The following is a 57671-nucleotide window of genomic DNA, read 5'->3' as shown; positions in this document are numbered from 1 at the left end:
GCTGAATATCTTTCGTTTCATAGATCATTTTCCAGCTTTTATCTGTTCCGTCTTTATCCTGACGGTACAATTGGTGCAATGCAACATCCTCACTATAACTTCTTAGCCAATGCAGGGTTATTCTTCCGTCTTCTTCCAGCTTGTATTCTGTAAAAACAGGAGTTTGTGGTTTTACTTTGTCGGGTTTTTCCAATTCCAAAATGATAGATGGCTTAGACTGATTTTTTCTAATATCTGTCGCTGTTACATAGTAATAGACTTTTGAGTTCAGGTTTTCTAAAACTATATTGTCCTTATAGGCATTTTTCGTAATGGCTTGTGGAGTAATTCGTACCATCTCATCTCCTTTTTGGATACCCCTGAAAATATGATAGCCTTCCAAATCCTTTTCTTTATTGGCTTTCCATTCCAGATGTACAACTCCTAAAGAATCTATTTTTCCTTTAAATTCTAACGGTGTTTCGGGAGGTGTCATATCATTTGGTTGGGCGAGAACCGAAAAAGATTCTCTTTTGTCTTTATTCTTTCCTATTGCCTGAATTTTATAATAATTAGAAGGAGCCAAACTTTTAGTCACCAATCCCCTACTGTTCACCGGAATTTTATTTTTAACAACTTTATAAGTATTTTCCAAATCTGTCTCTGAATGAAGCAACTCAAAAGAGGCAATATCTTTTTCAGCTTCCTGTGGAAATTCCCAATTGATGGTAATATTTTCATCTTCGGCAATCTTAAAATTTGAAATTCTCGGGGTTGTCTCAAGACTCTTCTTTCCTTCACCGGATACATTATCGGAGTAAGGTCCGTAATCTCCAAAAATGGTTTTTCCCCTAATTCTATAACTGAATTTTGAATTATTTTGAGCCAACGAGTCTACAAATGTCATTCCTTGTGCCTGTCTTCCATCGGCATCATTCATATTCATCACCGGAAGGTCGCCCAAAGATTTAAAAGGACTTCCATTCTCAGATTTTTCCACATAATACGAAGTATAGGTATCTCTTAATTGTAAATATTCCCAGGAAAGCGTGACGGTTTTATCTTTAAAAATTCCGATAAAATCAATCGGTTTTGGCAAATCAGTGTTGTTGGAAACCTCAGCGACAGCATCCCCCTTCATTACCAAAGCCGAAACTCCGGAATTATTGTTTTGATTGATGCTTACTGAATAAAGATATCGTTCATTAGATTTTACATTGACGTCGGTATAAGCCCATCCTGCCAACTTTGCCACTTCAAAATCTAAATCGGCAGCCATCAATGCATAGGCAAAACGCTGCTCCACTTCCTGAGATTTGTTGACTACTCCTTCGAGTTTTCCCTGCTTTTCTCCTATTTCTACTTCAAAAGTGTCTCCGAAAAGAGATTGTGCCACAATGGCGGCATTGTTGTTCTTCTCGACAACTTTTTTCCATTCTGCTTCTGAAGCGGGCTTGAAAATTCCCAGATCCTTTTCTTCGGGCTTCTGAAGGAGTTTTCCATTCCTTGAAAGGGTATATCTTTTTAGTAAAAAACCTGTTTTGTTGGCTTTCTGCCACGCCAATGGTTCATCTACCGCCCATCGCAGTGAGATATGGTCTTTCTTACTGTCCACTTTCATACGGATATGCGGAACAATAGTTTTTTCTTGCTTTTCCTGTGAAAAAGCAAAAACTGAAATCATCAGAAAGCAAAAACTCAGTAGGTATTGTTTATTCATAAGACTTAAGGATATAATCTTCCTGTAAGAAAATTTAACTTCTGCACAGGAAGATGAATAATTAATAGGATTTATTTTTTACAACTTGAAGTATAGTCTGCAAGCACTTGGATTAATCCTTCTTTGGTTTTGGTATCGTATTTAGAAAAATCCAAAGACGGACAACTTAAATATTCATCAAAAGCTTTTTTGATTTTCTCGGGCTTTCTTTTTCCGAAACCACCTTTTTCACCCAAATAAACCGCTTTAGGCTGATTGGCTAATTTTATAAAGTAATCTTCCGGAGTATTTATATCTCTAAGAACATAGTTTCCTTCTTTTTCTGTCATAATTTCAGTAAAAGCCCTTCCACCAAGCATATTGGTGCCCAATACACTAATAAAACATCTGTCTCCTGCGCAAAACTGCACTTGGTCTTTTGCTTTGTAAGTTTCTTTTTTACCATCAACTATTATTGATACCGAAGGTGTAAAACCACTAATGCTCGAAACATTTTTTTCTCTTCCTAATTTTGCGTCTATGGACTCAAATTCGGCTGTGATGCTTCCTTCTTTTTTGTTTCCGTCTTTGTCGATTACGTATCCCTGTACATCATAAATATTTTTGGAATCCGTTTTAGCTCGGCTTTCAGCATCATTATTCTGCTGGTTTACGGCATCTGCATTTTCCTGATGGGCAATCTCGGTCATCGCTTTCATATCTCCCAAAGTATAGCCATTTGCATATAGCTTTTTGACCACCCTTGGAGCAAGCTCGTCATATTCTAGTCTTTCGGAAGTGTAATTTGCTAATTTAATCTGGAAAGATTTTCCATCAAAGGTTTTCAGAACAAGACCACTTTTCACATTTGCCTGATCCCAGCTAGAGAAATTGATTTGTGCAATGGGAATTTTGTTGATATCTAATACAGTATAGGTAAGAAATTGCTGTACCATATCTTTTCCTGTTACTTTGCGAACAATGTAGCCTATCTTCTCGTTGTTGGCACTAATGATTTCTACATTACTAATCAAGATGTTGTTCTCGGCTGCCAAAGCATCTTCTGAACGGTTGATCTCTTTGTATTCTTCTATCCTGTCATCTTCGGCTTTGGAAATACTTCTGTCTTCGGACTGGAAAAAGCTGTTGATTTTGTTTTCATCAATTCCGGAAGCAGGTAATAGAGGATTCTCGCTTTTGGTCAAATTTTGTGTAATGGGTTTTTCAAATCCAAATGAAAAGCTCGTTTTGTCAATTAATTCCACTTCTTTTACAACGCCATTGCTGCCGGTAAGCTGCATCCAATATTTGGAAACTGTATTTTTTAATGGGGTTTCATTGGTAATGGTTGCTGTAAATAATGCTTTGCCCGACAGATCGCTGATCGTGTAATTGTTTTTCTCTTTGTCGATTTTAGCGACTACTTTTCCGTCAATCTGGATTTCGCCTTTCTTGACTTTTACTTCCTGTGCATAAACAAATGTGCTTACAACTACCAATGCTACTGGTAAAAATTTTAATTTCATCTTTTTGTATTTTAATATCTTTTAAGTGATGCAATCTCATCACGTTTTTCTTTAATGTTTAAATCCTTAGACTTTGTGCTTACTAAACTATATAATTAACCCAATGAATCTAAGATATCCCCTAATCAATTATAAAATCATAAGAATATTCTTCACACATAATATCTAATTCATAACTATCTGTAGCGATTTTATAATATTTAGAATTTTCATTTGTTTCAACGCTATAAAAACGAGGATCTGGACATATCTGATTTTTTTTCCAAATTATGCCTTTCTCTAAATTTGACATTTCTAAAATTAAGTCCCAATCTGAAGTATCATACTTCTTATAATCAAAAAAAGGGGTCATCATAACCAGCATATAAAATATTTTTTGTCAAAATCATATTATGAATTTTTTTAAACTTTATTTGAATATTTTTAAAATCAATCTCCAAATAATCAGTTACATTAACCAAAACATTTACATTTGCATTAACATATAAATCTAATACGCCTTCATCATTTTCAAGGGTATGAAAATTAAATTCATTTCCATTGATTTGCCACGAAACTTTTTCCGGTTTTAAAAGCAATTTTTTCATACTTTAAATTGATATATTTATCATTTATCAAAAAATTGTTATCTTTTCTTTAAATAAAAAATTGGTTCTACATCAAATTTAAATCCTTCTATTGGAGTTCTTTCTTCCCATATTATTGGAATTTCATCAATATCAACCTCAATTCTAGGGTCTGAATAAGGATGATAACCAAGTGCTATTTTAGTTTCATCAAATGAAGAATAAAGTAAAATTTTTTCTCCATTCCAATTTTCAATTGCAAATTTTAAATCCTTATAAAAACAATAGATAGACATGCGATATGCATTAATATTTTTATCATCATTAATTTGTAATTTATGAGACAAACCATCATTTTTGAAGTTATAATTATTTATTAATACTTTATCTTTTGTTGTAAAATACCAATTGTTATCTTTTCTAATGATTTTTAAAAGAAAGCCATCTAAAAAGCCATAATATCCTGATTTGTTTTTTAAGTTCATAATTATTATTTGATTTTATAAAAACGTTCGACACCATTTTCATCCTTAAAAATTGCGACAAGTTTTTCTACACCGTTATTATCTATTTGCCAGATTTCAGCACCCTCCTGTGGTTTGACAAAATTACCTTGACCAAAATGCCATTCGGGAACACCTAATCTCCCATTTTTCCCAGATGTAAATCCTGTAGCTGTAAATGGATAATCCCAAGAATCATAAGTTCCTCCACTAGGAATTATAGCACTTTCAGAACCTTAATTTCCCAAATGCCCTCTAATACTATTATCCATCTTGACGGCTGTTTTTCACCATAAGTAAATAATAATAAATAATTATCTTTAATTAAATAATTTAAGCTCAAATGATTTTCAGCCCTGTAATAATCTGAAGTATTTTTTACTTTTTCATAGTCGTCTTTAGATAGATAATTCTTAATATAATCGGGGATATTATTCTTAAATTCACCAAATTCCACAATTGTATTAAAATCTTCGTCACTCAACATTGTTTTAATGTTTTTGAATTTATTGCGTTCTAATTCGGAAACATTAAAAATAATTTCATCTTTTCCTATAGTTACTTTATAGTTTTCTGCAATGTTCTCTGCAATACCATCATAAAGAACATTAGATTTATTACTAATCAATTTATAAACTTTCATTATTATTTAATATTAATCCATTTTCCATTTTCAAACTTCAATTTTTCTATTACCTCGATATGATCTAAAATATCATTAAATTTCATACTAGATTTAATTTGGTCTGCATTTCCCATTAGTTTAAACCAAGGTATTGCTTCCCCATATTCAAAAATTAAATCATCAGTGTTTTTTATCTTAAATTTTATATAACTATAATCTCCATATTTCAGACTTTCAGCTAATGGGTCAAAATAATTTTCCATTAATGCTATTGAGGAAATTGTATAATTTTATTTATCAAAAATTATCTCAATACTATTTAATTTTTTTTCAAATTCATTTCTATAATTATTTAATGCGCTTCCATTTACCTGACTAAATCTATTTACTTCGGTTGCTTTAGTACCATCATCTTCCCAGCCACACAGTCTACAAATATCATATTCGCCAGTACTATCTAGTGTAAGGTATCCACAACAACTACATCTATAGAGCTTTTCATTTTTACCAACTATTTCTATATCATAATTGGCGAAAAACGCTTCCATATCTTTTTTTAGATAAGAATTAGAAACACCTTTTAAAACTATTTCCTTAAAATATTTAATAAGAAATTTTGAAACTGCTTTATCATAAATTGTATTATACTTTATATTTTCTCCTTCATTTTCACCGCTTCTGAAAATATAATCAGCATTCAATATCAGTTTTAAATCCTCTTCATTAGAATTTATAATTTTATAAATTGCTAACTGAGTTTTTGCGTATTCTCTGCTTATTTTTTTCATTATATATGAATAATAACTCTTCTGAATTTCCAAACAATATTATTTTTCATGTTACTCCCGCCCTATTTTTAGTTTAATCAAATATGAAATTACTTTCGACAAAAACATCTGGAGAGTATATTAAACCTTTAGTATTACAATCAATAATTCTACAATTTTTTAAAATATTACTTGAAATATCAAAATAAATAAAACTACATTTTATAAAATTTGTACTTATAAATGAGCTTGATAACACATCTGTTTTATAATAATTCGTTTCATAAAAGATTGTATTTTCAAAGCTAACTTCGTGCAATCCAAAATCTATAGATTCAAATTCACAATTATTAAATATGCATTGTTTGAAAACAGATTTTTTAAAATATACTGTTTCAAATTTTATATTTTTAAAAACACAATTTTCGAAAATATTATTTCTCAATCCTGTATATTCAAATTTTATGTTCTCAAATATATAATCTGATATATGTAAATTATCAATATCTGATTTTACCTCATTTTGATAAGATTTAATCTTAGCATTCAAACTATCAATACTTATTTTTTCCATATAATAAAAATTTATTATTTTTTTCTACGGTATTTCAGTACAGACTAAATAGCAGTCATTGGTGATTACGTTATCTAATGCTTCTATATAAAATGAGAAATCTGTATTCTCTCCATTATTTAAAGTTCTACGATTAATATTCAAATTAAAAGCAATTTTTGTTTTGTTTATAAAAATGAAATTTCCTCCATATATACCCTTATATAAAAAATTAATCGCTATTATTTCATCTTTAGAGTACTCACTTTTTATTTTATTAATGACGTTTTGGAAATTTTTTAATAAATCAGTTTTCCATTCAAATTCTTCTCCAATCGTATATCTAATTTTTCCATAATCGTTATAATCCCATTCAGAAGAAATTAACTTATCTACAAAATCAACAAAATCAATATTGCTATTGTAAGATATTTCAATTGATGCTGTTCTACTCATAATTATTATTCTAATGTCTCATAATATTTTATTCCTTTTTTCAAAAGCCAAGCTTTTACATTTTCCGGAATTACCGTATTGGAAAATAATTCATACTTCGCTCCACTATCAGTTGCTATCTGTAAACGATGCCCCATATCAGATTTAAACTTCGCAAAACCAGCTTCAGTGGAAACTATATTTTCCCAATATCTACCAGATTTAGCTTCAACCCAAATTTTGTTATTATCATAAAAAGCATCAAAATCTCTACCCATTTTAGAAAACCCAGGACCACCATTTGGTAAATGAGTAGCTAAGAAATCTTCATAATCTTTGCCGACTAGCCCTTTTGCCCCTTTTAATTTTTTTATTATTTCTTCTAATGAATCATTAATCTCTTTTTTTATAAACTTCTCACCCGTATCCTCAACTCCATCTTTCAGTCCGTCTGCTCCTTTTTTGAAGAATCCTGCTCCCATTGCCATCGATACGATAGTAACACCATCTTTACCCATTTCATGGTAAGTAATGTGTCCAGGGCTATTGGCATAAGCGTCCCATTTGGTTTTAATAGCTCCTGTAGCGGCAGTTTTAATACTTTCTAAATTAATATTTTTTACTGCTTTCCAAAGCCCATCTCTTACTTCCTGCTTTGTAGAAACATCATATCCCAATTTTATCAACTGTGGATAATCACTTATTTCTCCTATTACACCATCTCCAACACCTGCAAAAGTAGGCGGTATGTGAATGTTTGTATTAGCATCATTATATCCTTCATCTTTGTTCCAATAATTCTTTGGCAATGCCGCGTTTTCCCAAACGTTTTCTCCAAGCTCTCCAATGGTTTTTAGCCAGCCTCGTCCGTTCATTTTTCTTACCCAAAACTCACCACCATCTTCTGTTTGTTGTTTTTCTTCGGCAGATTCATTTCCATCCAAACCACCAAGCTCATTAAGTTTTTCTTCAGCAAGTTGCTTCATCTGCTGTTCGATAGCTGTTTTCTGTTCAGCAACTTTACTATTTTTTGGAGTACTGGTTAACTCTACCTCTACTTCATACTTTCCTGTTTTTTCATTTTTGTAGACACTTATCTTGTAGTCTTTTCCATCTTTTGTACCGCCAATAGTATCAATCAGTGATTTTTCATTTCCTTTTATCTTACTTTTCCCTTTTGTTTTTGCAGGCACACCAGAGTCTACACATGTACTTGCAGAAAAGTCAATAGATTCAACAATATCTGTTGTATTGAAAGAACTAAAATAATTAGTATATACAAATTTATTTTCTGTAGTAGCTATGAAATCAAAACTTTTTACCTTGATAAAGTTTACAAAATGTGGTTCAGAAACTTTAGCCGTATAGTTTAAGAATACAACATCTTTTTTTCCATTAGACTGATTTCCTATTGCATATTTCTGACTTTGATATTGATTATTTAGAACCAGATAATATCCTTCAAAAATATGACCTCCACTACTAAAAGAATACTTTGGTGCATAATATTTTCCATTTTCTGTAAACCCATATAATGCCCCATTTGGAAAATCTCCTTGTCCATTATTTTTTACATCTATATTGATACAATATTGATGAATTTTTGCGCCTTTTGAAAGTTGTAATATTTTCCCATCAGGATTCATAAAATTAGATAATTCATCTAATATAAATGTTGCTCCTTCAACACTTTCCCCACTACTTTGCCCTTGGAATGCATACAATTTAAATGCAGGATCATTTATCTGTTTCCAATCCAGATGAGAAAGTTCTTCTCCAGTGCTGTAATCCATCAATAGAGGAGTTGCACTTTGGGTAGTTCCGTAGGCTTTCCACGGGTGTTCCAGTTTAAACACACCGTGACCAAGTTCGTGAGCTCCTGTTTTGTCCTGTGCGTTGTTGTACAAATATCCAAACTGTCCGTTCAGACGCATATATCCTTTTTGTCCGGTAGAAGATTTCTTATCTGTTACAAATAATACATACCTTGCATCTGTACCTTTGTAGAGTGCATTGATCTGCTGCTGTTGCGGACTGTAGGTACTCATCAATTCTGCATCCTCGCTATTGATGGTGTCTCCGTTCACAACACCGCTGATGTCTAAAACAGGATCTTTGGTTACATTGAAAGTAACCCCTATTTTTTTGTAAATCTGGTTCAGCTTATCACCTTGCGATTGTAATTTAGATTGCGAACCCGCATCCAATGGTACTAAACTTACATCTACCGTTTTTGGGCTTAAGTGTACCAATCTGAAACTGCTGATTACCTTCTGTTTTGAAGTGCTGTCTTTCGGCATCAGTACCGCAATTACTTCTTCTTCAGCATAATCAAATGAACCAATCAATTTCAGTTGATAGTTTCTTTCTGTATCGGTTTTATTAATTTCTGTAGCTTCAATTGCTTTACCGATGCTTAATGTTTTGAAGATGATGGTCGCATCTTTCAAGGTAGGGTCGGTAATGCTTACTTTGGCATCAAAGAGTTCAGTTTTTTTATTGACTGTTGCTTTGTAAGGAACATACGCAGTATTATTCTCCGAATCTTTTACTGACGGATATTTGTTGGTCGGTAGTTTGGTTTTTTCTGCGGTATCATAGGCAAATTGTCCGTTGGTATTTTCTTTCCATTCTATTTTGATACCTTTTGCGGTATACTGGTTTATGGTAGCATTGCTTCCGCTTCCTGTTACGCCGTCGGTATTGGTAGAGGTAGATGCTCCGCCTTGGGCAACGGTTCCGCCTTTGGTTACGGTTCCATTTTCATCTACTGTCCAAATAACTCCGTTAGAATTAGTAAAAGTATAATCTTTACCACCCGGATATTCGGTTGTACTTCCGGTTCCACCGTTGCCATCACTGCCTGTAATGGTAATTTTTCCCGGAGGTGGTGTAGCTGAATAAGTGATATTGCCAATTGGGAAATTCACAAAAACATCTTTTACACCTTGGTCACCAAAAGTTTCTCCAAGTCCGGCAGAAGCATAATTTACCGCTGTTTCATTAGGATCATAGGTTGTTTCAATAATACCTTCAACCAGTTTTTTATCCGTATTGAGTTTAATATTATTGAAACTTACTTTTACCTTGGTATCAGCTAAATAAGGAATTTGTATAAAACCTGTACCGCTATAAATACCATTGCTACCCTGTGCAGAAAGTACCGTAACAGGGAAATCTCCTGCAGTAAATACTTCGTTAACGCCCAACATCGTCTGTAAAGGATTCTTGTTGGCAATATCAATTGCAGGCATTATTCCACACTGATAATTGTTATCTACATCATTGGCATTGGTTGTAAAATATTGTATTGCGCTGTAAGAATACGCATTGCCAGAATCTTGTATGTTTCCACACACAGAACCTACCCGGTATTCGTATTCCGTAAGGTCTTCCAAACCTGTAAGAGTTGCCGGAGACTGGTAACTTTGTTGGGTCATCCATTCCGTATTGCTGTTCTTTTTACGGTATTGTACATTATACAGACCTGCAGGTTGCCCACCAAGACTCCAGCTGATTTCAACTCTTCCTCTGCCCACATTTTTTGCCATTAAAAGTGTCGGAATGGTACAGTTTTCTACATAATCAAAATAGAATATTTCAGAAAGTCCATTGTTTTTATAAACTCCATTGTCTTCTGTAGGATTTGCTCCTAAAACAGGATTTCCGCTTTTTGCCTGAACTTGCCACGCATATCTTTTCCCTGGAATAAGCTGGGTTTTATCTAATCCATAATATAATGTAGGAGCATAGGTTTCCTCAGTCCAAAGTGCCGGAGAGGATAAAAATCCAGAAATAGGACTTTGACCTGTATCCCATAATTCTTTTAAAGTGAAAATATATTTGGTGTTGGGAGCAATCTGTCTCGGCATCCATTGGAAAACAACTCCGTTTCCTCCCGCATAAGGAGAAACTGCCTGAATTTTCTCAGCATTTTGCGGAAGATTCAGCATCGGAGGATCATACTGTGTTAAGAATACTGTTGCACAGGTTTTGGCAGAAAGGTTATTCTTGGTGTAAAAATCATAAGCTTGAAAACAAAACTGATATACACCGTCCGATAAAGGTTGTGAATATTGTAAAGCATTGATACCTCCTAAATTCTGTAATTCAAACAATGCCCTTAAATCTACATTGGTAAGCGTGATGTTACTTCCCGGATAGAGCATGAAAGGATTCATCCCCACTACAAAATCATTACTTCTTGCAAAAGGAACAGCATTCAATCCGGCTTCAAGAGAAAATTTAATACCTGTTTGGTGTTGCGGTTCCATCAAATCGGTCATCACAACCTGTAGTTGTAATTTATTATCCGTAGATGTGGCGTAATCTCCCAACTTCATACTGTATGGAGGAATTACCACCGGAACTAACTTTACAGGATATTGCTGAGATTTTATAGAGATAGACTGTAAACCAAATAACATAAGTGTTACAAATGCCCAAGCTTTAAGCCCGAATTTTTTAAACTTCAGCCTGTTATTTGGATTAAATTTCCTTTTATTGATATATGAATGGCTCATCACTCTGTTTTGTATTGTTGTGTTTTTGTCCGCGTAAAAATTTTCTTATTTAAGTTTGAAGTTCAGAATTATTTAAATTCATAATCAATCTGCTTTTCTGAACCTGCTTTATCTCCCGGTAAGACGTATTTTGCTTTTACTTTATATTTTGTAGTTGGTATTGTTCCATAAGTTGATTGAAGCAAATTATTAATGGCTTGTGGTCTTGCATTCATAGGAGTTCCTACATATTTGGAAGCAGCTTTGGACAAAAGCTCATACCAATCAGATTTGTAGAAACTGAATAGATCATATTTGTATGGGAAAGTTTGTTTCAAAAATCCATTCCCTTTGTCACTTCCCAAGTATTGCAGATATGATGTGAAAACAGGGAATGCTTTTACAGGTGGGATTCCTGCAAAATCTTCTTCGTTTTCTTCTCTGTCCAATATCAGTTGGTCAACAGGATAAGCATCGTAGAACAATCCTTTGAATTTACCTGCAAAAGAATCATCCATCAAAGCGGTAAGATTGATAAGTGGCTTGTTGTCTGTATATTTTGTTCCTGTAAGTTCGGTAACATCAAAATATTCATCAGCATTCATATTATTCTGAAGCGTTACGACATCCGAACTTAGTTTGATCCATAACGGATTAAAATTCAAAGAGGATAATTTATCAGACATCTTGTTGTATTTACTTGTTCTGAATACAAATGATAATCTGTCGATCTCGCCATCTTTGGAAAGGTTTTGAGCTACTTTTGTTTCTGTTTCTGTTGTTACTGATGAATCATCTTCGTTATTTCCTGTTGTTGTTTCAGTAGTCTGCGTAGTATTTCCACCTTGTGTCTGACCGCCATTCTTATTTTTTGCAATCAAAGCAAGAGTATAATCTTTCTGTTTATTAAGATTTGGAACATTGAACTTTACAATATTGTCATTCTCATCATAAGAGAAATTACTTTCCGTTTGAGAATCGGCGGCGAAAACTGTTTTTGTTGTCCAGTTAGGGTCATCAAACAAATAATCCTGACCTCTTTTCAACTTGATGTATCCGTTGTTACTTTCCTGGATATAATAATTTTCCTGTTCAACTACAGGATAAGCGTACTTGATGTTCGACAACGGAATAACATTAGGAGCCGTTCCGGTAGTGAAAGTACGTTCTTCAACTTCTATCGCTTTTTGTCCGTCTACCATTACTACTTCATACATTCCGTTCTTTTTCTCCATAAAGCTGACCTGGGCGATTGCTTTCAATGTTTTGCTTGGCGGAAGAATATCATCTGAAACAAAATTGGCAACATCTTTAGAGTTTGCATATTCTATGACTCCTTTTATTTCTTTTCCTTGATCATCAATAATCGTCATTTTTTCAACCACAATTTTGTAGGTATGGTCGCCATCATCTTCCGGAATAACAATTGGTTCATTTACTCTCATTGCAAATGTTGCCTGAGGAATGGCAAATACATCCACATTGGTATCATCTTTTTTAGGAGTTAAATCGGTAATGATCTTCACACCTCCAAGAACAGAGGCATTTTCTAATACACATTCTTCTCCGAATTCCATTTTAAAACGGAATCTTCCTTTGATCATCCCTCCAAGTAAATTATAATATCCTCCAAGATATCCTCTTACCCAATATGGATTCGGACCTTTTGCCTGAAGCAAAGAAGCAACACCCGCTTTAATAATTGGAATTTTCTTTCTAATGAACCAAAGCTTTATTTTGATTCCCAATTCTCCCTGAAGATAAACGTAAGCCTGTCCATTGGCATACCATCCATTGATTCCTATTTGATCACCACCACGGTTTGAACATTTTGCGTCACCATAGTCCTTCAACATAATATCGGTTCCTAAACCTGCCTGAAAACGAGCATATAAGAATAACGCATTCATATCTCCTGTATCAAACTTAAGGTGGGTTCCAAAAGCAAACCCTTTTCCATCTCCTAAAGCATTTAAACTGCTCATATAATCGATATCGCTCAGTTGAAGTCCTAAAATTTGAGCAACTTCAGGTGGTGGTGGCGGACTTCCCGGAATACGGTTTCCGACCATGAAATAGCTGCCGGATTGTAAAGAAAAATTCCCAAAACCAACTTTCAGACCTATCATATCGGTTGGCGTCCCAATATGCATATACCATTCGCTTGGTGCAATGTGTACCACAGCCCAACCAGCTCTACCATTGGGTCCGATACCAGAAATGATACCATTGGCAATATTTACAAAAACATCTAAGCTGGCGTGAAAAACACTGTTGTTGAAATCATAGTTCATTGCCAATTTAGCATAAATAGCACCTTTCACATCTTTGGTTATGGGATATTGATCATCCACTACTTGTGTATCTAAGAAAGAATTTACGTGGCTGTTATTTTTTAGATCATTTATGAATTTATTGTTCCCCGTCATCTCTTTGAACTTATCTTTAACTCCCGCTAAAGGATCTCCGGGAATCAGCTTGGATAAATCAGCCATAACCAATGCCTCTCCAATAAATCCAACATTGGCTAAACCTCCGTTTGGATTGGTTGACATATTGAAACCGGCCATAATACTGATTGCATTTTTGCTGGCGATAGATCCATAAATTCCAGCTCTCAATGCCAAACCAACCGAATTGTCTGGAGTTAAAACTAAAGCTTTGTCTTTATATGCAGGATCTAATGACATATCTCTGTTTGGAACCATTCTGTAAAATGCTCCTCCGGTAAATCCTGTAATCGTTAATGCAGATGCTTGAATTTTAAGTCCGTCTACTGAACCTTCAAATCCCCAATATCTAAAAGTACTGAATCCATAGGCTGCATTTACATTGACTTCAATATTCAACTGCTTTAACTTTGCATTCAAGTGTGCCGTAAAACCATCTCCGTATAATGGGTCATTACGCATAATCTGAAACTCTCCCGAAACTATGGCAACTCCTATATCTACATTTCTCAGACCCAATTTAGTAAGATTGAATCCGTTATACTTCCATCGTTGACGATTGTTTTCGTTGACAATCAAACCATTGATTTTCATCCCTCCTGTTGCGGAGAATCGCTCTTCTTGGAGACCTACTGTGATTTCAAAACCTAAATTGGCATAGCCATTATCTGCTTCTACGAATATATTTTTTATACTTGCAGGAAAGCCTACCAGTTTTTGTTCTCCCTGTACCCCAAAATATTGTGCGGTAACATAAGGTGCTTTTGTCTGGAGTGTAAGTTCTCTAAATTGGATTCCTTTAAAATCTGCATCTTTTTTTGCATTCGGATCGCTGTTATTATCAGTTGGGCTTCCATTAGCTCCAATTGCCAAAGTTCCGGTAAGGACTGCCTTGGGTAAGAATTCTCTATTTTTAACTTTTAATTCTAAATAAGAACCTGGTGCGATGGTTGCTTTTGCACTCCAGATATCAAAACTGATCTCATCCAATGTGGCAACCGTAATCATATATTCTTCTTCGGTAATTACTCCTTGATAACCAAGATGATTAGGTAAATTATTATTCGGATTAGCATTGTTTTGTTTCTGAACAGGTAACTGGACTTTTCCCTTTAGGTTAGCTCCTATAATCTTGGAAGCCGCTAAGTCTACACCAATCTGGTCAAGAGAATACCTCCAAGAGTTTTGCTCGCTTGTCAATCCTTTTTCTAAGGGAAACAAATTATTTGCAGAGAAACTACCCGAAACTCCATAGGAATCAATTAAAAGATTTTGTGCCTGAAAAGAAACTCTGTTATCAATATGATCTTCTGTTTTAAATTCCTGTGGAAGACCCACATACAATGATTCTACATAAAGACCACGCCATGTTTCCGTTCCTCCTATCAAATATCCATGAGTAGCATAATATTGCGGAAACAGAACACTGGAATCTGTTCTCAAGTCACTTAAATCTAGAACGGCATTATTGACATAGAAAGAGAAAAAACCTTTATCCTGATTTTTGATCTGTGATGTGATTGCAAAAGGAGTAATGCTTACATTGACTAAAATATCATTCCAGTCACTGGCTTTTAAAGCAAAGTTACCACGTACTCTATTGGTAAATCCATCATTTCCAATCTCAGGAAGTAAAGTTCCGTTACTATCTACCGGAACCAGAACGTTTCGGGAAATCTGAACATTTCCTTTTAATGACAGTTCTTTGATTCCATCACAGTCAATGACGACATAGGTTTTATCATTTATACTTTGTCCATTAAATTTATTGATCATTCCTCCCTCAAGAGTAAGCATCCATTGGTTTTGGTTAAAAGGAATATTAATGTCTCCAAGTAATGAAAGTTTTGCATCGCCGATAATTTTTCCTCCATAGGAAAGTTTAACTCCTTCAGCACCAAAATAAAGGGTTCTCCTTCCTCCTTCTGTACCAGCTTGCGGTGTTACCACTCTTGCATATACATTAATTAAAGCATATTCAGGAGTGAATTGGGCTTTTGTAACGACAATACCATATTCAACATTGGATACATTCTCTCTAAGACCTATCGGAAATTCTGTAAGTTCATTAGGATTAATGGTATTTGTAAAATTTCCGCTTCTTTCTAACTCTCCAAAAGCACCTATCGCTTTGCCGATTTCCTGATCGGTTTCCGGATCATTATTGATGAATGAAGAAAAATTATCTAAGGGGAAAACAGAAGCGTTTTTACTAACACTCTTATAGTTTAAAGAATTTTTATTAATCTGAAGTGAATCCCCACTGTTATCTAAGCCTTTAGCTTTGACAGTATTAATAAAAATACATGACAAGACAATAAATAGAGAATATATTTTAATCATCTAATTTGAGTTTTTGCAAAAGTAGTAAAAAAATTATAGCAATTCTCAACAAATTGAAAACCAATACAACTACACCAAAAACCACAATCAAAAAAATTACTGTATGTATATTATTTTTTTTAATATTTAAATAAAAAACTAATTATGTATATCAAGTTCATATTATTTATTAAAAAATAGCTCATTAACTAAATTTTAATTGATAACAAAAAATTGTCTTTTTGTTCCTACACATATCAAGCGTGAACACAAGCGAGATATTCATAATGAATGAAGAATTAAAAAAATTGAGATTAATGATCAAGATATTACAAAAAAACAATAATTTAGAATAAAGACATATGCTGTAGTATGGGTAAATTCGATGCTATTATCCTGAAATCATCAAGTCTAAATTAATACTATAAACCCTTATAATTTAAGCTGGTCTTCAACGGTTTATTTTAAATTTCATCTATTTGAAAATCAAACAAATAAGAAAAATTCAATCTATTAAAATCAATCTAATTATGCCTTCTAAGCAGCTTGTGATATAATATAAAAAGCCTTGATTTAATTAAAAATAAATCAAGGCTTAATTTTTATTGGCTCAAATTCATCCAAAGATAAATTTGTTTAAGTATTTTTTACTTTACCATTCTTATGTTAACAGCAACAAAACCTTTCGGAGATTTTTCTTTTTCAAAAGAAACTTTGTTACCTTTTTTGATAAGTTCTAAGCAATTGTTGCTGTGAAAAAATACATTTTCTTTTGAATTATCTTCCGTGATAAAACCATAACCTTTTTCACTGAAAAATGTTACAATTCCGGTTTTCATGGTTTCCTCAGCTTCAATAGGAGCAGCTCCCAACTGAATGTTGTTGATGTCAAAATCCTCATCATTGTTTTTGTCTGGTGGAGTGCTGGTCAGCTGACCGTTTGCATCCACGTACATAATCATGTCATCAAGGCTTTTGCCTTTATTGTTGCTTGTTTTACGCTCTTCTCTTTTCTGAGCTTTTTCTTTTGCTTTTTGTACTTTTTTCTTAAAATTTTCTTTTTTAGAGAAAGAATCCGCCATATATATGTAAAAATTTATTAGTTACGTGTTGATATAAAAGATAAAACTTCATGCTGAAGTTTAACCCCATTCTACCCAAATACATTTCCCGATTAAATCAGAAAGGTAGTCTATTGTTTTTCAGTAATGAATAAAAGATTGCCGGCACAGTATTTTTATGAAATAAACAGCAGCATCTGAAATGTGAAAACTGAGAGAAAAAATAATTGTTTTAAACTTAAACTGAAGTAAAAGCTGAAAACCTTTCTATTAATTGCTTATGCAAATATACGACAAATATTTTTGGAAATCGTATTCTGCAATAAGTTTTTAAATTTCAGCGACTTATCATTTTAAATTTTTGCTTTAAAAAAACAGACTGTCCGTCCGAACATTTTGCGAGTTAGCAGGCTCTTAATCTATAAACAAACAAAATTCTTGTTTGGTTTTATTTATCATGATATCCATATATAATTTCATCAAATAACACAAAAACCACCGAATTACGGTGGTTTTTAATATCATTGATTATAATAATCTTAAGCTTCGTTCAAAGGCTTGTGTTCTCCCGGCTGATCTCTGCCTTCCGGATTAACCTTCTTTTCAGGTCTCGGACCTCTTTGCTCACCTTCTTTCTTCTCCGGTCTTGGTGGTCTCGGTAACAAAACTTTTCTTGAAAGCTTCATTTTCTTACGGTCATCATAGCCCATAAACTTTACTTCGACTTCGTCACCTTCCTTGTAAGGAACTTTATCAAGACGAGCCCACTCAATTTCAGAAATATGAAGTAGACCTTCAGTACCTTTAGCAATCGCTACAAAAGCTCCAAAATCCATCACTTTCACTACTTTCCCCTGGTAAACTTCACCTACAACCGGTACAAAAGTAATTTCGTTGATCTTCGCAATCGCCTCGTTGATTTTCTCTCTGCTAACACCGGAAATTTCGATTCTTCCGATCTCACCAACTTCTTCAATGGCAATCACTGTATCGGTATCTTTCTGCATCTGCTGGATGATTTTTCCACCAGGTCCGATCACTGCACCGATGAAATCTTTAGGGATTTCCATCATTACCATTTTCGGAGCGTGAGGTTTCACATCTTCTCTTGGCTCAGCAATTGTTTCAGTAATTTTATTTAAAATATGAATTCTTCCGTCTTTAGCCTGTAAAAGCGCTTTCTCCATAATATCCATAGAAAGCCCCTGAATTTTGATATCCATCTGACAAGCGGTGATTCCGTCTGCTGTTCCGGTTACTTTAAAGTCCATATCTCCAAGGTGATCCTCATCTCCAAGAATATCAGAAAGAACAGTATATTTCCCTGTTTTTACATCTGTTACCAATCCCATTGCAATTCCGGAAACAGGCTTTGCAATCTGAACTCCGGCATCCATTAATGCCAAAGTTCCTGCACAAACTGTTGCCATGGAAGACGAACCGTTGGATTCTAAAATATCAGAAACGATACGGATAGTATAAGGATTTTCCTCGGGAATCATGTTTGCCAAAGCTCTTTGAGCCAGGTTTCCGTGCCCCACTTCTCTTCTGGAAGTTCCTCTCAAAGGTCTTGCTTCACCTGTTGAGAATGGAGGAAAATTATAGTGTAGAAAAAATCTTTCATCATGCTGAGTCATCACGCTGTCTACCATGTTGGCATCCTTAATAGAACCAAGCGTTACAGCAGTTAATGATTGAGTCTCCCCTCTTGTAAAAATGGCAGAGCCATGCGCTCCGGGAAGGTAATCTATCTCGCTCCAGATTGGACGGATTGTTTCCGGATCACGACCATCAAGACGGATTTTGTCATTCAAAATCATCTGACGCATCGCTTCTTTTTCAACATCGTGATAATATACCTTTGCGAAAGGAGTTATTCTTTCCAGCTCTTCAGGATTATCTACGTACTGAGAAAGAAATTCATCCAGAACTGCTTTGAATTTCTCACCTCTTTCTTCTTTTGCTGATGGTGTTTTTGCTACTTCGTAAACTTTATCATAGGTTTCTTTCCACACTTTTTCACGGATGTCTTCATCATGAACTTCGTGGCTGTATTCTCTTTTTGGGAAAGCCTTTCCTACTTTTTCGGCTAATCTTTCCTGAGCTTCTACTTGTTTTTTGATTTCTGCATGAGCAAAATTTATTGCTTCAAGCATTTCTGCTTCAGTGATTTCTTTCATCTCTCCTTCCACCATTACGATAGAATCTTTTGTTGCTCCCACCATAATATCTAGGTCAGAGTTTTTAAGATCTTCAAAATTAGGATTGATAGAAAGTTTTCCGTCAATTCTTACGACTCTCACTTCAGACATAGGTCCATTGAAAGGAATATCGGTAATAGCGATTGCCGAAGATGCAGCAAGACCTGCCAAGTCATCAGGAATCGACTGTCCGTCATAAGATATTAATGAAATCATTACCTGAACTTCCGCATGAAAATCTTCAGGAAACAAAGGTCTTAGAACCCTGTCTACCAAACGCATTGTTAAAATTTCCTGATCGGAAGGACGCGCTTCTCTTCTGAAAAAATTTCCGGGAATTTTACCGCCTGCATAGAATTTTTCTCTGTAATCTACTGTTAAAGGTAAAAAATCTACGCCAGGGTTGGCTTCTTTGTTGGCTACAATTGTTGCTAAAAGCATTGTTCCGCCCATTTTTACGACTACAGATCCATCGGCTTGTTTCGCCAGTTTTCCTGTTTCAATTGTGATTTCTCTGCCGTCTGCAAGAGTAATCATCTCTGTAATTGCTTGAGGTACACTCATAAATTTGTTGTGACGCACTCCGTATTGAGTGCTTTAAATTAATATATTTCGTCTAAATTTCGTTGCAAATTTAGTGTTTTTGTTTTAAATGATATTTTATAAATAATAATAGTACTCTGAATTAAAAATTATTTATCTTTTTATTGAAAATACGGTATCCTAACCGCCATTCGATATAATCTGCTTTGTGAAATTTAAATGATCTTAAACCGATTCCTATCAAAAAATTTTTTCCGATGGTATATTGAAAGCCAACTCTCTGATAAAAAATTGTCTTATCATAACGGCGGTCTCCAGATTTTTTAAACAGATAAAATCCCGGCTGTAAATGAATAGCAAATTTCGAAATCGAAAGTCGATAAGAAGGAAAAACATTCAGTAAAAGCTGCTCTCGCTTAAATCTTTTTGTACTTTGAATCACTCCATTTTCGTCCTGATAAAACTTATTGTTGTAATCTTCGTCATACATCAAGCCGATTCCTAATCCGAGAGAAGATTTATAAGTAACCTGCCTGTGATAAACAGTCTCCATACCCCAGTTTTGATAATATCTTCCTTTAAACTTTTCTACTAAATCTACATCTTCGTATTCAAATCCTTCATCCTTTCCAAAAAAAATAGAATGTCTTATTCCGCCAAATACATTCATATCCAACGTTGCATATTCATCAAATGCTGACAGAGTATCTTTCGGGGCAAATTCTCTTTCAGCAAAACGGTAGGTAAGAGAAAGATTAGAAGTAAATGTATTCAGACCTTTATTCGGATGTTTTAATGCACCATTTGAAAAATGATTAAAATTTAACCCTAATCCCAGATCTATATTTTTAGTAAGATAATATTTATAATTTGCTCCAAAGTTAATGTAAATACTCGCTGATGAGCCAAAAGTCTGATTGAGATAACCTTTTTCCAGATCAAAAGGCGTCCAGTTAAATGCAAATCCTGCACGAGTGTTATAATTCAATGAATGAGTTGGCGTTTCTTTAATTCTTCCCCCAAAAGATCCGTAGACAGCGAAAGGCTCTCCCATTGCGCTGTTTTTTAGAAAATCATATGCTACAATACCTCCTCCATAATAAGGTCTTCCGAATCTTCTGTGCCACTCTTTGCTTCCATCGGTCTGAACAGTAATTTCTGCAGAAGCTCCGACAAAATTTCTATGCTTAAGCTCTTTCAGATAATCATTAGTCCCTAAAAACTTTCCATATTGTAAGCTGAGTGTCGCCTGAAGATTTGATTTCTGAATACTATCCTGCGCCTTCATACAAGCCATTGAAGATATAAAAACTGCAATATATAAGTAGATGTATTTCAAATAAGTAGGGTGTTTTCGGGAAACAAAAATAAAAATTTCTACTGAAGAACCTTATATTGATTCTATTTTTTAATGAAAATAAAAAAGCAACTCCTTTCGAAGTTGCTTGATTTTGTAATCTCTTCAGATTATTTTCTTAGACCAAGTTCAGCAATAATTGCTCTGTATCTTGTAATATCTTTCTTTTTAAGATAATCTAATAAGCTTTTTCTTTTACCTACCAATTTTACCAAAGATCTTTCAGTATTGAAATCGTGACGATTTGCTTTCAAATGTTGAGATAAGTGGTTGATTCTGTAAGTAAATAGAGCTACCTGTCCTTCAGCGCTCCCTGTGTCTTGTGCAGATTTTCCGTGCTTTGCGAAGATTTCTGCCTTTTTTTCTGATGTTAAGTACATTCCAATATTGTTTAATGATTATTATGTAACGGGTGCAAAAGTACAACTATTTTTTATTTTGGACAACAATTTGATAATATAGATTGAATCGTATTAAAAAAGTATTCTTTAAATTATGTTACTTCACTAAAAGACAGTAATTTTACACCTTCAATAGAGATGAAGAAAATTTTATTATTTGTAGCAGCTTCTGCTGTTCTTATTGTCGGGATTAATTCTGTAAAAGCACAGAAAGTTTCCGGTCATGACAAAACCAAAAATATTTTATACTTTGATCCTGAAGTAGATCCGGATATTGAAGAAATCAAAGAACCTACTAACCTTGCTTTTTTCACAGCTGTTTCAGACAAAATAAGCACTTTTCGTAAAAATAAAATGCTGAGATCCGAAACACGTATTTCTTACGAGAATGCAGACAGCAAAACTATTTCAGAATACTGCAAAAATAATGATGCAGACTTCGCTATTGTCCCGAAAGTAAAATATTTTAAGGTAGGTCTCGGGAAATATGTCTTTTCTAATCAGGTTGTAGTGAGCATGAAGCTTTTTGATGCGGAAGGAAACCTCATCACTTCATCTGATTACGATACTTATCGTAAAAACATGAGACTTTTGGGCTCAGCAGAAAATTCCATTAAAATAGGAACCAATGGCGCAATGAAAAGTATACTGAAAGAATTGCGAAAAACAAAACCATCTTCTGAAGCAGGATTTTAAATAAACCTTAAATTTAGCCCATCATTCTCCTATTCTAAAAATTTGAATTATTTTTGCATATCAAAAAAATTCTGGTTTTGAATTCTATAGACGAACTTATCTTTAATCCTGCCGATATTGCCGAAAGACTCAGCGAACTTCCTGCTGATGAAAGGCTTTTGGCATTTTTGAAAGTTCCGAAGCAATACAAAGCCGAAGTTTTTTCACATCTTGATCCTGATTTTCAGGAAGAAACCATCCGAAGCATAGGAAGTGACGAGGTTTCTGAAATTCTAAACGAAATGACTCCGGACGACAGAACGGCTCTATTTGAGGATTTTCCGGACGAACTTATCAAATATTCTATCAATCATCTTAATCCTCAGGAAAGAAGAATCGCTTTAAAACTTTTAGGCTACGATGCTGATTCTATTGCCCGTTTGATGACGCCTTATTACATCCAGATCAGAAAAGAATGGACAGTAAAAAGATGCCTTCAACAAATAAAAAAAGTCGGAAAGAGAGTAGAAACGATCAATCACTTGTATGTTGTAGATGAAAGAAACCGTTTGATAGACGATTTGCAACTAGGAAATTTACTCTTGGTGGAAGAAGACACTTTGGTTTCTGAGCTTACTGACAATCACTTTGTAGCCATCACCACAACGACTACTAAGGAAGATGCTGTACAATATTTTGAAAAATATGACCGAACAGCTCTTCCTATCATTACCGAAGCCGGAGTCTTGGTAGGAATTGTAACTATTGATGATATTCTTGATCAAATTGAGCAGCAGAACACCGAAGATATTCAGAAATTCGGGGGAGTTGAAGCGCTTGATGACCCTTATATTCAAACCCATTGGTTTGAGATGATCAAAAAACGCGGACTTTGGCTGATTGTTCTCTTTTTTCTACAGCTAATTACAGCATCTGTAATGGGATTTTATGAAAATGAAATTGAAAAGGCTGTTGTTTTAGCATTATTTATTCCCCTAATTATTTCCAGTGGCGGAAACTCTGGTTCACAGGCAGCAACATTGATTATCCGCGCCATGGCTTTACAGGAAATCACCCTGAAAGACTGGTGGACGGTAATGAAAAAAGAAATTGTCACGGGATTGGTTTTAGGAACTTTTCTTGGAGTTATCGGCTTTTTACGAATTATGATATGGCACAAACTCGGTTGGTTTGATTACGGAACGTACTGGCTATTTATAGGAATCAGTGCAGGAATTTCTTTAGCAATGATTGTACTTTGGGGTACTATTTCGGGTTCCATGGTTCCGTTTATTCTCAAAAAATTCAATCTTGATCCTGCAACTTCTTCTGCTCCATTTGTGGCTACTTTGGTAGATGTTACAGGGTTGATTATCTATTTTACGATTGCTGCAATGTTCTTAACCGGAAAACTTTTGTAATTTTAGGCGAAAGTCTAAAGAATTATGAAAGTTATCTCTCTCGTTCCTTCTATTACGGAGGCTTTACTTGATTTGGGTTTAACCGAAAAGGAAGTTATTGGACGAACAAAATTTTGCGTTCACCCTGCGGAAAAAATTAAAAATATTGAGATCATAGGCGGTACAAAAAATCTTAATATAAAAAAGATTAAAAGCTTTAAACCTGATTTGATTCTTGCCAACAAGGAAGAAAACGTCAAAGAACAAGTAGAAGAATTGATGAAAGATTTCAAAGTAATCGTCAACAACACAGAGACCATTGAAGACAATTACTACCTTTTGAAAAACCTGGGATTACTTTTTAATAAAGAAGAAAAAGCACAGACCTTCAATCTTAAAATTTATGAAATTTTCAATCAGGTTCAATTAAAATCAAAAGTAAAAACGGCCTATCTGATTTGGAAAAACCCTTATATGACAGTCGGTTCCGACACCTTTATTCATCATGTCTTATCAGAAATTGGTTTTGAAAATATCTTTAAAAACAAAACACGATATCCCGAAATAGAAATTGCTGATCTGAGGGAAGCCGATGTCATTATGCTTTCCTCTGAGCCATTTCCTTTTAAAGAAAAACATATTCTGGAACTAAAGGAAATTTATCCTGATAAAAAAATAATCATTGTAGACGGTGAGGCATTTTCATGGTACGGAACACATATTGCAAAATGTGAAAATTATTTCAAAAAACTCATTGCTGAGTTTGACTAAATATTTACACTAAAAAATCTGCTCATGGAATCTTAATGCCTTCACTTTCTTAAAGGTTTGCTATCTTTGCACATTAATTTTTAAACTGAAAAATAATGAACTCTTTTATTGAAGAACTGAAATGGCGTGGTCTTTTTGCCGACATGATGCCCGGAACGGACGAACAACTGGATAAGGAAATGACAACTGCCTATATCGGATTCGATCCTACTGCAGATTCTTTGCATATCGGAAGTCTCATTCAGATTAAAATTCTTGCTCATTTTCAGCAGCACGGGCACAAACCAATTGCGCTGGTGGGTGGTGCGACTGGAATGATCGGCGATCCGTCAGGGAAATCTTCGGAAAGAAATCTTCTGGATGAGGAGACACTCCTGCATTATGTAGATTGTCTTAAAAATCAGCTTTCAAGATTTTTAAACTTTGAAGGGAATGAAGCGAATAAAGCTGAGTTGGTCAATAATTATGACTGGATGAAAAACATATCTTTCCTTGATTTTGCAAAAAATGTAGGTAAAAACATCACAGTAAACTACATGATGGCGAAAGACTCTGTAAAGAAAAGATTTTCCGGAGAAGCAGGAGCCGAAGGAATGAGCTTCACCGAGTTTACTTATCAGTTGATTCAGGGATACGATTTTTTACATTTATACCAAAATAACAATGTAAAACTTCAGATGGGAGGTTCGGATCAATGGGGAAATATTACTACAGGAACTGAGCTGATCAGAAGAAAAGCACAAGGAGAAGCATTTGCACTGACTGTTCCTTTGATTACAAAAGCAGACGGCTCAAAATTTGGAAAATCCGAAAGCGGAGAAAATTACTGGCTTGATAAAAAGAAAACTTCTCCATACAAGTTTTACCAGTTTTGGCTCAATGCAACTGATACAGATGCAGAAAGATTTATAAAGTTCTACACTTTTTTACCAAAACAGGAAATTGAAAATCTAATTGAAGAACATCAAACTACTCCTCACGAAAGAAAACTTCAGAAAAAACTGGCTGAAGAAGTTACTATTTGGGTTCATGGTGTAGATGAATATGAAAAAGCAGTGAAAGCTTCTGAAATTCTTTTTGGGAAATCTACCGCTGAAGACTTGGTAAATCTGGATGAAGAAATTTTCCTTGAAATTTTTGATGGTGTTCCCCAGAAAGAAATTTTAAAGAATGAGGTGTTGGGAGTAAATATTGTTGATCTGTTATCTGAAAAAACCAGTTTTCTAAAATCTAAAAGTGAAGCATCAAGAGAGTTGAAAGGTAATGCGATTTCTGTAAACAAAGAAAAAGTGAACGAAGTATACACTGCTCATGAAAGTGATCTTATCGACGGTAAATTTTTGCTTCTTCAAAAAGGAAAGAAAAACTATTTCATCGTAAAAGCAATCTAGGAATACAGCATATAATTAAAAAAACCGCCTTACAGCGGTTTTTTTTATATACTAATTAATAAGATTTATAATTCTAAGAAACTGTGTGCGACAGCTACGCTTTTTTCTCCTGTTCCGGTAACAGTAGCTGTCTTCGCTACTTCCCCATCAATATAAATAGTAACTGTAAGCGTATCGTCAGGATGAAGAAGTGTTGCGTTGGCAGCAAAATTCAATTGTGACTGGCTCGAATTCACAAAAAAGTCTCCGCTTGTCCACGTAAGACCTTTAGGAGCAAATATCGTTTCCTGTTTGGTTCCCACCTGAGTAACAACTGTTTTGAAAAGCTCAATAGGAGGTGTAGGAGGAGTCGTTCCGCCCGGAACTATCTTGGCTTCAAACTGTACAAGGTGATCCTGAAACTGCTCTTCGTCATCATCTTTACAAGAATTAAATACAGTAACTACAGAAAATAATAGTACTGCTAAAAATGAAAGTCTAAGTAAATTTTTTGATTTGTAAAATTTCTTCATTTCTCCAAATAGATTTTTAATGTTTCAAATATAGGTTTTTTATCAATATAAAAATAGCTTTTATGAAAAATTTCTAATAATGATTTATAATTAATATCAAATCAACAAAAGGTTTTACGTCGACCACCATAGGTTTATGTAAAGTCGATTTTAAAAAATCTTTTCTCAAATATAAATATATTTATCTTTGCTGTATGAATTTGAATTACATCGTAAGAGAGCCGGAAAACATCACTTCAAGCACGCCAATTTTATTCATGCTTCATGGATACGGCAGCAATGAGCAGGATCTTTTCAGTTTCAGAGAAAGCCTTCCTGCTGATTGGATCATTGTAAGCTTTAGAGCTCCTCATTCCACGGAGTTTGAAGGGTTTTCATGGTATGATATAGACTTTAATAATCCCGATAAATTTGTAGATGTAGAACAGGCAAATGAAGCTCTTCAGGCAGTTACAGAGCACATCATGGCAATTATCAACAATTATGGGCTTACCGGTAAAACTCATCTTTGCGGTTTTAGCCAAGGTGGGATTTTGTGTTATTCACTAGCTCTCAGATATCCTGAATTATTTAACCTTGTGGCTTGTCTCAGCTGTTATCCGGAGGAGAAGTTATTGACTGATATTGTAAGAGATAAAAAGAAACTGGAAAACTTAAGATTTTTTATTTCTCATGGTACTGATGATGCAATTATTCCGTTAGACTGGGGCAGAAAGGCAGCCGAGCTTCTTTATGATTTAAGCTGTTATTTTTCTTTCAGAGAATATATGAGTGGTCACGGAGTGAATCAGAAAAACTATATGGATCTGATGGATTTTTTTTCTAAATAAATTTTAAAAACATTCTTTATCAGAATGTTTTTTTATTTGTAATGAATAATTCCTTAATTTCATTATATGAAACTGAGTGTCATTATATCATTATTATTCCTGAGTATTTTTATCAATGCTCAAAATAATTTCGAAATTAAAGAGGCAAAAAAAGTTGTCATTCCTTTTAAATTAATTAATAATCTCATTTTTATTCCAGTTACTGTAAATGGAGTTGAACTTACATTTTTACTTGATACCGGCGTTGTAGAAACTACTATATTTAGCCTAGACAATAAAGAAATGCAACTTACCTCTACGGAAAAAACAAGATTTTCCGGATTAGGAGGAACAAAAGTTATTGATGGATTCAAATCTGATCACAACATTGGAAAAATAGGAAAAGACTACATTAATAATTCTCTTTTGCTTTACATTATTCTGGACGAAGAGTTCAATATTTCTCCTCATGTGGGAATTCCCGTAAACGGCATAATCGGATATCATTTTTTTAAAAACCATCCTGTTATGATTGATTATATATCAAAAAAAATCACGGTTTATAACGATGAAAAGCTGTTTAAAAAGAAAATAAAAAACTTTAATCAACTGGAAATTTCCGTAGAAAAAGTAAAGCCATACATTACCGCCGGTGTAGAAATGACTCATGAAAAGAAAGATTCAAAGCTTTTGATTGACTTGGGAAACAGTGACCCAATTTGGCTATTTCCCAAACTCATTAAAGATTTTGTATATAACCGACCCAACATAGAAGATTATTTAGGAAGGGGATTTAATGGTGATATTTATGGCAAACGAAGCCGTATTCATAATTTCTATCTCGGGAATTATAAATTTTCAAAGCCATTAACTGCAATGCCTGATGAATTTTCTATTCAGCATATCAATCTGGTGAAAGACCGAAATGGCTCCATAGGCGGAGATATTATGAGCAGATTTACCGTAGCCTTCGATTACAAAAAAGAAAAAATTTATCTCCGAAAAAATCGAAATTTTGAAAATCCGTTTCATTTTAATATGAGCGGATTAGATTTTAAGCAAGATGGGATGCAATGGGAAAAAGATTTTCTTACATTAGAAACCAATAACAAGAATAAATTTGGAGAGATACAGACATTTAACAATAATCTTCAATATAAATTTATATTAAAACCCCTTTTTTCCGTTGCCGGAGTGAGAAAAGATTCTCCCGCTTACAAAGCGGGTTTGATGAAAGATGATCAGCTTATATTCATTAACGGAAAAAAAACATTGGATATGACCTTACATAAGATTATGGAAATGATGAAATCTGAGGAAGGAAAAACGATCAGAATGACCATTACACGAAAAGGATTACAAATGGAATTCTCTTTCGTTTTGGAAGACCCAATCCCTTATCAAGATTAATATGGAAACACAAGAATCAACCTTAGATAAAATCCGGAATCGTCCCAGATTTAAAATGTTTACCAATCTCACAAAAGAAGAGTATGCTGAGAATCTAAAAAAATATTTATCGGAACATAAAGATGAATTCAGAGGAAATATTAATAAAGAAATGGCTACAATTACTGTCTTTACAAAAGAAGACAACTATTGGAAGCCTTGTCTTTCTTTAAGAACTGAAATAGATGAAGGAGTTACGGTTATAAGAGGTGTTTTTGGTCCCAGCTCTGCCGTCTGGACTTTCTTTATGTTTTTATACTTTCTATTTTCTATTATGTGGATGACATTTTTCACCATGTATTACGTAGAATCACAAATCAACAGTCATGAATTTCCCTGGGCATTGAATGCCTCTTTTGTAATGCTGATACTAATTGCAGCCACCTATACCGCCGCCCGACTGGGTCAGCATAAAGCCAAAGAAGAAATGCAAAAGCTCAGAAATTTCGCAGAAAACTCTACGCTTCAGTTTGAGAAAAACAATTAATTTCCCACGGATTCAGTTTCTGTTAAAGCTGCTTCAGACTCTTTTGCTGCTTTAATAGAGTCTGCCACTTTTTCTCTGTTGTTTTGTTCATTGATCATTTTTTCAATATGTGGCTGCACAATTTCAGTCATTTCTTCCACGGAAATGTTATTTGCATTAGGGTCATCTAAAAGTTTTCTCCACGGTTTTCTTTTCCCCCAAGGATAGTCGCCAAAAACTATAACCGGCGTTCCTTTAGCTTTTGTAGTTGCGCCACCAGGATTTAAAATCCATGTATCTGCGTAGCTGTAAAGCCATATCGCATCTTTCTTTAAAAGTCTCAGACATGAGTGAGAAGCAGGATATCCCGGAAGATCATACTGATGCCATCCAATACCATGCGTATTGTGAATATTAAAATTGTAAGGAAGTTTCCACTCGCTTTTTACGGTAGAAATTGCCAGCTTTTTTTTCCAGTTGGCAAACATAAGCCCCCTGTCGGTCTTTGCCGTTTTTTTACCCATACTTGTAGGTCCCCATTTCACTAAAGTTCCATTAGAGTAAACTGCATATGCCTGAATTGGATAGGAAAAAACAACAATTTTTTTCACCTCGTTTAATACATCTAGCTGAAGTGGAAATGGCGAATAAGACATTAGTGTCGTATCAATTTTTGAAGGAACTACTAATGTGTCTGAATTCCATTTATTTTTGGAATCTAGTCTATTTAAAGCTAATATTGCATAGCGTTCCTTTTCATTAAATTTCTTACTAAAAGCCGCATAAACAGAATCACGCTTTTTCTTTTCTTTCGGAATGGCAAGCGCATTATAAAACCCATTTTTCTGAATTACCGGAGGAGCAGATTTCTCTGCCTCCTCTGTTTTTATAGAATCTGGATCAGCTTCGCTTTGGGCAATCGCTTCCGAAGCAGTAGATGTTTGATTATTAATATCATTAGATTCTTCTTTCTTACACGAAGTAATAAATAATGCAAAAAGCAAAGTATAGAAGAAGGATTTAGTTAAGGCATATTTTGTCATATAAATAAAATAATTCGTTTGAATCTGCGATGTAATTTGCAAATATCAGACCTAAATTACTAAGAAATATAATACTATTTAACTTTATGGTAAGTTTCAATATATAGTATCGTTTAAATTATTAAAAGAATATTGTTGATCTGTTATTAACCATAATATTTAATTCTGTAAATTTCACAAGTTTTTTTTGACTACTGACAGCTTTTAAGCTCGTAAAGAAGTTACAACCAGCAAAGAATCCAGATTTTTTTTTAATCACCACAAATTATGGATAGCAAAAAAGAATTATTTAAAAAATTTCACTTATTAAAACAAAAAAACCTTACAAATAATTGTAAGGTTTTGTGAGCGCGAAAGGATTCGAACCTTTGACCGTCTGCTTAGAAGGCAGATGCTCTATCCAGCTGAGCTACGCACCCATTTGTAATTTTGAGAAAATTATCGAAAACTGTCGGGGCGGCAGGATTCGAACCTGCGACCTCCTGGTCCCAAACCAGGCGCGATGACCGGACTACGCTACGCCCCGAATTGAGGTCATCTCATAAACAAGTAACTTGTTTTTTGTGGGTGCAAAATAACGCATTTTTTACGACACAAGCAAGTAAAATCTAAGATAATTTTAAACCTTTCAGAAAAATAAAACTTGTTTATATGTAAGTTTATAATTATCAATTCATTATAACAATGAATTTCACGATGTCTTTTAACCTAATAAAAGCCGTTTCATTGCAATGAAACGGCTTTTATGAATAAGTTTGATATTATAACTAAGGATATGGGGCAATTTCTACCTCCAGACCTTCCATTTCTGAACATATATGAAGCTGACAGCCTAATCTGCTATTTTCCTGTACGTGAAAAGCCTCACCCAACATTGCATCTTCTTCATCTCCCATTTCTTCTAGTCCCGGGTTATTGATTACGTATACCTGACAAGAAGCACACATCGCCATTCCTCCGCAAACTCCGATAGTACCTTCCTCTGCCAATTCATAAGACCGGATAATCTCCATTAAATTCATTGACATATCCGTAGGTGCCACTATATCATGTGTAACACCTTCCCTATCTGTAATTTTAATATTTATATCTGACATAATTCAATAAAATTAGTCAATTTTTTTAACAACAGCTTTTTCAGCTTCTTTTCGGCTCCCGTCAAATCCGTCAACTCCGCTTACGGTTGTATATTTTAAGACGAATTTTTTTCCGGGATTTAATCTATTGTACACACTTTGGCACATGAGTGTTGCTTCATGGAATCCGCAAAGAATCAACTTTAATTTTCCAGGATAAGTATTAATATCACCTATTGCATAGATACCGTCAATATTGGTTTGATAATCTAAAGCATTATTAACGACAATAGCATTTTTCTCAATAGTAAGCCCCCAGTTTCCGATTTCACCCAATTTTGGCGTTAATCCGAATAATGGAATAAAATAATCTGTTTCAATATCTTCAGCCTCCTGCCCGTCAATCTTTATCGTGATTGCTTCTACTTTTCCGTCTCCTCGTATTCCTGTTACTTCAGCCGGAGTAATCAGTTTTATTTTACCCTGGTTTTTTAGATCCTGTACTTTTTCCACAGAGTCCAAAGCTCCACGGAATTCATTTCTTCTGTGAATCAGTGTTACTTCACTTGCTACATTAGAAAGGAAAATGCTCCAATCAAGAGCAGAATCGCCTCCACCTGCAATGACTACTTTTTTATTTCTGAACTGCTCAGGTTCTTTTACAAAATACTCTATTCCCTTCTCTTCGTAATCTGCAACATTTTCAATTGTCGGTTTTCTAGGCTCAAAGGTTCCCAATCCACCTGCAATAGCAATTGCTTTTGCTCTGTGAATTGTACCTTTATTAGTCACAACTTCAAACCATTCGTCATCAACTTTTGTATAAGAAACAGCCGTTTCTCCCAAAGTAAAACCCGGTTGAAACTGCTTAATCTGCTCCATTAAATTATCAATCAATTCTCCTGCATTTACAGATGGATAACCCGGAATATCAAAAATCGGTTTTTTAGGGTACAATTCTGCCAACTGTCCTCCCGGCTGTGGAAGCGCATCAATAATATGGCATTTCATTTTAAGCAACCCTGCTTCAAATACAGCAAAAAGTCCCGTTGGTCCTGCTCCGATAATTAATATATCTGTAGTAATCATAATTTGACGATTATTTAATAATTTGTACCCGCAAATTTACTAATTTTAATGCGAAGCATATTTAGGATTACCTAAATAAAAAACTGAGATTTATCAAAAACACAAAAACAGCTTCCGAAAATTGGCAATGTTTTTGTAAAATATAGATTATGAAGAAAATACTCATTATTGTAACCACAATTATATCCTTTTTAGGCTACTCTCAACTTACTAATATTGCCGATGGTGAATCTTTGAGTTTAAGAATACATTATGGCTTCCTCAATGCAGGTTATGCTAATCTTACCACTAAAAAAGTTAATTATAATGGCGCACCTCATTTATATGTAAGGGGTACCGGGCAAACAACAGGAGCTGTGAGAGCTTTTTTTAAAGTAGAAGATCTATATGAAAGTTACATCAATATTGCGACAGAACTCCCAAGTTTTTATGTGAGAAATGTAAGAGAAGGGAGCTATACACAGCATTTGCAGACGGCTTTTAATCACAACAATAATACATTGATTTTAACCGATAAGAAAACTCCTTCCAACGGTTCTAAAACTATAAAATCTGTAAGAGGAGTGCAGGATATGCTTTCGTGTTTCTATTATCTTAGAAGTAAAACACCTGCAGAGCTTAAGATTGGTACCGTTATCAACATGAATGTGTGGATTGACGATGAAATGTTCCCTTTTCAGCTAAAAGTTACCGGAACTGAAAATCTTAAAACAAAATTCGGAACGATTAATTGTTTAAAAATAATTCCGTCTGTGAAAAGCGGTCGTGTTTTCAAAGAAAAAGAAGGCGTTACCATGTGGGTAAGCAACGATTATAATCATATTCCAATTCTTTTGAAGGCAGAACTTGCAGTAGGTTCTTTGAAGGCGAGTATTGATGATTTTAAGAATGTAAAATATCCTTTGAAATTTATTAAATAGAATCTGCTTAAAAAGCATAAACAACTTATTATTAAACATTATGACAATAAGTTATTTTATAAAAAATGCTGTTTCAAAGTTCATGAAACAGCATTTTTATTTTATCTAAAATTTGCTTATAGCCGAAATAATTTTCACCTGTATCCATTACAGAGCTAAAAAGCTCTGTAACTATACTAAGGCATTTTTCAGTCATTTGTGAGTACTTGAAAACTATTTAGTTTTAAATATCTATCACAGAGTGGGATGATCTGTAATAGAATACAGTGGTAATTAATCTGTGTTTATAGAATCGTATCTTTCGAAAAATACTTCTACAGAACCTCTGGGCTCTGCAGAGAGTATTTTAATTTTTTTTCATATTCGTGTTTTAAACTACCACCAAAAAAATCTTTCTTTCTTTTTAGCCTAATTAATATAATCAGATTAAATTATTGTGTTTTTATTAAACCCATCATTGATTTCGTATGATCAATTTTGATGTTGTAAAATTAGCAACATCAGCAAGGGTGGGCAAAAAAAAACAATAGATAGAATTCGATACGATTGTAGATATATATCTACAAAAAGAAAATATGGAAAATAGGTCATTTAAACCCTTTAGAAATCTGTAAATAAAAGACTTATATTAAAAAACTAATGGTTTGTTTTAAATAAATTAATCAGTTCAACAATATTATCAATATCCAACTTTTCAAAAATTCTCTTTTTGATAGTACTGATTGTATTTTGTTTCACATCAAGAATATTAGCTATCTCAAGGTTTCCTAATCCTTTTGCATACATTTCGGCGATTTGGAGTTCCCTTTGTGTAAGCCTTTGCAGAGGATTTAAAACATCAGGATTTTTGATTGACTCCAAGAGTACCGTTTGTGTAACGGATGATAAATACTTTCCTTCTTCATGTATTTTCAGGACAGCATTTTTTGTTTCTTCCTCCTCACTCATTTTACTCAGAAAGCCATTGGCTCCTGCGTTGATGTATCTAAGAGACTGTGTTTGCTCATCAAGACCTGAAAAAACCAGTATTTTCGTTTTGGGGCTTAGCTTTTTAATTTCCGGAATAATGCTTAAACTGTTTCCGTCCGGGAAAACAGCATCTATAATAACAATATCAATCTGCTGGTTTTCCACTACATTCAAAACCTGCTTAAGATTGGATGCATGGATAATATTTGCTTCCCACCCTATTTCTTCAATGACAAATTCCATCCCCTGTCTTATCAGGCTGTGATCGTCTGCTAATAAAAGATTGATATGACTATTTTCTGTAGAAAGCATAATTTCAAGTTTAATGTTTAACCTCTAAATTGATTCTGAAAGAAACTGTGGTTCCTTGGTTTTGCTCACTCTCCACTGAAATTTCTCCATTGTAGAGTTCTACAAGTTCCTTACAAAGACTCAATCCTAAACCCGCTCCCAGATTTTCAACTTCGGTAGATAAAACGCCCTGATAATAAGGTTCAAAGATATTTTTCAAATCAGTTTGAGAAATTCCTACCCCGGTATCACTTATCTTTGCGGTGAGAACTACTGTGTGATCATCCAAAAATTCTGATTTTGTATCAACCGTAATTTTTCCGTTTTCAGTAAATTTATTAGCGTTACCCAATATATTCATAAAAATCTGATTAATCTTTGTATTATCCGAAAAAACCTCAATCTTTTTATCAATTTCCTGTCTAACAATAAATTGATTATTTCTGGTTTCAATGTATGGCTCCATTGAATTCATAATAGCCGAAATCTCGTTGCTAAGATTAAAAACTACAGGAATGATCTTATTTTCAACCTGTTGATTTTTGGTATATTCCAGAATCTGATTGGCCTGCATAAGCAGTGTATTATTTGTAAAACTAATAGATTTAAGATATTCTTTAATACTTTCATCATTTGTTTTCTTGTTGATCCTGTTAATAAATAGTCCGATAATTTTCAGCGGAGATCTCAGCTCATGGCTCAGCATCCCCAAAATTCTGTTTTTAAAATTAAGGTTTTCTTTAATCTGCAGATTTGCGGCGCTCAATCTTTTTTCGTAGATAAATGCAATTCTGGTAAGAAGCATGATAAGAACAGAAACAACAAACATAAGTATCATAGCTCCGAAAACAAGATTAGTCCGAATCTGATTATTTTTTGAACTCTGCTTTTCATATTCTTTTTTGAGATCAGTTTTAGAAACTTCAATTGCCTGTTCGTACACATTCATTAATCCTGTGCTGTAAACAAAAAGATTATTAAATACTTTGTAAAATTTATCGTTATTATTTCTGGTATTATTAACTCTCACCTTCATTTTCTTACCCTCTACCAAATAATGATGATTAACAACCCTCAAAATACTGTCAAAATCAGCTTTAATGCTTCTTGAAGTAGGCATTACACCATGTTTTACCGTAACAACCACACTATCCTTTTCTCTTTCCCCTTTCCCTGAAATCGCATCTCCTATACGTCCGAAAAGCCCTTTCTTTTTGATTGTATCTTTAAAAACCTTCGTATCTAAAACAACATCGAACTTGTCAAAATCGTAATTTACAGAGTATTTTTTAAAAGAAGGAATATCAAAATTATTTATTTTAAAATCAGGTTGGGAAGAATATTGATAGGTTGAATCTATAAGCTGCTTCAGTTCACTCAGATTGGAAGATGAGTTTTGTGCGGGCTTTGAAATTTCTTTTATCTTGGGAAATTTATTTTCATACTTATTGATAACATTCAAATTTTCATCTAAAATATTTAGAGACCTGAAATAGGAATTAAGATATGTTTCATCTTTAGTTTCCATATATTTCTGGAGAAATTCCTGAGCGATAAGCAATTCGTTTTTTGAATTGTCTGTAAGATTTTCAAGTGAATGCACTTCTTCCAGCTGCTTCTTTATAAAAGATAAGTTTTTACTTTTGATAAATTCGTTATAAAAAAAAGCTGCAATAATGAGCTGGATCAGCAGAATACATACAATGAGAGAGTAATGAACGATTTTTCTATACCTGAATCCAAATGATTGCGATGAATTATCTTTTTTATTCATATTCATGGGTAGTTGAAAATTTCTGAATGGTAGTTATAATTGTAAAATTAAACATAATATTAAAAAAATCATCTTGTTTTGATATAAAAATTGCATTAAAATAATTAATCCCTATCTAATCAAAATGTTACATTTCATAATATGTCACACAAAAAATCCTGCAAAATTTACAGGATCTCTTTTATATATGTAATTTTTTTATAGAGTTTTGAACTGCTCTAAAGTTCTGATATCATTTTCAAAAAACATTCTGATGTCGCTCATTTGATACAACAGCATCACAATTCGCTCAATTCCCATTCCGAAAGCATAACCTGAATATTTCTCAGCATCAATATTGACGTTTTTAAGGACAGCAGGATCTACCATTCCGCAACCCATAATTTCCAGCCAGCCCGTTCCTTTGGTAATTCTGTAATCTGTCTCAGAATTTAAACCCCAATACACATCAATCTCTGCACTTGGCTCCGTGAAAGGAAAATAAGACGGTCTCATTCTGATTTTAGACTTTCCAAAAAGTTCTGTAGTAAAAAACTGAATAGTCTGTTTAAGATCTGCAAAACTTACATTTTCATCAATATACAAACCTTCAATCTGATGAAAGATACAATGAGAACGCGAAGAAACCGCTTCGTTTCTGAAAACTCTACCCGGAGATAAAATTCTGATAGGCGGCTGATTTTCTTCCATATATCTAATCTGAACCGATGAAGTATGTGTTCTGAGTAAAATATCAGGATTTTGTTCGATGAAGAAAGTATCCTGCATATCTCTTGCAGGATGATATTCGGGAAGATTAAGTGCCGTAAAATTGTGCCAGTCATCTTCAATTTCTGGTCCATCTGCTACAGCAAAACCTATAGATCTGAAAATTTCAATAATCCTGTTTTTAACAAGATTAATCGGATGACGTGACCCTAGATCTAATGGAAAAGCAGGTCGGGTAAGATCTTCTTTTTCAAAAATAACAGAAGATACGGAAGCATTTTTCAAATCTTCCAACTTAGCATTAACAGCTTGTTTAAGAGTATTGACTTTCTGCCCGAATTCTTTTTTCTGGTCATTAGGAACTTCTTTCAGTGTTTCATAAAAATCATTCAGAATTCCTTTTTTTCCATTAAATTTGATCCGGAAACTTTCTATTTCGTCTTTACCTGTTGTACTAAAGTTTTTTACTTCTTCAAGTAAATCTTCTATCTTATCAATCATCGTTTTTATACTTTCAAAAAAAATGTATTTGCAAAAATACGCTTTTCGGCTCAAAAACCTTTTCTATTATCATAAAAAAAATCTACCTCACTGATAAACAGACTTTTGCAAATTGATAAAAATTAATTTTGATCGATTATAGTGCTGACTGTAATCGTCAGAACCGTAAAAAAATTGATGGCAAAAATTAAGTAGTATTCTTTTTTCTTTCTTAATACATTTATCAAACTAAAGAAAAACAGAAAAATCAACAATAGTATCGAAGGTATTGTAAACATTTCTCCCAGAATCCTGGTAATCTGATTACCAAAAGAAAAATAAAAGAATAACTGCAGGCTTACTAAAAAAATCATGCAGACTATACTTAATATTAGAATTGCCTTACTCATAAGAATCTTCAATTATTTTCTTTCCAGTGCTTTAACTTTCATTTGAAGGGTTACTTCATTTTTTATCACTCCGTTTTCCACCGGTGATTGAAATTTGACTCCAAATTCTTCTCTCATGATATCTTTTGGCTCTGTAGCAATGCTTACCAGATTTCCTTTTACAGCCACGTTTGCTTTAAACTGTACAGGTCTTGTAATTCCTTTTACAGTAAGATTTCCATCCAAAACTGTATTATAGTCACCTTCTGCTGTGGGGCTTACTTTTGTAATTTCGTAGGAAGCTGTAGGAAACTTGCCTACTTCAAAAAAATCTGCACTTTTCAGATGATTATTCAGCTTTTTAAGATCTTCTTTTTGGTCTTTTAAATCTTCCGAAGTTAGAGTTGACATATCAGCAACAAAATTTCCGCTTTCCAGCTTTCCATCTTTTACGGTTACTACTCCGCTTTCAAACTTTATAGTTCCAAAGTGGCTGGAATTTTCTGTTTTGAAAACTTTATATCCTTTCCATTCTATATTACTGTTCAAAGTATCTACTACAAACCTAGCACCTTCTTTTGTAGTGGAAACATCATTGAAATCACTTGTGACAGGTTTTTCTTTAGAACATGAAACAGCGATAACTGCCAAAAAAAATGATGTGAAGGCAAAAGATAAGATATTTTTTTTCATATTTAAAAGTTTATTATTACCAGATTTTACAAAACTTACTGATTCTCAATGTCAATTACAAAAAGTTTTGCTGTTGCTAAATTACTAAAAATATGCCAGCTTAACTCAAAAACCATTATTTTTGCAATATGCTACTTGAGATAAAAAACCTTCATTTTTCCTATTCAAAAGAAAAAAAACTTTTTGAAAACTTCAGCCTGCAGTTGGAAAAAGGTAAAATTATTGCATTAGCCGGAGAAAGCGGGTGCGGAAAATCTACCTTACTGAGTCTAATCTATGGTTTACACGATTGGGAGCATGGTGATATTATTTTTGATGGAAAAAAATTATCGGGACCCAAAGGAAATCTTGTTCCCGGAGAATCAGACATGAAGTTTGTAGCTCAAAGTTTCGACTTGATGCCGTATGCCACAGTAGCGGATAATGTGGGAAAGTTTATTTCAAATATCAATTTAGCTAAGAAAAAAGAAAAAGTTGAAGAACTGCTTGATATTGTGGGACTCGCTGAGTTTGCCAAGGTTTTACCTAAAAATTTAAGTGGAGGGCAACAGCAAAGAGTTGCTATTGCAAGAGCACTTTCTGTTTTACCCAAGCTGCTTTTGCTTGACGAACCTTTCAGTAATCTTGATTTTCCCAGAAAAATTGAGCTTAGGGAAAAATTGTTCAGATATGTAAAGGAAAATAACATTAGCCTTGTTATTTCAACACATGAACTTCAGGATGTCATGGCATGGACTGACGAAATTGTCATTTTAAAAAATGGTCTATTAATCCAAAACGACAGTGCAATATCAACATATCAAAATCCTAAAAATGAATATGTTGCAAAACTATTCGGTGAAGTAAATCTGTTTTCGCCTAATGAAATGCAAGAACTTGAGATTGATAGATTTTTTTATTACCCACACCAGATAAAGCTTTCAGAAAATGGCGGTATTTCCGAAGTTCTACAAAGCAGGTTTGCGGGAAATCATTACTGGAATAAGATCCAATACAAAAACAAAGAACTTTTAATGTTTACCGAAAATCATATTGAAAATACCGTAAAAGTCATTTTTAGCTAACCTCTTCCTCTTTTTTACCTTCGGATCGAAATTATCATCGTAATTTATGCTTTCTTCACAAATTCCGATTTTAAAGCCATTGCTCCAAAACCATCAATTTTGCAATCAATATTGTGATCTGATCCTGGTCTAAGACGTATATTTTTAACCTTAGTTCCTGCCTTTACAGGTTTCGGTGCTCCTTTCACAGGCAAATCTTTTACGACAACGACAGAATCACCATTTTGAAGCTCGTTTCCGTTAGCATCAAAAATCTTATCCTCATCAGCTGTTTCAGAAGGGTTCCACTCATGGAAGCACTGGGAACAAACCATCACTCCATCTTGTTCATATGTATATTCTGACTGGCATTTAGGACAAATGATTGTATCGCTCATGGTTTAATTTTTTAAAGTTAATTTTAACGGTAATGATAAATAAAAAATCCTGTAAAATATTACAAGATTGTGATCCGGACGGACTTGTTCTTTTTCAAAAACAACCCTATCCATAAGCTTTATACTGTACTCTTGTTTTAGATCACTAATAGGTCACTATTTAAACAAGATTAAGAACGCTTATTTTACTGGTGTAAATATATGCCTTTTTATTAGTTTTTCCAAAGAAAGACCATTTTTAATAGCTGAATTTCAGTAACAGCATCGTATATCTCTTGGGAATGATTTCCGGAAATTAAAATAAAAAATGCTTCCCGAATCCGGAAAGCATTCATTATCTAAGTAATTATTTTTATAAGTGTGCACTTAATTTTTCTGCAATAACTTCTTTTGGAGTTACTCCTACCAATTTATCTACCACTTCACCATTTTTAAAAATCAGTACTGTAGGAATGTTTCTGATTCCATATTGCATGGAAATTTCCTGATTATTATCTACGTCTACTTTTCCTACTACAGCTTTCCCTTCAAAATCGCTGGCTACTTCTTCAATGATTGGTCCTAATGTTCTGCACGGTCCACACCATACTGCCCAAAAATCTACCAATACCGGTTTATCTGATTTTAAAACTGTTTCCTGGAACGAGCTATCTGTAATTTCTAAAGCCATGTTTTTATTTTTTTATTATTAATTCTAATTTACAAGTACAAATTTACAACTATTGAACCATAAGGTTATCTATGCTCTACATTTGTATTTTCTATAACAAAATCTTTCGAGATTTCTTTTAAAGCATCTACAAATGTATCTATATCGTTCTTTGAAGTCAGGTGACTGAACGAAACACGCAACGGAGTACAATGTTCCATCTCATCCTCAGACAAAACCATCATCATAACCATAGAAGGCTTAGAAGCTCCTGACGAACAGGCACTTCCCTGAGAAACGGCAATACCTTTCATATCTAATTGTAATCCGATAAGAGGATTTTTATAAGGAAGGAGAATACTTATTACTGTGTATAAGCTATTCTCAGGTTCAGCACTTCTCCCATTGAATTTTATTCCGGAAATCTCCTCAGAGAGCTTTTCCACAGCATATTTTTTTATGCTTTGCATATGAGCAGTATAATTATCCATATTTTTGATGGAAAGCTCAAGAGCCTTTCCTAAACCTGCAATTCCTGCAACATTTTCCGTTCCTGCTCTCAGGCTTCTTTCCTGTGGTCCGCCTGTTATAATGCCTTTCAAACCTGTTGCTTTACGTACAAAAGCAAATCCTATTCCTTTAGGACCATGAAATTTATGTGCACTACATGAAGCAAAATCTACAGGAATGTCAGAAAAGTCAAGATTCATGTGAGCCATTGTCTGCACAGTATCTGAATGAAATAATGCATTATTTTCTTTACAAATCTGAGCAACCTTTTTTAAATCAATAAGATTTCCAACTTCATTATTGGCATGCATTAAACTTACCAGTGTTTTTTTGTCTGAAGATTTCAAAAGCTCTTCTAGTTTTACCAGATCAATATCACCTTTTTCATTAGGACGAATATAATTTACCTCAACTCCTTTTCTGCTTTTCATATCCAGAATACTTTCAGAAACACACTTATGTTCCAAAGGAGAGCTTATAATTCTTTGTACACCCAGGTGTTCAACACAAGATTTAATAATCATATTGTTGGACTCTGTTCCGCAAGAAGTAAAAATAATTTCAGCCGGACTTACATGAAGATAATCAGCGACCTGCCTTCTGACATTTTCAATCAGAATTTTTGCTTCCTGACCAAAGCTATGGGTAGATGACGGGTTTCCAAAATTTATTTTCATTGTATCAATCATTGCATCAATTACCTCATCGGAAAGAGGTGTTGTTGCAGCGTTATCCAAATATATTTTATTCATTTTTACTTTGAAGATTTTAGTTGTACAGATGTGAACTTGTAGCTGACAGGAACCGAGAAAACAAACCATGGATTTGACATTACCTGAATTGCCATTCCCCCCGATTCATATTCTGTTATTTCTACGTAAAGTATATTTTTTTTTACAGAAACACTTTTAATTTCATTGACTTGGTGATCTCCGGAATTGAAGGTTCCCAAATAATAGACCACCACTTTTTTATCTTTCGGGAAAGCGGGAGTTTTTATAATCGGGCTTTGTCCGGACGCAGTATATCTGTCTTTGATCTCGTCTGCTAATTCCTGTCGATTATTTAAAATTCTGAATCCTTGTTTTTCTGTTCCGCCCTGAGTTTCAGAGACAAGAATTTCTGCCTGATTTTGCATAGACGAAGTTTTTTGTGCCGTAGTTCCTGTACAACTAAATAATGTTGCAAAAAACAAAATTAGCAATCTGTTCATTTTATCTTTATTGATTCTTCAAAATTAATGAAAAAAACGGTAATGACCTTCATCTGCCCATTTTAACATGGCTTTATCTCCTGAAGTATCTCCGAAAGCAATGATTTTATCGTACTTATATCCGGAAATTTCTTTTTTTATTCTCTCCAATTTTTCGTTTCCATTGCAATTAATGCCAATAAAATTTCCTGTAAAAATACCATTTCTGAACTCTGCCTGTGTAGAAACGAGCTTCATCTGCAGCTTTTCGGCAAAAGGTTTAGCCCAAATATCAAGAGATGCTGTTACAATAAGACTTTGAGTATTTTCTCTATCTATATTATTAATAAAATCTAATGCATTTTCCCTAAAGATTTTCGGATAGTTTTCTTCAAAAAACTTTTTAGCTTTTTCTTCTATTTTTGACTGAAGCTGACCTTTCAGCACAGAGCCAATAAAGCTTTTCTTGACTTTTTCAGTATCTGCCAATTTCAATTTTAAAAGAATAAAAAGCGGAATATGCCTGATAAACTGTATCCTAAATTTCACAGGATTATAAAATCTAAGAAACATAAACATCGTATCTTTATAAGTAAGCGTTCCATCAAAATCAAAACAATACAGTTTTTTCATTGCTTAAAGTTTTAATTTTTTAAAAATGAACTCCGGAATATTGCGGATAATCATCATAATAATTCCCCAAACCGGCAACACGTATACAACATTTTTCTGATTTTTGTATGCTTTGAAAATACAATCGGCAGCTTGTTTCGGTGTTGCTGTCAATTTTGGATTAAGCGGCAAGCCTTCTGTCATTTTAGTCGCCATAAAACCCGGTTTTACAGTCATTACATGAACTTTTTTTTCGAAAAGATAATTTCTCAATCCGCTTAAATAAGCCGTAAATGCTGCTTTTGCACTTCCATAAATGAAATTACTCTGCCTTCCTCTTTCTCCCGCAACAGATGAAAGTCCGATAATCGTACCCGTTCTTCTGGTTTCAAATTTATTTGCGAAATAATTAACAACCGGGACAAGTTTGGCGTAATTGATATCAATAATCTGTTGTGTATTTTTATTATCGTACAAACCTTCTTCCGTTCCTTCTCCTAAATAACCCGTTGCACAAAACAACAAGTCAGAATGGATGTAATCAAACTCAGAGTATTTTATTTCTTTTCTTAAATCCAATTCAATGACTTCTGACTGCTGCAAGAATTTCACATCAATATGTCTGGCAAATCTTTCTGCAGATTCCAAATTAGAGGTAAAGAGATAAATTTTTTCATATTTTTCTCCTTCCTGCAAAGCTTTTTCTACAAAAGCCTGTGCCACTTCGGACGTAGTACCGAGAACAATCATTTATTTGTTATTTAAGATTCTTTTATGCTGAAGAGATACAAATTTTGAGCTCTCTACATTCTTAAGGTAATTCGTTAAGGAAGACTTGCTCATGCTGTCTTTTGCAAGATAAATTCTTCCACCAAATTCTTCTACAATATCATCAAGTTGGGTCACAAGTTTTTTAAGCTTAGTATTCACTTTAAAATCCAAAGCCAGTGTATAGCCTTCGAAAGGAAAGGAGTTATATGCCATTGGATTGTTTTTCCCGATAAATTTGAGAACTGCCAAAAAGGAACCGTTTCCGGAATTTGCAATAGTTTCCAATATCCTTCTCATCCCTTCTTTTCCTTTTTCTTTGGGAATGACCATTTGGTATTGTATGAATCCCGACTTACCATAAATCTTATTCCAATCTTCTATAATATCAAGAGGGTAGAAAAAACTTTCATAGGATATGATATCTTTTACAATTTTATTTTTTTGTTTATTGTAAATTAAAAAGTTAAAGATTTTTACGGTTAGATTATTGAGTACAAAACCAGGAAAATAAAACGGTACTGCGGGTAATTTTGTGTTTTTTAAACGAAGAGGTTTGTGTTTCAGTTTTTCCGGAAGTTCACTTTTCAAAGCAAATTCACCTCTTTGCAATACACTTCTTCCGATGTTTTCACCTTTTTGGAGGCAGTCGATCCATGCTACATTGTAAGTCCAACTTTCACATTCTTCAAATAATTCAAAAATCTCATCCAGATTTTTTGCTTTTATGCTTTCCTGACGGATATAAGCTGTTTCAATTTTTTTGAGTCTGAATTTAGCCGAAAGAATAATTCCTGTAAGTCCCATTCCTCCAATAGTTGCCCAAAACTTTTCAGAATTTTCTTCTCTGGAGCACTTTAAGATATCTCCGCTCTCATTCATCAGACTAAACTCAATAAGACATTCTGAAAAACAGTGAATTCCTTTTCCATGCACATCTGAAGCGATGGCGCCGCCAATTGTTATGAATTTTGTTCCTGGTGTTACCATTAAAAAATAGCCTTGTGGAACAGAAATCTCCAAAACATCCGACAAAAGAACTCCTGATTCACATTCAATAATTCCGTTTAATCTATCGAAACTGATAAATTTATTAAGCTTACTGGTTGAGAAAATATTTTCTCCTAAAGAAGCATCGCCATAACATCTCCCATTACCTCTTGCAATGACTTCATTATGATTATGAATAAATTCTCTAATTTTTCTGAAGCTATCTTCCGACTTCATTTCTTTTTCCACTACAGGAAAATTACCCCAGTTTGAAACTTTTTGTATGAAATCCGGCTTCATTATTTAAAGTAAATTAAAATTAAAAATGCAGCTACCCACAATACTAAAGTAACCTGTATGTAACGGTCTTTATAGACTATTTTGGTAGGCGATTCTGTCCGGTTATATACCAAAGTCTGCTGTAAATATCTTAAAAAAGCAAAAACCACAAAGATGACGGTATAGAAAACCGCAGAATGCAGTCTTGCCTGAATTTCTGGTGATAATGTGAACATCAGGTAACAAACAATTGCCAGTGACACCGAAATTGAAAGTGTAATATCGGCAAACTGAACATTATACCCATCTAAAGCTTTCCTGGTTTTGCCTGAAGTCTGTGCGTTAATCAGTTCCCCTCTTCTTTTGCCAATAGCCAATACTAATGCCAAAACAAATGTGAGCAATGTTGCCCACTGCGATATGAAAATCCCTGTAATATAACCACCTGCCTGTACCCGAAGAACAAAACCTATTGCAATAATAAAAATATCTATAATAGGAACGTGTTTCAGTTTAAAAGTATAAGCCAGATTCATTACAAAATAAAAGGCAATGATTAAAGCAAACTTCCAAACCAGAATATGAAAGAAAAACTGAGCAAACAATACTAAAAAAATGTCTGCAATTATCAGTGCAACCAAAATTACAATTGCATTCCTTTTGGAAACAGCACCACTTGCCAATGGTCTTTTCCTTTTCTCAGGATGCTTTTGATCTGCTTCTATGTCATTATAATCATTAAGTATGTAAACCACTCCGGCAGCTAAAGAAAATATGACAAAAGCAAAAATACTTTTGGATAATAAATCTATATTATTAATATTCCCGGAAAAGAACAGTGGTACAAAGACAAACAGGTTTTTCACCCATTGCTCTACACGAAGTAGTTTTAGATATTTCTTCATTTATGTAGTTTCGAGTGCAAAAATACTGATTTATGTAAAAAATTCCGTATAAAAATACAAAAAAAACCGCCAAGGCGGTTTTTTGAAATCGTATTTATTTATTAAAATGGATTATTGTCCGTTTTGAGCGTCATTAATCATTTTTTCATTTGCAGTAATCGCAAATTCCACTCTTCTGTTTTTTGCTCTTCCCTCATCAGTATCATTTGTTGCGATAGGCATAGCCTCACCTTCTCCTAATGCGAACATTCTGCTTGACGAAATACCTTTTGATATTAAATATGATTTTACGGCATTTGCTCTTCTTTCAGAAAGTTTCTGGTTGTAATCGTCAGAACCTTTGCTGTCTGTGTGACCGTAAATATTGATGTTTGTATCCGGATTATTGATTAATACCTGTGATAATTTATCAAGATTCGTTTTTGCTAAAGTAGTAAGATTAGAAGAATCGAATGCGAATGTAACGATACTTTCATTTAAAGTAATTTTAATTCCATCACCTACTCTTTCAACTTCCGCACCAGGAAGGGTTTCTTTGATTTCTTTAGCTTGCTTATCCATCTTGCTACCGATAACATTACCTGCAACACCACCGATAACTCCACCTAAAACTGCTCCTAAAGCTGCATTTTTTCCTTTTCCTACATTATTTCCTAAAATTCCGCCAATCACAGCGCCCGAAGCTACACCTACTGCAGTTCCTCTTTGTTGATGATTAGAATTTTTCACTGCTTCACAGCTTGATAAAAATAAAGCTGAAGATAAAAATAATGCGCTAATATATGTTTTGTTAAATTTCATTATAAATATTTTTAAAAATTATCTGGTAAAATCCATTCCTGTTCTCTCAAAATTGTACACAACCTTAATTGTATTGCCTTCAAATGGAACATTCTGTTCTAAAGAGAACTCATCTGTACCCCTCTCAATTAAATTTAATGTATATCCTGCTGTATTTTGTTTAGCTTTTGTTCCCTCTGCAATTTTTTTAAAGCTGAAAACATTAGATTTGATATCAATTTTAATTGGCTGGATAAGTTTTGGGCAAGATCCGCCACCGTTCAATGTATATGATCCTGAGTAGTTATTTGGAATAAATCTCCAGTGACTTCCGATAAAACACTGAGCATCAGCTCCCTCATCAAAAGGTTTTATTTTATATGCCTTATCATAATCAATACTGACAATTTGCCAATCTCCTTTCATTTTCAGAAATTCAGCTCTTTGGTTTTGAGCTGCACCTGCTTTTTTAACTCCGGAACAAGACACCGCAAAAAGTGAAGCTCCTACTATGCCTGCAAGTAATAGTTTTTTCATATGTAAATGTTTATTATTAATTCCAAGTAAATCAGACTATAATGATCAAATTTTACTTTCAAGTTTATTATTTAACATTTGATATACTACAAAAAACCGTGCCAAGTTAATTCAAACTAAAAAAAATAAAGCCTGCAAGAAGCAGGCTTTATCAGTTTTATATCGTAAAAAAGGTGGTAACTATCTTTTAACAGATTTTTTAGCCCGCTTATTTTTCTTAGGTGATTTTGTATTTCCTGATGATTTCTTTCCGCTGTAAAAATTATTATAAGCATATTCTGCTGCTTTTTTTACATCAATTACACCACCCGCCTGAGATTTTTCTCCAAACTCATTTTCTTTACTGATGTTGCTTGTTTTCACTAGAGCTTCTATAATTTGATCAGGCTTCAAATTGGGCATATAAGCCAATAATACTGCTGCTGCTCCTGCTGCAACAGGTGACGCCATTGAAGTTCCCTGCTGATAACTGTAATCGTTTTTAGGAACAGTTGAATAGATTTCCTCGCCCGGAGCAAAAACATTCACCATTTTTTTGTTATAGTTGGAAAAGCCCGCTCTTAAATCAGTATTTCTGTTTGTGCTTGCTCCTACAACCATTACATTATTTACAAAAGGAGCAGCATCGGTAACATTTTTAAAATTGGTAGGATACGCAAGATGTTCGGCAACATCTTCATTCTCATTCCCGGCAGCCTTTACCAGCAATACACCTTTATCCTGTGCATATTTAAAAGCATCCCAAACCACATTTTTGCCTGGTGAAACAGGTTTTCCGAAGCTCATATTGAGAATTTTAGCACCATTATCAACAGCATATCTGATGGCGTTGGCAACATCTTTATCTCTTTCGTCACCGTTAGGAACTGTTCTTACCGTCATAATTTTTGCAACTCTGGAGGCTACTCCGTACTGCACCTCTTTTCCTTGAGGCAACCCTGCAATAATTCCTGCAACATGAGTTCCGTGTTCTGCATCCGGACCTTCGTAATGATTGTTTCCATACGCCTTTTCGGAATAATCGTCATAATTATCACCCACAATTTCCTGACGAGGATCAAAGCTTAAATCATATTGCTTTGCCATCGGACCAAAATGATCAAGTGCCGGTTTTATTTCTTTTGAAATCATATCTCCCACTTCCTGAGGAGATTTTCCGGCAAATTCAGGATTTCCTGCCAGATTTTTAAGAATTTCCAGTGCAATTGCCTCTTCCTGTTTTTTTGGAGTAATTCCTTTGATATTTTCTGTTGTCAAAGGCTTTCCATTTAAAACAGATACCATAGTCGGAATTGCCTGATTTATCATTTCGAATTGTTTGAACTGCTGTTTTCCCTCTACACTTTTCTTATTGAAAATTTCCTTAGATTTCATATACATTGCAAATTCTTCCGGCATTTTTGCCTGATTTGCTTTGTTTTTTGTAGAATCATCCCCTTCAAAAACAGGTTTGTATTTTGCAACAACGCGGGTAACTTCCATATTATCAACACCAATATCTCCATTTTTTCCACCAATAAAATTCCATCCGTGGATATCATCTACATATCCATTTCCGTCATCATCTTTTCCGTTTCCGGGAATTTCGTTAGGATTTGTCCATATATTTTTTACCAATCCGGGATGATCTACCTGAACACCACTATCTAAAACACCTACAACAACAGTTTTGGGTTTCAGACCTTTTGATTCTAAGAATTTATATGCGTTTTCTGTATTTACCCCATATACATTTGAAGTAGAAAAATCTTTATGATACCAAGTCATTAAATCTTTGTCTTCCTTTGGATCAGAAATTTGCTGAGCAGATGAATAGGTAAAACCTATTAAAAAAACTGCTGCTAAAAATACCTTTTTCATATCTAGATTTATTGTTCTTTTTTTGAATTAATTACATAATCACTTTATCTCTTTTAGATAAGTAACAGATTCAGGACCTTTGTTACAAATAAGATCTAAAATTGACAAGTCTTTTAGAAAACCCATCTTATCTGAAAATGTTTGATAATACTCATTCATTTCGTATTCTGAAGGATTTTTTGCCGAAAATTTTTCTCTAAAGTTCAGCCCTTCCGGAAATCTGACAAATTCCTTATTCAAAGAATATGCCTTTTCTGTTTTTAAAATATTCTGAATAACCTGAATACTTTTCAGATTAAAATCAAATAAAAATTTCTCTTTGGTCTCGTATAGCTGAACCAGTTTATCTTCGTAATATTCAAAATACGGCGAGCTTTGATAAGCTGTTTTTATGGATTTCCAGTGTAGTTTTTGCCAATCTTCCCGATAAGAAACTTCAATATCTCTGAAAATCCTGCTTCCATTATGATTGATTGGTATAATTAGCGAAAGTTTGCCGTTCGCTCCGTAAATATTAGCTCTGTTTCTATACGTTTGTTTAGGGAAATTTTCAAATTGTTCAAAAATAATTTCATGTTCAGGATCTAAAAATTCTGAAAACCATGAAACAGGCGGCAAATAAAATACCGGTAATAATATATTTTGCATAGTCTTAATAGAAAAATGAAGTATTTTATTCAAATACTTCATCTCATTTTTTAAAATTATAATTAAATCTCGTCCTCTTCTTTCTTTTTACTGAATAATTTTACAAAGTATTCCCATCCGAAAAACAGTATAAGAATCATCACTGCAATCCACCAATACGAAGTTTTGTTAGCTTCGCCCGTATTAGTTGCTTTGAACATTCTATCAAACCGAATCTTAAAAGGTGCCTGATAAGAGGAACTTTTATCTGAGAACGCTCCCTGTAAACTCATCCATGTAAACATTGGTTTTCCAACAATATTTTCTTCCGGTACAAAACCAAAAAATCTTGCATCCAAAGAAGCATCACGGTTATCTCCCACCATCATATAATAATCCTGCTTTATCGTGTATTGGTTGGTTTCTTTTCCGTTGATGAAAATTTTACCGTTCTTATTTTCTAATGTGTTGTGCTCATAGTTTTTGATAATCCATTGATATTCCGGTAAAGTTTCCTGATTGATAGTAACTACATCACCTTTTTTAGGAATTGTTAAAGGTCCGTACTGATCCTGATTCCATGCTTTGTTAATAGGAAATATTGAATTGGTAGTATCTATTTTTGCCTTTGTCTCATTATTATAATATGCAATCGCAGATTCACCTTTAGGCTGAATATCCTCTTTCATTTCAATAACCTGAGGAAGTTGCTTGATTTCTGCAGCTACCTTATTCGTTAAACCTTGAAATGCATATATAAACCCATTCCCATTCTGAATTTCCTGTACCGGCAAAAATCCATAAATATTATATAAACCCGGAATATCAAGCTGGCTTCCGGTACTTACGATGTATCTATGTTGCACTTCCTGATCTCCCAAAACTGTTTCCGGTTTTCCGTTCACAAACATTCTGCCATCTCTCATTTCAAATGTATCTCCTGCAACAGCAACACATCTTTTCACATAAGGATCGGCTCTGTCTAGCGAAACATGCACAGAATCACGCGGATAATTGAAAACGACTATATCATTTTTTTGAGGTTTATTGAACTGAAAAATTCTCTCGTAAGGTAATTTTACGGCTTCTACATAAGATTTTCCATCATTTTTAGGATTACCATCTTTTTGAAAATCATAAATGGTTCCCTGCAAGAATGGAATTGCTAATGGTCGCATTGGCAACCTGTATCCATAGCTCCACTTATTTACGAAAAGGAAATCTCCAACCAGCAAAGTTCTCTCCATGGAACCCGTAGGAATTCCGAAAGGCTGGGTAACAAAAGTATGAATGATGGTAGCAAAAACAACAGCAAAAGTAATAGATCCAATGAATGAATCTTTCTTTTTTGCTTCTTTTTCTTCCTGAGAAAGATAAACTTCGTTTTCATCCTCTATTTCAGCATCTTTTGAATAATTGACTGTCGCCATATAAATAAATGGCAAAATCACCGTAAGTAATTGATCTTTGAAAAGAGTTTTACCAAACTTTTTCATCAGATATAAATGAAAAACACTCATCATGATTGGCCCTACAATCGGCAAATATGATAAAACAGCCCACCATTTTGGATGTTTTGTCTCTTTAAGAATAATGAAATAGTTATAAAAAGGTATAAACGCAAAAAGCGGACTGTACCCCAGTTTCTTAAACAGCTTCCATGTAGAAATCCCCATCAGTACTGACAAAATGAGGACGTAAACTGTATACGTTAAAAAGTAATTCATAAATTTTGTGCCTAAATCTATATATAAATGATTAATGATGAGCGATAAATGATAACAGATTTACTATTAACATTTCATCATTCACGTGTATTAGTTTGCAAGGTAGGAATTTTGTTACAAAGCTAAAGCCCTAAAACATCTTTCATGGTGAAATTTCCTTTTTTGTCTTTAATCCACTCTGCTGCAACAACTGCTCCCAATGCAAAACCATTTCTGTTGAAAGCGGTATGCTTAATTTCAATCTCATCCACTTCACTTCTGTAATAAACGCTATGTGTACCCGGAACTTCATCTTCTCTTACTGCAAAAATGCCTAATTGTTTTTCCTCAGTTTCTTCAAGTTTCCATGCCTCGAACTTGTCTGAATTACTAATAATTCCTTCCGCCAAAGAAATAGCCGTTCCACTTGGTGCGTCCAATTTATGAATATGATGAATCTCCTCAAGCTGACAAGTATACTGATCAACATTTTTCATCAGCGCAGCCAGTTTTTCGTTTAAAGCAAAAAATAAATTCACTCCCAAACTAAAATTAGAGCCATATAAAAATGCCGTTTCGTTCTGAACAGCAATATCTTCAATTTCTGCTTTTCTATCTAGCCAGCCGGTTGTACCACAGATTACAGGAATTTTATTTTCCAGACAAGATTTGATATTATCAAAAGCAACTTCCGGCAAGGAAAATTCTATAACAACATCCGGGTTATGAAGGTTTTCCGCAGTCGGTGTTTCTTTCAGTCTGGCAACAATTTCATGTCCTCTTTTAGTGGCCATCTCATCTATAATTTTGCCCATTCTTCCATATCCGACTAATGCTATTCTCATTCTTTTAATTCTAAAGTTTTTTAAAATCTATAGGTAAACGCCAATCCTGTTTTAGGTGGATTCAAATTGTAATCATCATAAATCACTGCAGGTGCAAACGTAAGATCAGGATCTTTTCGTCCTTCGTATAAATGAGCGTCTACCACAGCATCTACAATATTTAGTATATAAATAAGACCGGAAATTGCAATCGCATAATCCCTCTGTCTTTTTGCACGATCCTGCGCATTTCCCAATGCCACAGCATCAAGATTGGGAAATCTTGTCAGGAACTCGTTGGGAGTTCCGTTAAGTTTTGCAATATAATATTCTCTGTATTCTTTATATCTGTTTTGATTCCAAATTGCAATTCCAACTCCAGTTCCTACAGCTCCCCAAACAATGGGTATTTTCCAGTACTTTTTATTATAAGCCTGACCTAATCCCGGAAGAACAGCAGAATACAATCCCGCTTTGGTAGGATTGAGCTTTGTTACCATTTTTTTTGCGGGAGCATTTACCCTTTCTATCTCCTGAATAACTTTTGCAGGAGCCTGAGGTTTGGCAGCAGGAATGCTATCTGTGGCATAATGTTCAAGTCTTATACTATCTCTAGGATTGATTTGTGAAAAAACCAGACCTGATAAAAAAATAAAGAAAGTGAAAAGGTTTTTTTTCATTTATTTAATATGAGATAAAATATATTCCAGCTCATCTTCATTTTTAAAGTCTAACACAATTTTACCTTTCTTTCCGTTTCCGGTAGTTTTAATTTCTACTTTTACATCAAGAATGTCTGCAATCGTTTTTTGTGCTCTTTTATAATTGTTAGAAAGTTCTGCTTTTGCTCTTTTTGCAGCCGGAGATTTGGGGGTTTTCAGAGCAGTAGCTGCCTGCTCAGACTGACGTACATTCAGTTTTTCTTTGATGATCATATCAAAAAGTGCTTTCTGATACTCTTCGTTTTCAAGACTGATGATAGCTCTTCCGTGTCCTGCAGAAATCTCTCCGCTTCTGATGGCGTTCTGAATATCTGGGCTTAACCTCAATAATCTTATCGAATTGGTAATTGTACTTCTGTCTTTACCTACTCTCTGACTAAGATTTTCCTGCGTAAGACCGATTTCTTCCAAAAGCCTGTGATAAGTTAACGCAATTTCAATGGCATCAAGATCTTCACGCTGGATGTTTTCCACCAAAGCCATTTCCAAAAGCTCCTGATCATTTACCAGACGAATGTATGCCGGAATAGAAGAAAGACCCGCAATTTTACTTGCTCTGAATCTTCTTTCCCCTGAAATAATTTCAAATTTTTCGCCATCTTTTCTAAGAGTTATCGGCTGAATTACCCCGAGATTCCTGATGGATTGTGCCAACTCGTTTAGCGCTTTCTCGTCAAAATAGGTTCTTGGCTGTGTAGGATTAGGATATATATCTTCTATGGGAACTTCCATGATGTTCCCAACAAATTTATCTGCACCTTCGTCAGTCGCCGTATTGACTGTAGCTTTGGATTCTGCACTCAGGATAGCTCCTAAACCACGTCCCATTGCTCTTTTTTTGTCCTTCATTCTTTATAAATGATTATTATAAATGATAATTGATGCATTAATTATTAACTACAAAAATCATTTTAATTTTTAACTAATTTTTCGTTTTTCAGTAAAACTTCTTCCGCCAACTGAATATATTGAATGGCACCTTTGCTTTCCGCATCATAATTTAGGATGCTTTCGCCAAAACTTGGTGCTTCGCTTAGTCTTACATTTCTACTGATGATTGTTTCAAAAACCATTTCGGGAAAATGTGAATTTACTTCCTCTACTACCTGATTGGAAAGTCTTAAACGGCTATCATACATTGTAAGTAACAAGCCTTCAATATCCAGATCTTTATTATGTATTTTCTGTACATTTTTAATGGTATTCAAGAGTTTACCAAGACCTTCAAGCGCAAAATATTCGCACTGAATAGGAATAATGACAGAATCTGCCGCTGTAAGCGCATTTATTGTAATCAATCCTAAACTTGGTGCGCAGTCGATTATAATATAATCGTAATCATCCCTAACTTCTTTTAAAGCTTCTTTGAGCATATATTCACGATTCTCCTTATCGACCAGTTCAATCTCTGCTGCAACCAAATCAATATGTGATGGTACAATATCTAAATTGGGAGTAGTTGTCTTCTGAATACAATTTCTAGTATCAACACTATGTTCTAAAAGATTATAGGTAGAATATTGTACTTCTTCTACACCCAAACCAGAAGTAGCATTTGCCTGCGGATCTGCATCAATAATAAGGATTTTCTTTTCTAATACTCCTAATGCTGCAGCTAAATTTACGGCGGTTGTTGTTTTTCCCACACCTCCTTTCTGATTAGCGATACCTATAATTTTTGCCATTGCTCAAACTTTAATGCTCAAAAATACACTTTTTTCTCTGCTATTGAAGAATGACTAAAACGAAAATTGAGTTAAAATATTGTTAATAAGAAGATTACGTAACAAAAAAATTATCCACAAAAATAAATCTTTGTGGATAACTATATATATTGGTTTTTATGGTAACTAATTATCGAATTTCATTGAAATAGGAAATTTAAAAAGACTTCTTACAGATTCACCTTTTTTATTTTTGCCCGGAACCCATTTTCCTTTTACCGCTTTGATTGTTCTGATGGCTTCAGCATTAAATCCTGCATCTTTTCCGTTAGTTTTAATGTTTGAAATTGTTCCGTCTTTTTCAACAACAAATGTTACCGTTGTACTTATACTTCCTTCATCCTGAAAGGCAGATACGTCAAACTTATTCATCACCTTATTTCTAAATGCATTGATGCCTCCTTCAAAATCTGCACTTACAGCAAGTATGTCGGGATTGTCTACTGCATCGTCAGAAGTATTTTCTATAGGTGCAATAATCTTTGGTGGAGCAATTGTACCTAATCCTGAATTGACACTTACAGGAATGTGGATATTCTGGTCAGCAGGTTTTGCCTCAAAATCATTTTTTAATCCCGCAATCGCATCCTTTGGAATTTCCGTTACCAAATTACTTTCATCTGCATTTCTGGTGGGAGTTACGACCTGTGAATCGTACTGTTTCACACTTGGTGGTGGTGCAGACTCTACAGGCTTTACAACTTCAATAGTTTTAGGCTTTTCAGGTTCTGCAGGTATAATATCTACATTAACCGGTCTATATACAGGCTCAACAGGAACGTGTACTTCAGTTGTCTTAAAAGCATTAATTAAGAGCGGAGTTACAGCTACAGAGGCTAATAAACTAGCTCCAATGACAAGTGCTTTTGTCAGGATTCTGTCTGACTCGTTTCTCAGCGCATACGCACCATACGCTTTGTTACGGTTTTGGAAAAGAATTTCATTAAGCCGAAATTCCTGGTTGTGTTCTAGATGTTTCATCACAGTAAAATTTAATTGTTAAAAAAATGAACAATTATCAGTTTTCAATAAATCATTCAATTGGATTTAATTAGTATCAAAATTTTTGCCAAATTTTTACCATAAAATAATATTTTAATTAAAAAACTTAAATAAAATTAAATTAACTATTTATCGAATAATAAATTAGAGAGGTAATGAAAAAGATCTATATTTCTAATGAACACAACTATTCTAGCCCCGATTGAGCGGCATGTTTGAGCTCTTTTCTAAGTTTTGGCGGTGGCAAAAGCCATCGCCGAAACTTAGAAAAAGCGAGTAGCGATAGCGGGAATCAGCTCCAAAAAAAAGAGACCATCAAATAATGGTCTCTTAATGTTGTATTTTGGAGAAATATTAAAACAACTCTTTTCTGATGATGTTCTGGCTTCTTTCTGGTCCTACCGAAACGAGATATACATTAATTCCTAAATATTCTTCTATAAACTCTATGTATTTCTGAGCGTTTAAAGGAAGTTCGTCATAGCTTCTTGCTTTTGTTATGTCTTCTGTCCAGCCAGGAAGATCTTCATACATTGCCTCGTAATCATACAGCTTCGTGGTAGAAGATGTAAAATAATCTATGATTTTGCCATCTTCCGTTTTGTATTTTGTAGCAATTTTAATAGTATCTATACCTGTCAGTACATCTAGTTTTGTAATCACTAAATTATTGATACCATTGATCATACAAGCATGCTTCAATGACACTAAATCTAGCCAGCCTGTTCTTCTTGGTCTGCCTGTTGTAGCACCAAATTCATGTCCAATCTGTCTGATTTTTTCACCCAATTCATTATCAAGCTCCGATGGAAAAGGCCCGTTACCTACTCTTGTGCAGTAAGCTTTTGCTACACCAATTAAATTTTGAAGAGAAGTCGGCGGAACTCCTGCTCCGGTACAAACTCCTCCTGTTGATGGAGATGATGATGTTACGTAAGGATATGTTCCGAAATCAATATCCAGCATTAGAGCTTGTGCGCCTTCAAAAAGCACATTTTTACCCTGCTGAATAGCTTCATTCAGTTCAATTTCTGTATCAACAATTCTATCCTGAAGCTGTTTTCCGATTTCTAGAAACTCATTATAAATCTCTTCAACATCTAATGTTGGTTTACCGTAGTATTTTTCAAAAAGAGAGTTTTTTACTTTTAGGTTTTTCTCAATCTTTTCTCTTAAAATTTCAGGATTAAGTAAATCTACCATTCTTATGCCTACTCTTGCAATCTTATCTTCATAACAAGGTCCTATTCCTTTTTTAGTAGTTCCAATCTGTGTACCTCCATGCTCTTCTTCACGGTAAGTATCCAGAAGAATATGATACGGCATAATTACGTGAGCTCTTCTGCTGATAAAAATATGGTCTGTTTTAAGACCTTTTTCTTCAATCTGACCGACTTCTTTCATGAAGGATTTAGGATTAACAACTACTCCATTGGCAATAATACATTTGCCTTTACACTGAAGAACTCCAGAAGGAAGAAGATGTAAAACAAATTTTTCATCTCCTACATAAACCGTATGACCAGCATTGTCGCCTCCTTGGAAACGTACAACGTAATCTGATTTTGCCGATAAAACATCTGTGATTTTACCCTTCCCTTCATCTCCGTATTGAAGACCTACAACTACGTAAGTTGACATATTTACTTTTATTTTAGATTCATGCAAAATTAGTTTTAAAAATATTGGTGAGCAAATTTGTGGGTATCTTTATTTCAGAAGAGGTTTAAAATTATATTGTTGGAATATTCACCAAGCTTTTTTTTTGTTATTTTAATTTAAATGAGTTCTGATTAATGAGTTTTGAATTGATGATGAGTTGGAGTATTTTTTGAATGAGGAGCCAAAAAAGTAAGGACATAAAAAAACCTCATACATTATTGTATGAGGTTTGTAAAAAAAACTGGCGGCGACCTACTCTCCCGCTTTCGCAGTACCATCGGCGCTGGTGGGCTTAACTTCTGTGTTCGGAATGGGAACAGGTGAGCCCCACCGCTAAAACCACCCTAAAGGTTGTATATAGCTGTAGGCAGTAGGCTATAAGCCCAAGGCTTACAGCGTAAAGCATACTGCTTTTTATCGGTAAATTTCATCACAAAGGCAAAACCAGTTCTGCACTTATAAGGCTTGGTATTGTAACCAATAGGC

The 57671-nt window shown here is 34.2% G+C and carries 52 protein-coding genes, 2 tRNA genes and 1 rRNA gene (1 of these 55 running past the window's edge); 9 read left to right on the top strand and 46 right to left on the bottom strand.

The window, feature by feature from the left end; genetic code table 11:
* From FOL89_RS00275 to rpsO, 16 genes are all read right to left on the bottom strand, one after another.
* Positions 1 to 1699: the 5' portion of a fibronectin type III domain-containing protein gene (locus FOL89_RS00275; RefSeq protein WP_144280853.1), read on the bottom strand. It extends 407 nt beyond the left edge of the window; the window shows 1699 of its 2106 coding nt (coding positions 1-1699); it begins with the start codon at positions 1697 to 1699; the stop codon falls past the left edge of the window.
* Positions 1700 to 1770: 71 nt separating this feature from the next.
* Positions 1771 to 3204: a hypothetical protein gene (locus tag FOL89_RS00270; RefSeq protein ID WP_144280852.1), complete on the bottom strand. Its 1434-nt coding sequence runs from the start codon at positions 3202 to 3204 to the stop codon at positions 1771 to 1773.
* A gap of 121 nt (positions 3205 to 3325) precedes the next feature.
* A complete protein-coding gene (locus tag FOL89_RS17470; RefSeq protein ID WP_185146877.1) occupies positions 3326 to 3559 on the bottom strand; it encodes a hypothetical protein in 234 nt (77 codons plus the stop codon).
* A complete protein-coding gene (locus FOL89_RS00265) occupies positions 3540 to 3791 on the bottom strand; it encodes a hypothetical protein (RefSeq protein WP_144280851.1) in 252 nt (83 codons plus the stop codon). Before FOL89_RS00265 ends, FOL89_RS17470 begins: the two co-directional genes overlap by 20 nt.
* Positions 3792 to 3829: 38 nt before the next feature.
* Positions 3830 to 4255, bottom strand: a complete 426-nt coding sequence (locus FOL89_RS00260) for a guanylate kinase (protein ID WP_144280850.1) — start codon at positions 4253 to 4255, stop codon at positions 3830 to 3832.
* 235 nt (positions 4256 to 4490) lie between these two features.
* A complete protein-coding gene (locus FOL89_RS00250) occupies positions 4491 to 4916 on the bottom strand; it encodes a hypothetical protein (RefSeq protein WP_144280849.1) in 426 nt (141 codons plus the stop codon).
* 2 nt (positions 4917 to 4918) lie between these two features.
* Positions 4919 to 5161 (bottom strand): hypothetical protein, encoded by a 243-nt coding sequence (locus tag FOL89_RS00245; RefSeq protein ID WP_144280848.1) that lies wholly within the window; start codon positions 5159 to 5161, stop codon positions 4919 to 4921.
* Between the two features lie 27 nt (positions 5162 to 5188).
* Positions 5189 to 5686: a CPCC family cysteine-rich protein gene (locus tag FOL89_RS00240; RefSeq protein WP_185146876.1), complete on the bottom strand. Its 498-nt coding sequence runs from the start codon at positions 5684 to 5686 to the stop codon at positions 5189 to 5191.
* Positions 5687 to 5759: 73 nt separating this feature from the next.
* Positions 5760 to 6239 (bottom strand): pentapeptide repeat-containing protein, encoded by a 480-nt coding sequence (locus FOL89_RS00235; RefSeq protein WP_144280846.1) that lies wholly within the window; start codon positions 6237 to 6239, stop codon positions 5760 to 5762.
* A 24-nt stretch (positions 6240 to 6263) separates the two neighbouring features.
* Positions 6264 to 6674 carry a hypothetical protein gene (locus FOL89_RS00230; RefSeq protein ID WP_144280845.1) on the bottom strand — a complete coding sequence of 137 codons (411 nt, stop codon included), beginning with the start codon at positions 6672 to 6674 and terminating at the stop codon, positions 6264 to 6266.
* 5 nt (positions 6675 to 6679) lie between these two features.
* A complete protein-coding gene (locus FOL89_RS00225) occupies positions 6680 to 11176 on the bottom strand; it encodes a fibronectin type III domain-containing protein (protein WP_144280844.1) in 4497 nt (1498 codons plus the stop codon).
* A 68-nt stretch (positions 11177 to 11244) separates the two neighbouring features.
* Complete coding sequence (locus tag FOL89_RS00220; protein ID WP_185146875.1) at positions 11245 to 15948, bottom strand: hypothetical protein; 4704 nt, start codon at positions 15946 to 15948, stop codon at positions 11245 to 11247.
* 626 nt (positions 15949 to 16574) lie between these two features.
* Complete coding sequence (locus FOL89_RS00215) at positions 16575 to 17009, bottom strand: cold-shock protein (RefSeq protein ID WP_144280843.1); 435 nt, start codon at positions 17007 to 17009, stop codon at positions 16575 to 16577.
* Between the two features lie 518 nt (positions 17010 to 17527).
* On the bottom strand, positions 17528 to 19753 hold the full coding sequence (locus FOL89_RS00210; protein ID WP_144280842.1) for a polyribonucleotide nucleotidyltransferase: 2226 nt from the start codon (positions 19751 to 19753) through the stop codon (positions 17528 to 17530).
* 121 nt (positions 19754 to 19874) lie between these two features.
* Positions 19875 to 21071 carry an acyloxyacyl hydrolase gene (locus tag FOL89_RS00205; protein ID WP_144280841.1) on the bottom strand — a complete coding sequence of 399 codons (1197 nt, stop codon included), beginning with the start codon at positions 21069 to 21071 and terminating at the stop codon, positions 19875 to 19877.
* A 128-nt stretch (positions 21072 to 21199) separates the two neighbouring features.
* Complete coding sequence (gene rpsO / locus FOL89_RS00200) at positions 21200 to 21469, bottom strand: 30S ribosomal protein S15 (protein ID WP_089745669.1); 270 nt, start codon at positions 21467 to 21469, stop codon at positions 21200 to 21202.
* A gap of 159 nt (positions 21470 to 21628) precedes the next feature.
* Between rpsO and FOL89_RS00195 the strand changes: the two genes are divergently transcribed.
* The 4 genes from FOL89_RS00195 to tyrS all read left to right on the top strand — a co-directional run bounded on the left by FOL89_RS00195 (position 21629) and on the right by tyrS (position 25727).
* Positions 21629 to 22186, top strand: coding sequence for a pyruvate decarboxylase (locus tag FOL89_RS00195; protein WP_144280840.1), 558 nt, complete (start codon positions 21629 to 21631; stop codon positions 22184 to 22186).
* Between the two features lie 77 nt (positions 22187 to 22263).
* On the top strand, positions 22264 to 23586 hold the full coding sequence (gene mgtE, locus FOL89_RS00190; RefSeq protein ID WP_144280839.1) for a magnesium transporter: 1323 nt from the start codon (positions 22264 to 22266) through the stop codon (positions 23584 to 23586).
* A gap of 24 nt (positions 23587 to 23610) precedes the next feature.
* Entirely contained in the window at positions 23611 to 24336 is a 726-nt protein-coding gene (locus tag FOL89_RS00185; RefSeq protein ID WP_144280838.1) for an ABC transporter substrate-binding protein, read from the top strand.
* Between the two features lie 95 nt (positions 24337 to 24431).
* Positions 24432 to 25727 (top strand): tyrosine--tRNA ligase, encoded by a 1296-nt coding sequence (tyrS, locus tag FOL89_RS00180; protein WP_144280837.1) that lies wholly within the window; start codon positions 24432 to 24434, stop codon positions 25725 to 25727.
* 65 nt (positions 25728 to 25792) lie between these two features.
* Here tyrS and FOL89_RS00175 read toward each other — a convergent pair whose 3' ends face one another.
* Positions 25793 to 26239: a hypothetical protein gene (locus FOL89_RS00175; RefSeq protein ID WP_144280836.1), complete on the bottom strand. Its 447-nt coding sequence runs from the start codon at positions 26237 to 26239 to the stop codon at positions 25793 to 25795.
* A gap of 194 nt (positions 26240 to 26433) precedes the next feature.
* Here FOL89_RS00175 and FOL89_RS00170 point away from each other — a divergent pair, with 194 nt between their 5' ends.
* From FOL89_RS00170 to FOL89_RS00160, 3 genes are all read left to right on the top strand, one after another.
* Positions 26434 to 27069, top strand: coding sequence for an alpha/beta hydrolase (locus tag FOL89_RS00170; protein WP_144280835.1), 636 nt, complete (start codon positions 26434 to 26436; stop codon positions 27067 to 27069).
* 66 nt (positions 27070 to 27135) lie between these two features.
* Positions 27136 to 28458 carry a PDZ domain-containing protein gene (locus FOL89_RS00165; RefSeq protein WP_144280834.1) on the top strand — a complete coding sequence of 441 codons (1323 nt, stop codon included), beginning with the start codon at positions 27136 to 27138 and terminating at the stop codon, positions 28456 to 28458.
* Between the two features lies 1 nt (position 28459).
* Positions 28460 to 28984: a hypothetical protein gene (locus tag FOL89_RS00160; protein WP_144280833.1), complete on the top strand. Its 525-nt coding sequence runs from the start codon at positions 28460 to 28462 to the stop codon at positions 28982 to 28984.
* On the opposite strand, the gene FOL89_RS00155 is transcribed toward FOL89_RS00160, so the two are convergent.
* From FOL89_RS00155 to FOL89_RS00135, 5 genes are all read right to left on the bottom strand, one after another.
* A complete protein-coding gene (locus FOL89_RS00155; RefSeq protein ID WP_144280832.1) occupies positions 28981 to 30006 on the bottom strand; it encodes a L,D-transpeptidase in 1026 nt (341 codons plus the stop codon). The two genes, FOL89_RS00160 and FOL89_RS00155, sit on opposite strands and share 4 nt — an antisense overlap.
* Before the next feature lie 345 nt (positions 30007 to 30351).
* Positions 30352 to 30425: transfer RNA gene (locus FOL89_RS00150), tRNA-Arg, on the bottom strand.
* A gap of 32 nt (positions 30426 to 30457) precedes the next feature.
* Positions 30458 to 30532: transfer RNA gene (locus tag FOL89_RS00145), tRNA-Pro, on the bottom strand.
* Between the two features lie 241 nt (positions 30533 to 30773).
* Positions 30774 to 31103, bottom strand: coding sequence for a 2Fe-2S iron-sulfur cluster-binding family protein (locus FOL89_RS00140; RefSeq protein WP_144280831.1), 330 nt, complete (start codon positions 31101 to 31103; stop codon positions 30774 to 30776).
* A gap of 12 nt (positions 31104 to 31115) precedes the next feature.
* Positions 31116 to 32171, bottom strand: coding sequence for an NAD(P)/FAD-dependent oxidoreductase (locus FOL89_RS00135; protein ID WP_144280830.1), 1056 nt, complete (start codon positions 32169 to 32171; stop codon positions 31116 to 31118).
* Positions 32172 to 32320: 149 nt separating this feature from the next.
* Here FOL89_RS00135 and FOL89_RS00130 point away from each other — a divergent pair, with 149 nt between their 5' ends.
* On the top strand, positions 32321 to 33091 hold the full coding sequence (locus FOL89_RS00130) for a DUF3108 domain-containing protein (RefSeq protein WP_144280829.1): 771 nt from the start codon (positions 32321 to 32323) through the stop codon (positions 33089 to 33091).
* Between the two features lie 636 nt (positions 33092 to 33727).
* On the opposite strand, the gene FOL89_RS00125 is transcribed toward FOL89_RS00130, so the two are convergent.
* The 4 genes from FOL89_RS00125 to FOL89_RS00110 form a co-directional block, all read right to left on the bottom strand.
* The gene (locus FOL89_RS00125; RefSeq protein ID WP_144280828.1) at positions 33728 to 34372 is read right to left on the bottom strand and encodes a response regulator; all 645 of its coding nucleotides are present in this window, start codon (positions 34370 to 34372) and stop codon (positions 33728 to 33730) included.
* A 10-nt stretch (positions 34373 to 34382) separates the two neighbouring features.
* Positions 34383 to 36125: a sensor histidine kinase gene (locus tag FOL89_RS00120; protein ID WP_144280827.1), complete on the bottom strand. Its 1743-nt coding sequence runs from the start codon at positions 36123 to 36125 to the stop codon at positions 34383 to 34385.
* Positions 36126 to 36323: 198 nt separating this feature from the next.
* On the bottom strand, positions 36324 to 37334 hold the full coding sequence (pheS, locus tag FOL89_RS00115; protein ID WP_144280826.1) for a phenylalanine--tRNA ligase subunit alpha: 1011 nt from the start codon (positions 37332 to 37334) through the stop codon (positions 36324 to 36326).
* Positions 37335 to 37735: 401 nt separating this feature from the next.
* Positions 37736 to 38395 (bottom strand): YceI family protein, encoded by a 660-nt coding sequence (locus FOL89_RS00110; protein WP_144280825.1) that lies wholly within the window; start codon positions 38393 to 38395, stop codon positions 37736 to 37738.
* Between the two features lie 128 nt (positions 38396 to 38523).
* Between FOL89_RS00110 and FOL89_RS00105 the strand changes: the two genes are divergently transcribed.
* Positions 38524 to 39459 (top strand): ABC transporter ATP-binding protein, encoded by a 936-nt coding sequence (locus FOL89_RS00105; protein WP_144280824.1) that lies wholly within the window; start codon positions 38524 to 38526, stop codon positions 39457 to 39459.
* 44 nt (positions 39460 to 39503) lie between these two features.
* On the opposite strand, the gene FOL89_RS00100 is transcribed toward FOL89_RS00105, so the two are convergent.
* The 20 genes from FOL89_RS00100 to rrf all read right to left on the bottom strand — a co-directional run bounded on the left by FOL89_RS00100 (position 39504) and on the right by rrf (position 57532).
* Positions 39504 to 39836 carry a zinc ribbon domain-containing protein YjdM gene (locus FOL89_RS00100; RefSeq protein ID WP_144280823.1) on the bottom strand — a complete coding sequence of 111 codons (333 nt, stop codon included), beginning with the start codon at positions 39834 to 39836 and terminating at the stop codon, positions 39504 to 39506.
* Between the two features lie 352 nt (positions 39837 to 40188).
* Complete coding sequence (gene trxA, locus FOL89_RS00095; protein WP_034741495.1) at positions 40189 to 40506, bottom strand: thioredoxin; 318 nt, start codon at positions 40504 to 40506, stop codon at positions 40189 to 40191.
* Between the two features lie 65 nt (positions 40507 to 40571).
* Positions 40572 to 41747: a cysteine desulfurase family protein gene (locus FOL89_RS00090; RefSeq protein WP_144280822.1), complete on the bottom strand. Its 1176-nt coding sequence runs from the start codon at positions 41745 to 41747 to the stop codon at positions 40572 to 40574.
* Between the two features lie 2 nt (positions 41748 to 41749).
* Entirely contained in the window at positions 41750 to 42208 is a 459-nt protein-coding gene (locus FOL89_RS00085) for a protease complex subunit PrcB family protein (protein ID WP_144280821.1), read from the bottom strand.
* A 24-nt stretch (positions 42209 to 42232) separates the two neighbouring features.
* Positions 42233 to 42820 carry an HAD family hydrolase gene (locus tag FOL89_RS00080; protein ID WP_144280820.1) on the bottom strand — a complete coding sequence of 196 codons (588 nt, stop codon included), beginning with the start codon at positions 42818 to 42820 and terminating at the stop codon, positions 42233 to 42235.
* 3 nt (positions 42821 to 42823) lie between these two features.
* The gene (locus FOL89_RS00075; RefSeq protein WP_144280819.1) at positions 42824 to 43549 is read right to left on the bottom strand and encodes an SDR family NAD(P)-dependent oxidoreductase; all 726 of its coding nucleotides are present in this window, start codon (positions 43547 to 43549) and stop codon (positions 42824 to 42826) included.
* Complete coding sequence (locus FOL89_RS00070; protein ID WP_144280818.1) at positions 43550 to 44857, bottom strand: FAD-binding oxidoreductase; 1308 nt, start codon at positions 44855 to 44857, stop codon at positions 43550 to 43552.
* Entirely contained in the window at positions 44857 to 45741 is an 885-nt protein-coding gene (locus tag FOL89_RS00065; RefSeq protein WP_144280817.1) for a decaprenyl-phosphate phosphoribosyltransferase, read from the bottom strand. Before FOL89_RS00065 ends, FOL89_RS00070 begins: the two co-directional genes overlap by 1 nt.
* A gap of 111 nt (positions 45742 to 45852) precedes the next feature.
* The gene (locus tag FOL89_RS00060) at positions 45853 to 46542 is read right to left on the bottom strand and encodes an OmpA family protein (RefSeq protein ID WP_144280816.1); all 690 of its coding nucleotides are present in this window, start codon (positions 46540 to 46542) and stop codon (positions 45853 to 45855) included.
* A gap of 18 nt (positions 46543 to 46560) precedes the next feature.
* Positions 46561 to 47058, bottom strand: a complete 498-nt coding sequence (locus FOL89_RS00055; RefSeq protein ID WP_144280815.1) for a lipocalin family protein — start codon at positions 47056 to 47058, stop codon at positions 46561 to 46563.
* A 180-nt stretch (positions 47059 to 47238) separates the two neighbouring features.
* The gene (locus FOL89_RS00050; RefSeq protein ID WP_144280814.1) at positions 47239 to 48918 is read right to left on the bottom strand and encodes a S8 family serine peptidase; all 1680 of its coding nucleotides are present in this window, start codon (positions 48916 to 48918) and stop codon (positions 47239 to 47241) included.
* A gap of 39 nt (positions 48919 to 48957) precedes the next feature.
* On the bottom strand, positions 48958 to 49566 hold the full coding sequence (locus FOL89_RS00045; protein ID WP_144280813.1) for a WbqC family protein: 609 nt from the start codon (positions 49564 to 49566) through the stop codon (positions 48958 to 48960).
* A 62-nt stretch (positions 49567 to 49628) separates the two neighbouring features.
* Positions 49629 to 51272 (bottom strand): signal peptidase I, encoded by a 1644-nt coding sequence (lepB, locus tag FOL89_RS00040; RefSeq protein WP_144280812.1) that lies wholly within the window; start codon positions 51270 to 51272, stop codon positions 49629 to 49631.
* A 122-nt stretch (positions 51273 to 51394) separates the two neighbouring features.
* A complete protein-coding gene (gene dapB, locus FOL89_RS00035; protein WP_144280811.1) occupies positions 51395 to 52096 on the bottom strand; it encodes a 4-hydroxy-tetrahydrodipicolinate reductase in 702 nt (233 codons plus the stop codon).
* Between the two features lie 20 nt (positions 52097 to 52116).
* Positions 52117 to 52755 carry a DUF5683 domain-containing protein gene (locus FOL89_RS00030; protein WP_144280810.1) on the bottom strand — a complete coding sequence of 213 codons (639 nt, stop codon included), beginning with the start codon at positions 52753 to 52755 and terminating at the stop codon, positions 52117 to 52119.
* Positions 52756 to 53646 (bottom strand): ParB/RepB/Spo0J family partition protein, encoded by an 891-nt coding sequence (locus tag FOL89_RS00025; protein WP_144280809.1) that lies wholly within the window; start codon positions 53644 to 53646, stop codon positions 52756 to 52758.
* Positions 53647 to 53708: 62 nt separating this feature from the next.
* A complete protein-coding gene (locus FOL89_RS00020) occupies positions 53709 to 54482 on the bottom strand; it encodes a ParA family protein (RefSeq protein WP_144280808.1) in 774 nt (257 codons plus the stop codon).
* 165 nt (positions 54483 to 54647) lie between these two features.
* On the bottom strand, positions 54648 to 55502 hold the full coding sequence (locus tag FOL89_RS00015; protein WP_144280807.1) for an energy transducer TonB: 855 nt from the start codon (positions 55500 to 55502) through the stop codon (positions 54648 to 54650).
* 375 nt (positions 55503 to 55877) lie between these two features.
* Entirely contained in the window at positions 55878 to 57164 is a 1287-nt protein-coding gene (locus FOL89_RS00010) for an adenylosuccinate synthase (protein ID WP_144280806.1), read from the bottom strand.
* A gap of 260 nt (positions 57165 to 57424) precedes the next feature.
* Positions 57425 to 57532: ribosomal RNA gene (gene rrf / locus FOL89_RS00005) — 5S ribosomal RNA — on the bottom strand.
* Positions 57533 to 57671: the final 139 nt, after the last annotated feature.

This window comes from Chryseobacterium echinoideorum (assembly GCF_007474535.1).
In the GTDB taxonomy this organism is placed as follows: Bacteria; Bacteroidota; Bacteroidia; order Flavobacteriales; family Weeksellaceae; genus Chryseobacterium; species Chryseobacterium echinoideorum.
This window is presented reverse-complemented; position numbering and strand designations above follow the sequence as displayed.

Coding starts and splice junctions, on each gene's coding strand:
- FOL89_RS00270 (WP_144280852.1), bottom strand. CDS start 3,204: ATGAAATTAAAATTTTTACCAGTAGCATTGGTAGTTGTAAGCACATTT.
- FOL89_RS00140 (WP_144280831.1), bottom strand. CDS start 31,103: ATGTCAGATATAAATATTAAAATTACAGATAGGGAAGGTGTTACACAT.
- FOL89_RS00010 (WP_144280806.1), bottom strand. CDS start 57,164: ATGTCAACTTACGTAGTTGTAGGTCTTCAATACGGAGATGAAGGGAAG.
- FOL89_RS00125 (WP_144280828.1), bottom strand. CDS start 34,372: ATGCTTTCTACAGAAAATAGTCATATCAATCTTTTATTAGCAGACGAT.
- FOL89_RS00130 (WP_144280829.1), top strand. CDS start 32,321: ATGAAGAAAATACTCATTATTGTAACCACAATTATATCCTTTTTAGGC.
- FOL89_RS00135 (WP_144280830.1), bottom strand. CDS start 32,171: ATGATTACTACAGATATATTAATTATCGGAGCAGGACCAACGGGACTT.
- FOL89_RS00210 (WP_144280842.1), bottom strand. CDS start 19,753: ATGAGTGTACCTCAAGCAATTACAGAGATGATTACTCTTGCAGACGGC.
- FOL89_RS00065 (WP_144280817.1), bottom strand. CDS start 45,741: ATGAAGAAATATCTAAAACTACTTCGTGTAGAGCAATGGGTGAAAAAC.
- FOL89_RS00120 (WP_144280827.1), bottom strand. CDS start 36,125: ATGAATAAAAAAGATAATTCATCGCAATCATTTGGATTCAGGTATAGA.
- FOL89_RS00090 (WP_144280822.1), bottom strand. CDS start 41,747: ATGAATAAAATATATTTGGATAACGCTGCAACAACACCTCTTTCCGAT.
- FOL89_RS00195 (WP_144280840.1), top strand. CDS start 21,629: ATGAAGAAAATTTTATTATTTGTAGCAGCTTCTGCTGTTCTTATTGTC.
- FOL89_RS17470 (WP_185146877.1), bottom strand. CDS start 3,559: ATGATGACCCCTTTTTTTGATTATAAGAAGTATGATACTTCAGATTGG.
- FOL89_RS00085 (WP_144280821.1), bottom strand. CDS start 42,208: ATGAACAGATTGCTAATTTTGTTTTTTGCAACATTATTTAGTTGTACA.
- FOL89_RS00185 (WP_144280838.1), top strand. CDS start 23,611: ATGAAAGTTATCTCTCTCGTTCCTTCTATTACGGAGGCTTTACTTGAT.
- FOL89_RS00055 (WP_144280815.1), bottom strand. CDS start 47,058: ATGAAAAAACTATTACTTGCAGGCATAGTAGGAGCTTCACTTTTTGCG.
- FOL89_RS00250 (WP_144280849.1), bottom strand. CDS start 4,916: ATGAAAGTTTATAAATTGATTAGTAATAAATCTAATGTTCTTTATGAT.
- FOL89_RS00050 (WP_144280814.1), bottom strand. CDS start 48,918: ATGAAAAAGGTATTTTTAGCAGCAGTTTTTTTAATAGGTTTTACCTAT.
- FOL89_RS00240 (WP_185146876.1), bottom strand. CDS start 5,686: ATGAAAAAAATAAGCAGAGAATACGCAAAAACTCAGTTAGCAATTTAT.
- trxA (WP_034741495.1), bottom strand. CDS start 40,506: ATGGCTTTAGAAATTACAGATAGCTCGTTCCAGGAAACAGTTTTAAAA.
- FOL89_RS00015 (WP_144280807.1), bottom strand. CDS start 55,502: ATGAAACATCTAGAACACAACCAGGAATTTCGGCTTAATGAAATTCTT.
- lepB (WP_144280812.1), bottom strand. CDS start 51,272: ATGAATTACTTTTTAACGTATACAGTTTACGTCCTCATTTTGTCAGTA.
- FOL89_RS00070 (WP_144280818.1), bottom strand. CDS start 44,857: ATGAAGCCGGATTTCATACAAAAAGTTTCAAACTGGGGTAATTTTCCT.
- FOL89_RS00060 (WP_144280816.1), bottom strand. CDS start 46,542: ATGAAATTTAACAAAACATATATTAGCGCATTATTTTTATCTTCAGCT.
- FOL89_RS00220 (WP_185146875.1), bottom strand. CDS start 15,948: ATGATTAAAATATATTCTCTATTTATTGTCTTGTCATGTATTTTTATT.
- FOL89_RS00110 (WP_144280825.1), bottom strand. CDS start 38,395: ATGAAAAAAAATATCTTATCTTTTGCCTTCACATCATTTTTTTTGGCA.
- FOL89_RS00155 (WP_144280832.1), bottom strand. CDS start 30,006: ATGACAAAATATGCCTTAACTAAATCCTTCTTCTATACTTTGCTTTTT.
- FOL89_RS00215 (WP_144280843.1), bottom strand. CDS start 17,009: ATGGCGGATTCTTTCTCTAAAAAAGAAAATTTTAAGAAAAAAGTACAA.
- FOL89_RS00230 (WP_144280845.1), bottom strand. CDS start 6,674: ATGAGTAGAACAGCATCAATTGAAATATCTTACAATAGCAATATTGAT.
- FOL89_RS00105 (WP_144280824.1), top strand. CDS start 38,524: ATGCTACTTGAGATAAAAAACCTTCATTTTTCCTATTCAAAAGAAAAA.
- FOL89_RS00170 (WP_144280835.1), top strand. CDS start 26,434: ATGAATTTGAATTACATCGTAAGAGAGCCGGAAAACATCACTTCAAGC.
- FOL89_RS00080 (WP_144280820.1), bottom strand. CDS start 42,820: ATGAAAAAACTGTATTGTTTTGATTTTGATGGAACGCTTACTTATAAA.
- FOL89_RS00235 (WP_144280846.1), bottom strand. CDS start 6,239: ATGGAAAAAATAAGTATTGATAGTTTGAATGCTAAGATTAAATCTTAT.
- FOL89_RS00025 (WP_144280809.1), bottom strand. CDS start 53,646: ATGAAGGACAAAAAAAGAGCAATGGGACGTGGTTTAGGAGCTATCCTG.
- FOL89_RS00265 (WP_144280851.1), bottom strand. CDS start 3,791: ATGAAAAAATTGCTTTTAAAACCGGAAAAAGTTTCGTGGCAAATCAAT.
- FOL89_RS00245 (WP_144280848.1), bottom strand. CDS start 5,161: ATGGAAAATTATTTTGACCCATTAGCTGAAAGTCTGAAATATGGAGAT.
- tyrS (WP_144280837.1), top strand. CDS start 24,432: ATGAACTCTTTTATTGAAGAACTGAAATGGCGTGGTCTTTTTGCCGAC.
- FOL89_RS00165 (WP_144280834.1), top strand. CDS start 27,136: ATGAAACTGAGTGTCATTATATCATTATTATTCCTGAGTATTTTTATC.
- rpsO (WP_089745669.1), bottom strand. CDS start 21,469: ATGTACTTAACATCAGAAAAAAAGGCAGAAATCTTCGCAAAGCACGGA.
- FOL89_RS00175 (WP_144280836.1), bottom strand. CDS start 26,239: ATGAAGAAATTTTACAAATCAAAAAATTTACTTAGACTTTCATTTTTA.
- FOL89_RS00045 (WP_144280813.1), bottom strand. CDS start 49,566: ATGCAAAATATATTATTACCGGTATTTTATTTGCCGCCTGTTTCATGG.
- FOL89_RS00160 (WP_144280833.1), top strand. CDS start 28,460: ATGGAAACACAAGAATCAACCTTAGATAAAATCCGGAATCGTCCCAGA.
- pheS (WP_144280826.1), bottom strand. CDS start 37,334: ATGATTGATAAGATAGAAGATTTACTTGAAGAAGTAAAAAACTTTAGT.
- dapB (WP_144280811.1), bottom strand. CDS start 52,096: ATGAGAATAGCATTAGTCGGATATGGAAGAATGGGCAAAATTATAGAT.
- FOL89_RS00075 (WP_144280819.1), bottom strand. CDS start 43,549: ATGATTGTTCTCGGTACTACGTCCGAAGTGGCACAGGCTTTTGTAGAA.
- FOL89_RS00100 (WP_144280823.1), bottom strand. CDS start 39,836: ATGAGCGATACAATCATTTGTCCTAAATGCCAGTCAGAATATACATAT.
- FOL89_RS00030 (WP_144280810.1), bottom strand. CDS start 52,755: ATGAAAAAAAACCTTTTCACTTTCTTTATTTTTTTATCAGGTCTGGTT.
- FOL89_RS00020 (WP_144280808.1), bottom strand. CDS start 54,482: ATGGCAAAAATTATAGGTATCGCTAATCAGAAAGGAGGTGTGGGAAAA.
- FOL89_RS00225 (WP_144280844.1), bottom strand. CDS start 11,176: ATGAGCCATTCATATATCAATAAAAGGAAATTTAATCCAAATAACAGG.
- FOL89_RS00260 (WP_144280850.1), bottom strand. CDS start 4,255: ATGAACTTAAAAAACAAATCAGGATATTATGGCTTTTTAGATGGCTTT.